This is a genomic window from Jeotgalicoccus sp. S0W5 (assembly GCF_011634875.1).
Classification (GTDB): Bacteria; Bacillota; Bacilli; order Staphylococcales; family Salinicoccaceae; genus Jeotgalicoccus; species Jeotgalicoccus marinus.
Genome location: NZ_SIRQ01000003.1, coordinates 601,424 through 659,094, shown reverse-complemented (window position 1 = coordinate 659,094; position 57,671 = coordinate 601,424). Strand labels below are relative to the sequence as shown.

General features: G+C 36.5%; 52 protein-coding genes (1 of these 52 cut by a window edge). 36 read left to right on the top strand and 16 right to left on the bottom strand.

The window, feature by feature from the left end; translation table 11 throughout:
- The first annotated feature begins 27 nt into the window (after positions 1-27).
- Entirely contained in the window at positions 28-1,221 is a 1,194-nt protein-coding gene (locus EYB29_RS05630) for a MalY/PatB family protein (RefSeq protein WP_026866690.1), read from the top strand.
- A 14-nt stretch (positions 1,222-1,235) separates the two neighbouring features.
- Here the strand turns inward: EYB29_RS05630 and EYB29_RS05625 are convergent, their stop codons facing one another.
- Entirely contained in the window at positions 1,236-1,532 is a 297-nt protein-coding gene (locus EYB29_RS05625; RefSeq protein ID WP_026866691.1) for a hypothetical protein, read from the bottom strand.
- A 70-nt stretch (positions 1,533-1,602) separates the two neighbouring features.
- Between EYB29_RS05625 and EYB29_RS05620 the strand changes: the two genes are divergently transcribed.
- The 9 genes from EYB29_RS05620 (at position 1,603) to ccpA (ending at position 10,291) form a co-directional block, all read left to right on the top strand.
- Complete coding sequence (locus EYB29_RS05620; protein ID WP_166626805.1) at positions 1,603-2,676, top strand: M42 family metallopeptidase; 1,074 nt, start codon at positions 1,603-1,605, stop codon at positions 2,674-2,676.
- A gap of 3 nt (positions 2,677-2,679) precedes the next feature.
- Positions 2,680-3,669, top strand: a complete 990-nt coding sequence (locus EYB29_RS05615) for a PTS sugar transporter subunit IIC (protein WP_026866693.1) — start codon at positions 2,680-2,682, stop codon at positions 3,667-3,669.
- Positions 3,670-3,684: 15 nt separating this feature from the next.
- On the top strand, positions 3,685-4,503 hold the full coding sequence (locus tag EYB29_RS05610; protein ID WP_035856157.1) for a DUF1444 family protein: 819 nt from the start codon (positions 3,685-3,687) through the stop codon (positions 4,501-4,503).
- 11 nt (positions 4,504-4,514) lie between these two features.
- A complete protein-coding gene (gene ytpR / locus EYB29_RS05605) occupies positions 4,515-5,099 on the top strand; it encodes a YtpR family tRNA-binding protein (protein ID WP_026866694.1) in 585 nt (194 codons plus the stop codon).
- A 15-nt stretch (positions 5,100-5,114) separates the two neighbouring features.
- Entirely contained in the window at positions 5,115-6,800 is a 1,686-nt protein-coding gene (locus EYB29_RS05600) for a DNA translocase FtsK (protein ID WP_026866695.1), read from the top strand.
- A gap of 15 nt (positions 6,801-6,815) precedes the next feature.
- On the top strand, positions 6,816-8,117 hold the full coding sequence (gene murC, locus EYB29_RS05595; RefSeq protein ID WP_026866696.1) for a UDP-N-acetylmuramate--L-alanine ligase: 1,302 nt from the start codon (positions 6,816-6,818) through the stop codon (positions 8,115-8,117).
- A gap of 90 nt (positions 8,118-8,207) precedes the next feature.
- On the top strand, positions 8,208-8,678 hold the full coding sequence (locus EYB29_RS05590; protein WP_026866697.1) for a DUF948 domain-containing protein: 471 nt from the start codon (positions 8,208-8,210) through the stop codon (positions 8,676-8,678).
- A gap of 33 nt (positions 8,679-8,711) precedes the next feature.
- The gene (locus EYB29_RS05585) at positions 8,712-9,140 is read left to right on the top strand and encodes a YtxH domain-containing protein (RefSeq protein WP_026866698.1); all 429 of its coding nucleotides are present in this window, start codon (positions 8,712-8,714) and stop codon (positions 9,138-9,140) included.
- A 161-nt stretch (positions 9,141-9,301) separates the two neighbouring features.
- Positions 9,302-10,291, top strand: coding sequence for a catabolite control protein A (gene ccpA / locus EYB29_RS05580; protein ID WP_026866699.1), 990 nt, complete (start codon positions 9,302-9,304; stop codon positions 10,289-10,291).
- Between the two features lie 113 nt (positions 10,292-10,404).
- On the opposite strand, the gene EYB29_RS05575 is transcribed toward ccpA, so the two are convergent.
- The 3 genes from EYB29_RS05575 to EYB29_RS05565 are packed head-to-tail and all read right to left on the bottom strand — an operon-like array spanning position 10,405 to position 12,835.
- Entirely contained in the window at positions 10,405-11,550 is a 1,146-nt protein-coding gene (locus EYB29_RS05575; protein ID WP_035856160.1) for an acetoin utilization protein AcuC, read from the bottom strand.
- Complete coding sequence (locus EYB29_RS05570) at positions 11,550-12,185, bottom strand: CBS and ACT domain-containing protein (protein WP_026866701.1); 636 nt, start codon at positions 12,183-12,185, stop codon at positions 11,550-11,552. Before EYB29_RS05570 ends, EYB29_RS05575 begins: the two co-directional genes overlap by 1 nt.
- 17 nt (positions 12,186-12,202) lie before the next feature.
- Entirely contained in the window at positions 12,203-12,835 is a 633-nt protein-coding gene (locus EYB29_RS05565) for a hypothetical protein (RefSeq protein ID WP_026866702.1), read from the bottom strand.
- A gap of 244 nt (positions 12,836-13,079) precedes the next feature.
- Here EYB29_RS05565 and acsA point away from each other — a divergent pair, with 244 nt between their 5' ends.
- Together acsA and EYB29_RS05555 are read left to right on the top strand one after the other, a co-directional pair.
- Positions 13,080-14,747 carry an acetate--CoA ligase gene (acsA, locus tag EYB29_RS05560; RefSeq protein ID WP_370545411.1) on the top strand — a complete coding sequence of 556 codons (1,668 nt, stop codon included), beginning with the start codon at positions 13,080-13,082 and terminating at the stop codon, positions 14,745-14,747.
- Positions 14,748-14,887: 140 nt separating this feature from the next.
- A complete protein-coding gene (locus EYB29_RS05555) occupies positions 14,888-16,555 on the top strand; it encodes a formate--tetrahydrofolate ligase (protein WP_026866704.1) in 1,668 nt (555 codons plus the stop codon).
- A gap of 353 nt (positions 16,556-16,908) precedes the next feature.
- Here the strand turns inward: EYB29_RS05555 and EYB29_RS05550 are convergent, their stop codons facing one another.
- On the bottom strand, positions 16,909-19,443 hold the full coding sequence (locus tag EYB29_RS05550; protein ID WP_035856274.1) for a transglycosylase domain-containing protein: 2,535 nt from the start codon (positions 19,441-19,443) through the stop codon (positions 16,909-16,911).
- A 405-nt stretch (positions 19,444-19,848) separates the two neighbouring features.
- Here EYB29_RS05550 and tyrS point away from each other — a divergent pair, with 405 nt between their 5' ends.
- On the top strand, positions 19,849-21,111 hold the full coding sequence (gene tyrS / locus EYB29_RS05545) for a tyrosine--tRNA ligase (protein ID WP_235678933.1): 1,263 nt from the start codon (positions 19,849-19,851) through the stop codon (positions 21,109-21,111).
- A 221-nt stretch (positions 21,112-21,332) separates the two neighbouring features.
- Here the strand turns inward: tyrS and EYB29_RS05540 are convergent, their stop codons facing one another.
- A complete protein-coding gene (locus tag EYB29_RS05540) occupies positions 21,333-22,661 on the bottom strand; it encodes a YjiH family protein (RefSeq protein WP_026866816.1) in 1,329 nt (442 codons plus the stop codon).
- Between the two features lie 147 nt (positions 22,662-22,808).
- On the opposite strand from EYB29_RS05540, the gene EYB29_RS05535 reads away from it, so the two are divergent.
- On the top strand, positions 22,809-23,759 hold the full coding sequence (locus tag EYB29_RS05535; RefSeq protein ID WP_166626804.1) for a dipeptidase: 951 nt from the start codon (positions 22,809-22,811) through the stop codon (positions 23,757-23,759).
- A 36-nt stretch (positions 23,760-23,795) separates the two neighbouring features.
- Here the strand turns inward: EYB29_RS05535 and EYB29_RS05530 are convergent, their stop codons facing one another.
- The gene (locus EYB29_RS05530; protein ID WP_166626803.1) at positions 23,796-24,284 is read right to left on the bottom strand and encodes a COG3014 family protein; all 489 of its coding nucleotides are present in this window, start codon (positions 24,282-24,284) and stop codon (positions 23,796-23,798) included.
- A 106-nt stretch (positions 24,285-24,390) separates the two neighbouring features.
- On the opposite strand from EYB29_RS05530, the gene EYB29_RS05525 reads away from it, so the two are divergent.
- The 6 genes from EYB29_RS05525 to EYB29_RS05500 all read left to right on the top strand — a co-directional run bounded on the left by EYB29_RS05525 (position 24,391) and on the right by EYB29_RS05500 (position 31,608).
- Positions 24,391-25,524, top strand: a complete 1,134-nt coding sequence (locus EYB29_RS05525) for an MFS transporter (RefSeq protein WP_166626802.1) — start codon at positions 24,391-24,393, stop codon at positions 25,522-25,524.
- Positions 25,525-25,951: 427 nt separating this feature from the next.
- Positions 25,952-27,145 carry a DUF418 domain-containing protein gene (locus EYB29_RS05520; RefSeq protein ID WP_166626801.1) on the top strand — a complete coding sequence of 398 codons (1,194 nt, stop codon included), beginning with the start codon at positions 25,952-25,954 and terminating at the stop codon, positions 27,143-27,145.
- Between the two features lie 3 nt (positions 27,146-27,148).
- On the top strand, positions 27,149-27,823 hold the full coding sequence (locus EYB29_RS05515; protein WP_026866822.1) for a response regulator transcription factor: 675 nt from the start codon (positions 27,149-27,151) through the stop codon (positions 27,821-27,823).
- A 4-nt stretch (positions 27,824-27,827) separates the two neighbouring features.
- Positions 27,828-28,820, top strand: a complete 993-nt coding sequence (locus tag EYB29_RS05510; RefSeq protein WP_166626800.1) for a sensor histidine kinase — start codon at positions 27,828-27,830, stop codon at positions 28,818-28,820.
- 102 nt (positions 28,821-28,922) lie between these two features.
- Complete coding sequence (locus tag EYB29_RS05505) at positions 28,923-29,684, top strand: ABC transporter ATP-binding protein (protein WP_166626799.1); 762 nt, start codon at positions 28,923-28,925, stop codon at positions 29,682-29,684.
- The gene (locus EYB29_RS05500; RefSeq protein ID WP_166626798.1) at positions 29,671-31,608 is read left to right on the top strand and encodes an FtsX-like permease family protein; all 1,938 of its coding nucleotides are present in this window, start codon (positions 29,671-29,673) and stop codon (positions 31,606-31,608) included. The genes EYB29_RS05505 and EYB29_RS05500 overlap by 14 nt, the downstream gene beginning before the upstream one ends.
- A gap of 104 nt (positions 31,609-31,712) precedes the next feature.
- Here the strand turns inward: EYB29_RS05500 and queF are convergent, their stop codons facing one another.
- On the bottom strand, positions 31,713-32,201 hold the full coding sequence (gene queF, locus EYB29_RS05495) for a preQ(1) synthase (RefSeq protein WP_166626797.1): 489 nt from the start codon (positions 32,199-32,201) through the stop codon (positions 31,713-31,715).
- Between the two features lie 134 nt (positions 32,202-32,335).
- Between queF and EYB29_RS05490 the strand changes: the two genes are divergently transcribed.
- The gene (locus EYB29_RS05490; protein WP_166626796.1) at positions 32,336-33,241 is read left to right on the top strand and encodes an alpha/beta hydrolase; all 906 of its coding nucleotides are present in this window, start codon (positions 32,336-32,338) and stop codon (positions 33,239-33,241) included.
- Between the two features lie 13 nt (positions 33,242-33,254).
- On the opposite strand, the gene EYB29_RS05485 is transcribed toward EYB29_RS05490, so the two are convergent.
- Positions 33,255-33,473 carry a hypothetical protein gene (locus EYB29_RS05485; RefSeq protein WP_026866828.1) on the bottom strand — a complete coding sequence of 73 codons (219 nt, stop codon included), beginning with the start codon at positions 33,471-33,473 and terminating at the stop codon, positions 33,255-33,257.
- A 77-nt stretch (positions 33,474-33,550) separates the two neighbouring features.
- Here EYB29_RS05485 and EYB29_RS05480 point away from each other — a divergent pair, with 77 nt between their 5' ends.
- The 7 genes from EYB29_RS05480 (at position 33,551) to EYB29_RS05450 (ending at position 43,236) form a co-directional block, all read left to right on the top strand.
- The gene (locus tag EYB29_RS05480; protein WP_026866829.1) at positions 33,551-34,174 is read left to right on the top strand and encodes a GNAT family N-acetyltransferase; all 624 of its coding nucleotides are present in this window, start codon (positions 33,551-33,553) and stop codon (positions 34,172-34,174) included.
- Between the two features lie 18 nt (positions 34,175-34,192).
- Positions 34,193-35,374, top strand: coding sequence for a M20 metallopeptidase family protein (locus EYB29_RS05475; RefSeq protein ID WP_371807495.1), 1,182 nt, complete (start codon positions 34,193-34,195; stop codon positions 35,372-35,374).
- 1 nt (position 35,375) lies between these two features.
- Positions 35,376-36,650, top strand: coding sequence for an amidohydrolase (locus tag EYB29_RS05470; RefSeq protein WP_166626794.1), 1,275 nt, complete (start codon positions 35,376-35,378; stop codon positions 36,648-36,650).
- A 119-nt stretch (positions 36,651-36,769) separates the two neighbouring features.
- Positions 36,770-38,311, top strand: a complete 1,542-nt coding sequence (pruA, locus tag EYB29_RS05465; protein ID WP_026866832.1) for an L-glutamate gamma-semialdehyde dehydrogenase — start codon at positions 36,770-36,772, stop codon at positions 38,309-38,311.
- Between the two features lie 318 nt (positions 38,312-38,629).
- Positions 38,630-39,934 carry a CitMHS family transporter gene (locus EYB29_RS05460; protein ID WP_166626793.1) on the top strand — a complete coding sequence of 435 codons (1,305 nt, stop codon included), beginning with the start codon at positions 38,630-38,632 and terminating at the stop codon, positions 39,932-39,934.
- Positions 39,935-40,089: 155 nt separating this feature from the next.
- On the top strand, positions 40,090-40,290 hold the full coding sequence (locus EYB29_RS05455) for a cold-shock protein (protein WP_035856279.1): 201 nt from the start codon (positions 40,090-40,092) through the stop codon (positions 40,288-40,290).
- A gap of 129 nt (positions 40,291-40,419) precedes the next feature.
- Positions 40,420-43,236, top strand: a complete 2,817-nt coding sequence (locus EYB29_RS05450; RefSeq protein ID WP_166626792.1) for an AAA family ATPase — start codon at positions 40,420-40,422, stop codon at positions 43,234-43,236.
- 14 nt (positions 43,237-43,250) lie between these two features.
- Here EYB29_RS05450 and EYB29_RS05445 read toward each other — a convergent pair whose 3' ends face one another.
- The 4 genes from EYB29_RS05445 to EYB29_RS05430 form a co-directional block, all read right to left on the bottom strand.
- Positions 43,251-44,012, bottom strand: coding sequence for an ABC transporter permease (locus EYB29_RS05445; RefSeq protein WP_166626791.1), 762 nt, complete (start codon positions 44,010-44,012; stop codon positions 43,251-43,253).
- Positions 44,009-44,713, bottom strand: a complete 705-nt coding sequence (locus tag EYB29_RS05440) for an ABC transporter ATP-binding protein (protein ID WP_166626790.1) — start codon at positions 44,711-44,713, stop codon at positions 44,009-44,011. Before EYB29_RS05440 ends, EYB29_RS05445 begins: the two co-directional genes overlap by 4 nt.
- A gap of 142 nt (positions 44,714-44,855) precedes the next feature.
- Complete coding sequence (gene rpsD / locus EYB29_RS05435) at positions 44,856-45,458, bottom strand: 30S ribosomal protein S4 (RefSeq protein WP_026866837.1); 603 nt, start codon at positions 45,456-45,458, stop codon at positions 44,856-44,858.
- A 221-nt stretch (positions 45,459-45,679) separates the two neighbouring features.
- The gene (locus EYB29_RS05430; protein WP_026866838.1) at positions 45,680-46,150 is read right to left on the bottom strand and encodes a GAF domain-containing protein; all 471 of its coding nucleotides are present in this window, start codon (positions 46,148-46,150) and stop codon (positions 45,680-45,682) included.
- A 113-nt stretch (positions 46,151-46,263) separates the two neighbouring features.
- Between EYB29_RS05430 and EYB29_RS05425 the strand changes: the two genes are divergently transcribed.
- The 3 genes from EYB29_RS05425 to thiI are packed head-to-tail and all read left to right on the top strand — an operon-like array spanning position 46,264 to position 50,339.
- On the top strand, positions 46,264-47,955 hold the full coding sequence (locus tag EYB29_RS05425; RefSeq protein WP_026866839.1) for a septation ring formation regulator EzrA: 1,692 nt from the start codon (positions 46,264-46,266) through the stop codon (positions 47,953-47,955).
- Positions 47,956-48,012: 57 nt separating this feature from the next.
- Positions 48,013-49,140: a cysteine desulfurase family protein gene (locus EYB29_RS05420; RefSeq protein WP_166626789.1), complete on the top strand. Its 1,128-nt coding sequence runs from the start codon at positions 48,013-48,015 to the stop codon at positions 49,138-49,140.
- Positions 49,137-50,339: a tRNA uracil 4-sulfurtransferase ThiI gene (thiI, locus tag EYB29_RS05415; RefSeq protein WP_166626788.1), complete on the top strand. Its 1,203-nt coding sequence runs from the start codon at positions 49,137-49,139 to the stop codon at positions 50,337-50,339. Before EYB29_RS05420 ends, thiI begins: the two co-directional genes overlap by 4 nt.
- A 53-nt stretch (positions 50,340-50,392) precedes the next feature.
- Here thiI and EYB29_RS05410 read toward each other — a convergent pair whose 3' ends face one another.
- Positions 50,393-51,190 carry an NAD kinase gene (locus EYB29_RS05410; protein WP_166626787.1) on the bottom strand — a complete coding sequence of 266 codons (798 nt, stop codon included), beginning with the start codon at positions 51,188-51,190 and terminating at the stop codon, positions 50,393-50,395.
- A gap of 194 nt (positions 51,191-51,384) precedes the next feature.
- On the opposite strand from EYB29_RS05410, the gene sppA reads away from it, so the two are divergent.
- The 4 genes from sppA to EYB29_RS05390 all read left to right on the top strand — a co-directional run bounded on the left by sppA (position 51,385) and on the right by EYB29_RS05390 (position 55,170).
- A complete protein-coding gene (sppA, locus tag EYB29_RS05405) occupies positions 51,385-52,383 on the top strand; it encodes a signal peptide peptidase SppA (RefSeq protein WP_166626786.1) in 999 nt (332 codons plus the stop codon).
- A gap of 11 nt (positions 52,384-52,394) precedes the next feature.
- Positions 52,395-52,976: an RDD family protein gene (locus EYB29_RS05400; protein WP_051220507.1), complete on the top strand. Its 582-nt coding sequence runs from the start codon at positions 52,395-52,397 to the stop codon at positions 52,974-52,976.
- A 100-nt stretch (positions 52,977-53,076) separates the two neighbouring features.
- Positions 53,077-53,973, top strand: coding sequence for a class I SAM-dependent methyltransferase (locus EYB29_RS05395; protein WP_166626785.1), 897 nt, complete (start codon positions 53,077-53,079; stop codon positions 53,971-53,973).
- A gap of 9 nt (positions 53,974-53,982) precedes the next feature.
- The gene (locus EYB29_RS05390) at positions 53,983-55,170 is read left to right on the top strand and encodes an acetate kinase (RefSeq protein ID WP_166626784.1); all 1,188 of its coding nucleotides are present in this window, start codon (positions 53,983-53,985) and stop codon (positions 55,168-55,170) included.
- A 43-nt stretch (positions 55,171-55,213) separates the two neighbouring features.
- Here the strand turns inward: EYB29_RS05390 and EYB29_RS05385 are convergent, their stop codons facing one another.
- Both EYB29_RS05385 and EYB29_RS05380 read right to left on the bottom strand, forming a co-directional pair.
- Positions 55,214-56,269 (bottom strand): LLM class flavin-dependent oxidoreductase, encoded by a 1,056-nt coding sequence (locus EYB29_RS05385; RefSeq protein WP_166626783.1) that lies wholly within the window; start codon positions 56,267-56,269, stop codon positions 55,214-55,216.
- A 109-nt stretch (positions 56,270-56,378) separates the two neighbouring features.
- Positions 56,379-56,876, bottom strand: a complete 498-nt coding sequence (locus EYB29_RS05380) for a universal stress protein (RefSeq protein WP_166626782.1) — start codon at positions 56,874-56,876, stop codon at positions 56,379-56,381.
- Between the two features lie 143 nt (positions 56,877-57,019).
- On the opposite strand from EYB29_RS05380, the gene ald reads away from it, so the two are divergent.
- Positions 57,020-57,671 carry the 5' portion of an alanine dehydrogenase gene (gene ald, locus EYB29_RS05375; protein ID WP_235678880.1) on the top strand. The gene runs 464 nt beyond the window's last position, so only the first 652 of its 1,116 coding nucleotides appear in the window; it begins with the start codon at positions 57,020-57,022; its stop codon lies beyond the right edge, outside the window.

The window sequence follows — 57,671 nt, the reverse complement described above, 5'->3', positions numbered from 1 at the left end:
ATAAGAAGAATAGAGTGGAGGAATATGATGACACAGTTCAATTTTGATAAACACACCACGCGTGAAGGTACATATAGTGTGCAATACGACGGCACAGAAGCTTTATTTGGACAGACAGGCCTAGCACCATTTTGGATTGCCGATATGGATATCCAAACACCAGAAGTAATTCGCGACGCGATTAAAGCGCGTCTAGATAATGGGATATTTGGCTACACAATGTGGCAGAATGAGCGTTTTTATGGGCCGATTAAACATTGGTGGAAGACTCGTTTTAATGTCGAGCTTGATAATGATAATATCCACTATGCAGCTTCAGTTTTATACACTGTAGGTGAAGTAATCAGACAAGTGACGGAGGAAGGTGATGGCGTCATTCTAACGACACCTTCATACAATTCATTCCCTAATTTAATTAAAGGAAATGATAGAAAGATTGTGGAATCCCCTTTAATTTACGATGCTGAAGTTAAAGAATACTTCTTAGACGTAGAAGGCTTCACTAAACTTTGTGAAGACGATTCAGTCACGCTTTATATTCACTGTAATCCTCATAATCCAACAGGCAAAGTTTGGTCTAAAACAGAATTAGAAACCATTAAAGGTATTTGCCAGGACAATAATGTGTATTTGATTAGCGATGAAATCCATATGGACTTTGTAAGACCTAAGGAAGATTTTGTATCAATGGTTTCCTTAATCAATGAAAATGATCCTGTATTAATTACAACTGGCCTTGGTAAATCGTTTAACCTGGCAAGCTTACCTCATTCGTATTTCCTAACTAAAGATAGAAACATTACACAGGATATTAATAAAGCTATGGGGGGACGCTATAACGTAAATACAGCTTCCAGTCTCGCCTTAGCAGCAATCGAAGCCGCTTATAATGAATGCGGTGAATGGATGGACGAATTGAACGTTTATATTGAGGGCAATTTTAAATATATTAGCGACTATATCGATGAACATCTCGCTGATGATTTATCATTTGATATTCCAAAAGCGACATACTTAGGGTGGATTAGTTTTGAAAAATCAGGATTGGATGCTGACCTTGTTCACAAAGCACTTGTTGAAATTGGGGGTATTGCTGTCTCACCAGGTAAGTTGTATTTAGATCATGAAAATAAGCACTTCAGATTTAATGCAGCATCACCTAGATACAGAATTGAAGATGGTTTAGAGAGAATTAGAAAAACTTTCGAACAGATAAAATAAAAAAATCATGGAGATTACTGAATAGTAATCTCCATGATTTCAGCTGTATAAGGGTCAGCTAGGAAGTTATACTTCACAGCATTGTCATCGTTACCGACATGTAAAACCCCACTGATTGTATTTGTGTTGAGTCCGAAACGGTTTCTTCCGTCTGCTTGATAGTCTAATGAGATAAATGAAATATCCTCAAATTGTAGATGAAGATTATCAACAATTTTCTTAGTGTCGACTCTACGATGTAGACTCAACCACACAATTAATGGCACTACAGTCACAGCTAATAATGTAAATATAATTAAATTACGCTTCATATGTACATCCTCCTTAAAGCTCAGTTTACCATAGAATATAAGGGAAATAACAAGAAAAAGGGGTAATTTTATGGAACTATCACAAAAGACTTTAGAAAGAATGAAAACTTTAACGGAACTTCACGGTGCACCAGGGTTTGAAGATCAAGTTAGAGATTATATGAGAAGAGAGTTAAAAGACAATGCAGATGAACTAATCCAAGATGGTCTTGGAGGTATCTTTGCAGTTAAAAGAAGTAAGAAAGAGAATGCACCAAAAGTCATGGTAGCTGCACACATGGACGAGGTTGGCTTCATGGTCACTGAGTTAACAGATAATGGATTCATCAAATTTACACCACTAGGTGGATGGTCAACAGATGTTTTGTTAAGTCAACGTTTTAGTGTTCGAACTTCAGACAATGAGGAAATTACTGGTGTAATTGGTAGTGTCCCAGTTCATTTTAGAAGAGGAAACAATAAGGAAACTAAAATTGAGGACATGCTGCTTGATGTCGGTGCAGATTCTAAAGAAGAACTTCTAGAGATGGGAATTAATTTAGGCGACTCAATCGTACCTAAAGTTGATTTCCAAGTACTTAAAAATGAGAAGAAAATACTCGCTAAGGCCTGGGACAATCGTTATGGCTGCTTAATTGCCATTGAAGTCTTAGAGGCACTTAAAGATGTAGAATTAGACTGTGACTTATACATTGGAGCAAATGTTCAAGAAGAAGTCGGTCTTCGTGGTGCGAAAGCAAGTGCGAATTTAGTACAGCCAGATATTGCTTATGTTGTTGATTGTTCACCAGCAAACGACATGTTAGGTAAGAAAGATGACATGGGTAAAATTGGACAAGGCACATTATTGAGACTGATGGACAGAACAATGATTTTAGCGCCTAAGATGAGACAGTTCTTAATAGACACAGCTGAAGAAAATGATATTAAGTACCAATACTATACTTCACCAGGTGGAACAGATGCAGGGAGTATCCATGTATCTAATGATGGTGTCGTGAGTGCTGTAGTCGGAATTTGTTCCCGCTATATTCATACTGCAAACTCGATAATTAATTACGAAGATTATCTTCATGCAAATAAATTGTTAACTGAACTAATTAAAAAATCAAATAGAGAAACAATTGAAGAACTAAGAGGATAAACGATGAAGAAAATATTACATCGATGGTTTATCGAAGCGATGAGCTTTATGGCGTTAGGCTTGTTTGGATCCTTAATCATCGGTTTGATTATAAATACTATCGCTAAATACATCCCTATCTTAAGTGGGTTTTCAGCCATCGGAGACGCGGCTCAGAGTGTTACAGGTGCCGCCATTGGTGCAGCAATCGCTTATGGTTTAAAATCCCCACCACTCGTTATATTTTCAACACTTGCAGTCAGTCAATATTCTTATGACCTAGGTGGTGCAGCAGCATCTTATATTGTGGCACTGATTGTGATAGAGCTCGCAAGATTATATCAGAGTAAAACAAAGCTTGATATCATCATCACCCCTTTATTAACCTTAACAATTGGGCTCTTTAGTGCCTCCTTTATTGGTGAGGCTGTAGGTGGCGTGATGACAGGTCTTGGTGACATTATCATGTTTTCAACAGACCAACAACCTTTTGTTATGGGTGTCTTGGTCAGTGTCGTGTTCGGAGTGACGCTCACTGCACCATTATCTAGTGCTGCCTTGGCTTTAATGTTAGATTTAAATGGATTAGCAGCTGCTTCAGCAGTCATTGGATGTTGTTGTCACATGGTCGGTTTAGCTGCGATGAGCTATAAAGATAATGGTATTTCTGGTGTGATCTCTATAGGGGTAGGTACATCGATGTTACAAGTACCAAATATTCTAAGAAATCCATTTATCATCATACCACCAGTATTATCGAGTGCGATCATTGCACCGATTATGACTGTGTTTTTCCCCATGGCTAACAATGCTGCTGGTGCAGGAATGGGAACGAGCGGTTTTGTTGGTCAAATAATGGCGATTGAAACGATGGGCTTATCAGTATCAACAATCGTTTTGATATCAGTATTTCATATTATTTTACCTCTGATTATTACTTTGATATTCTATAAGCTGTTTAGTCACTTCGGCTTTATAAAAGCGGGAGATCAAGTGATACGTTTAGGGAAATAAATGTAGGAGGTCACCATGAATATATATAAATTTAAAAACTTAATTATTGAAAAATTGAATGAAAAAAATCTTGAGTTTAAAGAAAAGTTTGATAGGGAAGAAGAAACACTCAGAGTTGAGAGAACAGATAATGGAAAGGGCATTACAGTAGCCTTGTCTAAAGCTTTAACAAAGGCGAAGAATGACGGTTCTCTCATTGATGAAATTGTCTATTATATTGATGAGTCACTCAGAAGAATGGGTGAAGAATCGATTGATCCAAAAGACGCGATGGTTTACCCAGTCATCCGTGCGACTAGTTTCCCAACTGAAACTAAGGATGGTAAACACTTTATTGTTGAAGCACATACGAATGAAACTAATATCTATTATGCGATTGATTTCGAAAAGAGCTATCGACTCATTGATGAAAGTCTACTAGAAGAAATGAGCATGTCAAAAGAAGACATGAAGGTGCTTGCAAATAACAACTTAAAGAATTTAAAAATCGACTTGAAGAAGGAAACGATTCAAGAAAATGACTTTTATTTCGTCAATCACAACGACGGTTATGATGCTTCTAGAATATTAAATGTTGATTTTTTAAATGATATGTTGAGTCAAACAGAAGGTGAAATGTTAGTTGGACTGCCTCACCAAGATGTGTTGATTATTGCAGATTGTAAAAATAATGTTGGTTATGACATCATGGCTCAAATGATGATGCAGTATTTTGCAGAAGGTCTAACACCAATTACGTCGCTGTCGTTCTCTTATGACGGAGATAAGCTTCAACCAGTGTTTATTCTAGGGAAACAAAGGAACTATAATAAAAAGAAAAATGATGAAGAATAGAGGGAATACTTTTGAGAATCACATACAATAAAGATCATATCGGTGATGTTTTACTTGTCACGATGAAAAAAGCAGATACAGTTTCATATGATACCAGAGGCGATATTACGTTAATCAAAGATGGCAATGAAGTTATTGGTTTAAATATCTTCAACGCTTCAAGTCATTTTGACAATTTAGATACATCTTACAAAGACTATGAAAAAATGGTGCCTTTGATCAACGAACTTTTATCAAAAAATGATATTGAGTCTCTCGAATTTGATCTAAAGCCTAAATTTATAGTAGGTAAAGTAATAGAGAAGACACCACACCCAGATGCTGATAAACTAAATGTAACAAAAGTTGATGTAGGGACTGAACTATTACAGATCGTCTGTGGGGCCCCGAATGTTGATGTAGAACAAAAAGTTGTCGTGGCATGTAATGGTGCGATTATGCCAAATGGTCTTTATATTAAGCCGTCTGTCTTACGTGGTGTAAATTCAAACGGTATGATTTGTTCTAAAAAGGAATTGAACTTAGAAGATGACGGGGTAAAAGGTATCTACGTCCTCGATGATAGTTATAATGTCGGAGAAATTTTTTCAGTCTAGTAAAGGTGTGATGAAATGACTAGAAGAAGGCGTGAGTTTAACAGAGAACGCTCAAATAAAGAAGACAAGAAAGAATCTTTTAAATTTCCTATGGATTTAGATGGTTCAAATCTAGTAAATGATGATCGTAGTGTCGAAGCGCCGTCTAATTCGACACCTGACTATGTTAAGCGACCTAAAAGAGAGTCAAGACATCTAGACACAAAACCATCTGTTAAAAGACCAACACGTTATACAATCTTAAAAGCAAGAGAAGTGCCATCTGCAATCCACGGCCTAAACAAAAAATCAAATCCTGTAGATGAGCGCGAAAGATATTTAGAGAAATTTAAGAACTATAATTCTGTCATTGTTGACAACATTGTTAAAGAAAGACAGAAAAAAGAAAAACGTAAGAATGTGCTTAAGCGTAAAGAGCAGCAACGTCGTTTAGATTTAGCGCTTGAAGAGAAGAAGCGTAAGGTACAAAAAGCGAATGGTGAAGTGAAAGGAACTGGGGCAACTGTAACGAAAAAGGACAATGAGGCTCTAAGTGTATTAGGCTCTAAACAAGATAGCTTAAAACAAAAGCAACAAGCGGTGACAGCTAAACGGGTTGGACCAAACGTGAGCCAACCTGGAGTGAGTATATTAGGTCAGGCACAAAATAGTCGCTATAAAGAAATGGATAAGTCATTAAGTGAACGCATCAATCAAGCTTTTGATACACTAGATGTTGAGGGAAGAGTGATTGATTACACTTCTAATGGTATTATAGGACGCTATGAAGTAAAACTTAATCGTTCATTCAGAGTGTCTAATATTCCGCGTTTAAATAAGGCACTAAAAGAAGCACTCGGTTTAGAACATTTACGCATAATGTCTTCCTTAATCGGTGCATCAAACATCGGCCTAGAAGTACCTTTACAAAATGTAAGCCCAATTCATTTTAGAACACTATTTGAATCCAGTAGCTTAAAACTCAGAAAGAATGATTTAAAGTTTGCTGTCGGAAAAACAGTGGATGATAAAATCTTCTCATACGAGCTATCAAAGGCAGGTCATATTTTAATATATGGTAATCAAGTGAATTACGATGTGCATCCAATAGATAATATTTTGTTGTCATTGTTAATGAATCATAACCCTCATGACTTAAATACATCTGTTGTCGCAGAATCAGATGACTATGATGATTACCTAGATGTACCTCATGCTTTTGGTTCTAAAATTAGTCCATCACATCCCGATGCATTGCTAGAAATTTTAACTGAACTAAATGAACGTAATGTTCAGTTTAGACGAGCACATGTCAGAAATATTCAAAGCTATAACAATCGTGTTAAATATGAAAGCCAAAAATCAACGATGGTAGTTATTATTGATGACTTAGAAACATTAATTAATAACGAAAACGCTGATGTCCCAAGGGCGCTTGTGCAAATTTTACGTCAAGGTAAGCCCTTAGGTATACATGTTTTGGCAAACTTTAAAAATAAAGATAATGGCATTAGATATGAACTTTTACAATTAATGCAGACAAAAATTTCCTTCTTCGACAAAGATAATGGTGCTGTAAATACCGCACATGAGTTGACAGAAGGTAACGATACGTTAGTTGTCATTCCGACTTCTAATAAGCCTAACCGTGTGTCGATTGGAACAATTGATAACAGTGTAAGGCAAAGTGTGTTTGATCACATAAAACATAATAATCGATGAAAGATTGGTGTAATCGTGAAGAAATATCATTTTATCGGAATAAAAGGTGCGGGTATGAGTGCCTTAGCTCAGGTACTACATGACATTGGGCATACCATTCAAGGCTCTGATATTACAAATGAAGTGTTTACTGAAGGACCACTCCGTAAAAAGGGTATAAAAGTACTTCCATTCTCTGAAGATAATATTGTTGAAGGGATGACATATATAGCAGGTAATGCTTTTAAAGATGATCATCCTGAAATTAAAAAAGCGAGAGACTTAGGCTATGAAGTGGTACGTTATCATGTATTCCTTGCTGAGTTTATGAGCAATTATATATCAGTTGCAGTCACTGGGGCGCATGGTAAGACTTCTACAACAGGCCTCTTGAGTCATGTGATGAATGGTTCGGTAGATACAACTTATCTAATCGGTGACGGTACTGGTTTTGGACTACCAAAAAGTGAATACTTTACATTTGAGTCATGTGAATATAAACGCCATTTTCTGAGCTATTATCCGGACTATGCCATCATTACTAATATAGACTTTGACCATCCTGATTACTTCAAAGATATTTCAGATGTCGTTGATGCTTTTAAAGAGATGGCATCACAGGTGAAAAAAGCAATTGTTGCTTACGGTGGTGACGCTCACATACAAGAGATAAAAGATTTAGGGAAAAAAGTCGTGACTTACGGTATTGATAGCGATGATGATATTGTTGCAGAGAATGTTGTCGTTAGTGAGAAAGGTACAACCTTTGATGTAAAAATTGATGGCGCCTACTTTGAAACTTTTAAAACACCAATGTTTGGTGACCATTTAATTTTAAACTCACTTGCTGTCATCGGAATTGCTTACTTAGAAAAATTAGATATTGAAGCGATTAAAGCTTCATTCTTAAGCTATGGTGGCGTCAAACGTCGATTTTCAGAAACTAAACTTCACAACATGGTGATCGTCGATGATTATGCACATCACCCAAAAGAAATTGAAGCAACTTTAGAAACCGCACGTAAAAAGTACCCAAATAGAGAGATTATTTCAGTCTTTCAACCGCACACTTTCTCACGAACAGAGAAATTCTTAAAGGAATTTGCAACAGCCTTATCTGCTTCAGATAAAGCCTATATTGTTGATATATTTGGGTCGGCTCGGGAAGCAAGCGGTAATTTAACGTCAAGAGATTTAGTTTATTTAATAGACGGTGCAGAATCTCTGTCGGAAGCAAACTTAGAAAGTTTAGATCAACACTCAGATGGAGTGATTATCTTTATGGGTGCTGGAGACATTCAAAAATATGAAAAACGCTTCACAGAATTATTATCTTAATTAATAAAATAATTGAAATTTATGTTTATTGATATGAAATTTAGGCTATGATAATTAAGAAAACAGTTAAGAAATATTGGAGGCGTTAAAATGGATTGGCAAATAGTTTTATACATTGCCGCAGGCATAGCTGCGATTGCATTTTTAGTATTATGTATCGCGATTGCAGTTGTATTATTCTCAGTTAAGAAAAACTTAGACCACGTAGCTGATACACTCGATGGTTTAGATGGTCAAATTCAAGGTATTACACGTGAATCTACTGACTTACTTCACAAATCAAACAGACTTGTTGAAGATATTCAAGGTAAATCAGAAAAACTTAATGCCGTTGTAGATGCTGTTCAAGGTGTTGGTTACTCTGTGACTAACTTGAATGATTCAGTTGATCGTGTGACAAATTCAATTACTCACAACATTTCACAAAATGAAGAGAAAATCTCACAAGTTGTTCAATGGTCAAATGTTGCAATGGAAATTGCAGACAAGTGGCAGCTAAGAAAACAACAAAGAAATAATGCTTACGGTAAGGTTAACGTACAAAATGACGAAAACTTGTAAGTGTAATGATTAATCCTATTTGGAGGTAAAATCATGGAAACGTACAATAGAGACAGACACATTCAAGGCATCGACACATATGATGCCACTGTCGAACGATCTACTGGCAGAGACTTCACTTTCGGACTTGCACTTGGTCTTTTAGCAGGTGTAGTCGGGGGATTGTTTATCGCACCGAAATCGGGAGATGCATTACGCGATGACATTAAACGACTACAGGATTCAGTTAAGAATGAGGACGGACACGATGGTCCCTCATTTACTGAAGTGTTAGATGAGAAGTTTGGAGATGTTAAAGAGAAAGTGCTTCACAAGAAAGCAGAAATAGATGAGAAATCTAGAGTGAAGAAACTTGATTCTGAGGATGTCCAAGCTCAAAAGAGAGCAATAAGAGATGAAGTCGCAGATGATAATTTAGACAAAGCGAATGTTGTTGATATGTCAAAATACGTCGATAAGTAAGCTTTTCAAATAAAAGAATATGAGTATTTTATTCAGTCACTACATGTGACTGAATTTTTTGTTATAATGTTTGTATATTTGTGCTATGAGAGTGCTAACATTTTTGATATATTAATATATATAAAACGCTTACATTTCACTATTAGACTCGGAGGGATATTATGACAGTAACGATATACGATGTGGCTAGAGAAGCAAAAGTCTCCATGGCAACAGTTTCTAGAGTCTTAAATGGTAATCCAAATGTCAAACCAGAAACAAGGAAAAAAGTAAAAGATGTTATAGACAGGTTAAACTATAGACCAAATGCTGTAGCGAGAGGTCTGGCAAGTAAAAAAACAACGACGGTCGGCGTTATTATTCCTGATATATCAGACCTTTATTATTCTGCACTGGCAAGAGGCTTAGAAGATATTGCAGAAATGTATAATTATCAAATTATTATTACAAATACAGATCAGGATCCAAGAAAAGAGGAAGATGCCTTCTTAAACTTAGTGAGTAAACAAGTTGATGGTATTGTATTTCTCGGAGGTAAGTTAAACGATAAGGTAAGAGAAGATATTTCTTCATCAAATGTGCCTGTTGTAATCTGTGGTAGTGGGGAAGTTGAAAGTGATATACCGAGTGTCAACATTAACTATTTTGAGGCTGCTAAAGAAGCCGCAACAAAATTTATTAAAGATGACACGAAAAACATCGGTTTCATTACTGCTGGCTATTCACGTTTCCAAGAAAACCGTATGGTTGAAGGTATGAAAGCCGCTTATAAAGAAGCTGGATTAAATGGTGATGACTATTTAATGGTTGAAGATGCTGCTGATTATGATAGTGGTAAAGAAATTTTCGGTGATCTGATGAACAAAGAAAGAGATGCAGTAATTGTCATTAGTGATGAAGCTGCAATCGGTATTTTACACGGTGGTCATGACCACGGCGTTGCGATGCCACAAAGGTTACAGATCATCAGCTGTTCAAATACAAGGCTTGTTACAATGGTTAGACCGAAAATTTCAAGCATAGCAGTGCCACTTTATGATTTAGGTGCTGTGGGCATGCGTTTATTAACAAAATTAATGAACGAAGAGACTGTGGATACGACAATGGTTGAATTACCACACCGTATCGATTATAGAACGACAACTAGATAATATACACAATAACGCTTACTTAAGATGGACATTATAGTCTGTCTTAAGTAGGTGTTTTATTTTATGATAAAGTAAAAAAGCGTATGCTTCGATTTTGGGCATACGCTTTACACTTATTGTTCAAAATACATTAAAATTCGATTTAAAGTATTATGATTTTTCTCTGTTATTTCCTTTCGTCGAGGAATTTCCATATAATCTTCTAGTGTATCCTCCCAATTGAGCGGAAAAACGACCTTGCATTCATCTTTATATCTTTCTATAAAGCAAGTAGGCAAGGGACCTCTCGGTGCTTCTTCTTCATTCATAGCCAACCAAATTTGACTCCACATTCTTGGAACGACCTGCCATATGTTATAGCCACCACCACCGATAGCAATCCATTTACCGTTCGTATATTGATCGGCCATTTTTTTAACAAACCTAGGTATTTCTTCAAATGATTTTGACGTCAATGATAAGTGAGTCATTGGATCTCTAAAATGTGCATCGACACCATTTTGACTGAGTATGATATCAGGTTTGAATTTTTGAATCGCCCCTTCTAAAGATTTTTTGAACACTTCTAGAAAGGAATCATCTTCAGTGAATGCATCGATTGGTAAGTTGACCGCATATCCAAATCCTTCTTCAGTCCCTCTCTCTGTAACACTACCTGTCCCTGGAAAGAGGTAACGGCCTGTTTCATGTATAGATAAGGTCGCAACATCATTACGTCCGTAAAAAGTCCATTGAACACCGTCGCCGTGATGAGCATCTGTATCTACATAGAGTACAGTCTTATTATAATTTTGGACGATGTATTCACAGGCAACTGCAGCATCGTTATAGATACAAAAGCCACTCGCCTTACCACTAAATCCGTGATGAAGTCCTCCAGATAAATTAACGGCTTGATTCGTTTTCCCGGTCATAACAAGGTCCACTGCCGTTAAGGTAGCTCCGACAAGTAGGGCAGACTTTTCATGCATATCTTTGAAACTCGGGGTATCCTCTGTTTCTAAACCATATTTAATCAACTCTTCAGTAGATAACAAATTATGACCTGCATCTTGAACAGCTTGAATATATGCCTTTGAGTGAACCAGGGAAAGTTCCTTAATGGTGGCAGTTCTTGGTTTAACAATATGTTCTGTAGTTAAATAACCACTGTCTTTTAACAAGTCAGTGGTCAACTTTAGCCGCATCTGATTAAAAGGATGACTGTCACTAAAGCGATATTTTAATAATTCATCATCATAAATATATAGTGGTTTCATCAGTGCATCCCACCCGGACTAATCACATTAAAGCCTGAGGCTTCTAATTTTTCTATTGCGATGAGTGGATTCATAGCCTCAATTCTTAAGACAATGATTTTGTTGCCTTTGACTTCAGTATTTGGGTAAATTGAAATACTGGCGATTTTAATGTTTAAATCTTTAAATATTTTACCTAAATCATATATAATTCCCATCCGGTCCTTGATATCAATTTCGATAATTGAACCTGGTTCTCTAATACCTGTTAATTCTAAAAATGTATTTAACATATCCTTTTGAGTGACAATGCCCACTAACGCCTTACCGCTCATCACAGGGATTGCACCAATACTATAATGGTAAAAGTCCTTGGCGATTTCTTCGACGAAATCTAATGGATGACAAGTCGTTACTTGTTGTCTCATAATTTTTTTAAGTTCCAGGTCCAAAGAAATTTCAGTATCACCACCTGCAATGGAGGGAAGGGCAAGGTTGAGGTCTTTATCGGAAATAATACCTACAAGCTCGCCGGCATCGTTAACAATCGGTACGTGTCGAATTGATAAGCTGCTCATCATGTTCATTGCATCGTGGATTGTATCATTCTCATGTAGAGTTTTAACTGGGCGGGTCATAATCTTTTCTACTAACATTCAATACGCACCTTTCGTCAGATTAAAAATCTGTTTTTAAAACGAATTTCATCAAATTGTTGCATTTGCTCATCATTTATATTGCGGCCGATTCTCGCCATTAAAGTATTGGCTGGATGGCCAGTGATTTCTGGGTCATTCGTTTGAAACACTTCATAGCCTGCACGTTTCATCAATTTAATCATTAAATTTTTATATTCATAGACATCGAGACCACTGTTTTTCAAGTCCCAGTGCCAGTAATATTCTGTCGTAATTATGATGTAATTTTCGACAAAATGATCCTTGATTGATAACTCTAACATGTGGCTAGCTAGGTTATAACCTCTAAATGGTAAAGTGACTTCTACTGCACCGAGTTCCATTATGAAGGGGAGGTTTCCATCTGACCATCTCTCAAGTGGGTCGGGATGTAAAAAAGTGACGTAACCAATAATATGGTTATCAATTCTGCATATAATAATGCGACCTTCATTTAAATCTGCAATTTCTAAAAGTGCTTGGAATTGATCTTTTGGCTGCCGAAAGGCATCTAAACCATCATCAAAAGTAAATTGATTAAGCTCATTTGAAGTGAGTGGACCTTCTATAATAACAGTGTAATCGTCAGCGCTAGTTTCAGTTTTATAGTACGTTTTTTGATGCTTCAACGAAACACCCCTTAGTGAAATTTATATACGTTACTACTCATTTATATTATATATTAGAGTGAATATATACTAAAGTGAAAACGGTTTATTTTTTTGTGGGAAAATTCAAGGAATTTAGTCTTTTTCATAGAATTTTAAATCAACTTTCAATATAATGGCTATATAAACGGAATAAATATTACAAACAAGGGGCGTCGTTAAGATGAAAGTAGAAACATATAAAGCAACAGATCAACAAGCAAACATGCCGAATTACGAAGCGGCGAAAGAAAACTTATCTTGGGAAGAAGTTAGCAAACAATTTTCATGGTATGAAACCGGTAAAGTAAACATGGCATATGAACTGATTGATCGTCATGTCGATGACGGATATGGGGATAAGATTGCGCTTCATTACAAATTAGATGATGAGGTTCAATCATTTACCTTTAAAGAAATTCAAGAAAAATCAAACCAAGCTGCTAATGTATTAAAAGATATAGGGGTAAAAAAAGGAGATCGTGTCTTTATCTTCATGGCACGCTCACCTGAATTATATTTCTCACTTTTAGGTGCTTTAAAGATCGGTGCAATTGTAGGTCCATTATTTGAAGCTTTCATGGAAAAAGCAGTCAAGGATAGACTAGAAAACAGTGATGCGTCAACAGTGATTACGAGTACTGAACTCGTCGGGAGAATTCCAGTTGATGAATTACCTGAATTAAAAAACGTTGTTGTTGTAGGTGATGATGTCGATGATCAATTTATTGACTATCGAAGCCTAGTAAAAGACGCATCAGTTGATTTTGAAATAGAATGGTTAGACCGAGAAGATGGCTTGATTCTGCATTACACTAGTGGTTCGACTGGTCAACCAAAAGGTGTATTGCACGTTCAAGAAGCTATGATTCAGCAATATATTTCAGGTAAATATGTTTTAGATTTAAAAGAAGATGATGTGTATTGGTGTACAGCTGACCCAGGCTGGGTAACAGGTACATCTTACGGCATTTTTGCACCTTGGTTGAACCGTTCAACAAATGTCATCGTAGGTGGAAGATTTTCACCTGAATCATGGTATGATGCTTTAGAAAAGCTAAAAGTAACGGTTTGGTATAGTGCACCTACGGCCTTTAGAATGCTGATGGGTGCAAGTGATGATATTGTTGAAAAATATGACTTATCATCACTAAGACATATCTTATCAGTTGGTGAACCTCTAAATCCAGAAGTTGTAAAATGGGGAATGGACGTGTACGGTCTAAGAATCCATGATACATGGTGGATGACAGAAACGGGTGCACATATGATTGTCAACTTCCCATCTATTGACATTAAGGCAGGTTCAATGGGTAAACCACTACCAGGTATAGAAGCAACAATAGTTGATGACCAAGGACAAGAGTTACCGCCTAACCGTATGGGGAACCTTGCACTTAAAGCAGGTTGGCCAGCGATGATGAGAGAGATTTGGAAAAATAAACCTAAATATGATTCTTATTTCATCGGTGACTGGTATATTTCCGGCGACTCAGCTTATATGGATGAAGAAGGTTATTTCTGGTTCCAAGGGCGAGTGGACGATGTCATCATGACAGCTGGTGAAAGAGTTGGACCATTTGAAATCGAATCGAAACTTGTTGAACATGAGGCAGTTCAAGAAGCGGGTGTGATTGGTAAGCCTGATCCAATTCGAGGTGAAATTGTTAAGGCATTCATTGCTTTAAGAGATGGTTATGAACCTACCGATGAATTGAAAGAAGAAATTAGAGTGTTCGTGAAAAATGGTTTAGCTGCACACGCTGCACCAAGAGAAATTGAATTTAAAGATAGTCTTCCTAAAACACGCAGTGGTAAGATTATGAGACGTGTACTAAAAGCTTGGGAATTAGACTTGCCGGCGGGCGATTTATCATCCATGGACGATAACTAAATCATAAATTTATTGAAAAAATTCACAAATAACGGAAAGTCGACCGCTTTTTATGGTCGATTTTCTTTTTTTATGTAATAATGATAGTGGAGTTGTGAAATCGATTTACAACGTACAACATTTATTTAGGAGCTGAGAAGATGGCACATTTGACTGACCAGGAAATTGCTTCCAAAGCAACATTACAACCGATCCAGGATATTGCTAAAAAAGCAGGTATTCCTGAAGATGCGTTAGAAATGTATGGTAAATATAAGGCTAAGGTTGACATCAACAATTTAGAAGGTAACAAAGAAGATTCTAAGATTGTATTAGTATCTGCGATGAACCCTACACCAGCTGGTGAAGGTAAATCAACGGTAACTGTTGGCCTAAGTGATGCATTCAACAAAATTGGTAAGAATGTAATGGTTGCTTTACGCGAACCTTCATTAGGACCTGTAATGGGTGTTAAAGGTGGCGCAACTGGTGGTGGACAAGCACAAGTTCTACCTATGGAAGAAATTAACCTTCACTTTAACGGTGACTTACACGCGATTACTACAGCGAATAACGCGTTAAGTGCTTTTATTGACAACCACATTCACCACGGTAACAAGTTAAACATTGATCCACGCCGTGTGAGCTGGAAACGTGTTATCGACATGAATGACCGTGCTCTACGTGAAGTTGTTGTTGGTCTAGGTGGACCGACTAAAGGTGTTCCTCGTCAAGATGGTTTTGATATTACAGTAGCTAGTGAAATTATGGCTATTCTTTGTTTATCAAATGACATCATGGATCTTAAAGAAAAATTATCTAAAATTGTATTTGGTTACACATATGACAAAAAACCTGTAACAGTTGGGGAGCTTGAAGTAGAAGGTGCATTAGCATTACTTCTTAAAGAAGCAATCAAACCTAACTTAGTACAGACTATGGAAGGTACACCTGCTCTAATTCACGGTGGGCCATTCGCTAACATTGCACATGGTTGTAACTCAATCATTGCAACAAACACTGCTAGACAACTTGCAGACATCGTTGTTACTGAATGTGGATTTGGTTCTGACTTAGGCGGAGAGAAATTCATGGATATTAAAGCACGTATGGGTGGATTCAAACCTGATGCAATCGTTTTAGTTGCTACAATCCGTGCGCTTAAGATGAACGGCGGGGTTGCAAAAGCTGACTTAGGTGAAGCAAACGTTGATGCACTTAAAGAAGGTGTTGCTAACCTAGGTAAGCACATCGAGAACGCTCGTAAATTTGGTGTAGAACCAGTTATTGCTTTAAATGACTTCGTAACAGATACTGACGAAGAAAGAAACTTCGTTCTTGACTGGTGTAAAGAGCAAGGCGTACGCGTTGCACTTACACAAGTTTGGGAAAAAGGTGGAGAAGGCGGCGTTGCACTTGCAGAGCAAGTACTTGAAGCTGTTGAAGCAGGAAATGACTTCCACCACTTATATGAAGATGAATTACCAATCGCTGACAAGATTGAAAAAATTGTTACTGAAGTATACGGCGGTGACGGCGTAGTACTTACAGACAAAGCTAAAAAACAAATTGCTGATATCGAAGCGAACGGCTGGGGCAACTTCCCGGTATGTATGGCTAAGACTCAGTACTCATTATCAGATGATCCTAAGAAACTTGGACGTCCATCAGGCTTCACTGTAACTGTTCGTGAAGTTATCGCTAAAGCAGGTGCAGGATTCGTTGTTGCACTGACTGGTGATATCATGACAATGCCTGGACTTCCTAAAGTTCCTTCTGCAAATAACATGGATGTTAATGCAGACGGATCTTCAACAGGATTATTCTAAAGATAAGTTAAAACACTCGATGCTATGACCTGATGTCACTTAAGTTTACAGTTGAATAAAATAAATTTTTCTCTGGGATATGAACATGTTCATATCTCAGTTTTTTTTTATGCAGCCACACGACGAAGTTCGATTGGTGTCAAACCAAACAGCACATCTTGTCAATAATACTAATTTTTTCTTCAAAACTACGATGTCGAGCCATAATAAAACCTCCTAAGTCTACAGATTTTTTAATTCATCTGTAAACTTAGGAGGTAGCAGGTCACTAAAGCATCGAGTGTTTTTTTAATGAAATTAATAGATTATCAAATAAAAAGGGTGGGAATATATTCCCACCCTTTTGCAAGTATTTAGTTCTCGTCCTCGTCCTCATCTTCGTCTTCATCATCGTCATCACTTGAGCTACTACTTGAAGAACCTCTTGGGACTCTGTAAGTGTCATCGTAAGTTCTCGTTACAGTTCCTCTTAAATCTCCGTTTGATAGACTTGAGTCAATACCTGCACCCATTCTTGCTTGAATTGCGGGATCATTTAGAGAACTCTTATCACTGAATTGTGTATCTTCAGCAATTAAACCTTCAATTGGACGATCCATACTTCTTGAACAATCATCTTCTAATTCCATCGTTAATGCACAGAAATCTTCTGTTCTAACTGATGATGGTTGTTGGAATTCTTCGTATGCACCCATCGTTTCTGGAGCTACTGCAGTTAAAGCTTGTGCCATGTTTCTCCAGTTGTAGATATGCGGATGTGTTTCCGCATCAGTATCATAAACTTGAGGAATATTTCTGTCATAACCCATCCATATTCCTAAGGTAACTTTAGGGTTAAAACCAATCATCCAAGAATCAACAAACTGTTCTGATGTACCCGTTTTTGCTGACCAATCGTAAACGTCACTGACTGCTTCATAGTAATCTTTAATATGGTAAACCGAACCAGAAACAAAGGATTCTTTCAACATATCTGCCATTAAGAATGAAGTAGATTCCTTAAATACTCGAGTTGGATCGCCTTGGTGTTCATAGACAACTTCACCTGTTGGAGAAGTAATCTTTTCAATCATATAACTTTCATTCATTTCACCTTGATTACCGAAAGTAGAAAAGGCATCGACATTGCTTTCAACTGACGTATCGAGTGGACCAAGTGGTAATGAAGTAATACCAACGAGTTGTTCAGGTACACTCATATTCATTGCATCTAAGTACTGATATGGATCATGATTTCTAACTTCTGACCATAATCTCAAGGTACTTAAGTTGTAAGAGTTACTGAGTGCGTGTTTAGCAGAAACTAAGCCATATTCGTCACCAGAGTAGTTTGCTGGTTGATAGCCATTGTTGTTGAACTCTTCATCGAGTAATACAGTGTCAGGTACGATGAGTCCTTCTTCAATAGCTGGTGCATAAGTACTGAGTGGTTTCATAGTCGAACCTGCCTGACGTGTTGTTTGAGTTGCGTGGTTAACTTCTGAGTTTTCATAGTTACGGCCGCCGACAAAACCTAATATCTTACCAGACTGATTATCTTTTAAGACCATACCAACTTCATGATCAAGAATTTCCTCTTCCTCACCTTGAACGGCATTCAAGGCATCTAAACTTGAGCGTTGTCCATAATAGTTGAAGTTATTATTCTTGGTGTCTTGCATTGTGTCGTAAATTTCCTTATCGATTGTTGTTTCGATTTGGTAACCTTCATTACGCAATGCATCATTTGCTTTTTGAGTATATTCTTGGTCTAAGAGTGGAGTAGAGTCAACATCCTCACGACTTACGCCTTCTTCTTCTGCCAAGATGTATTTGATGACTTCGACACCACGGCGTTCAACTTCATCGGTTAAGAACGGGTAGTTTTGGTTTGGAACAACCACACTAGAAGCCATATTTTCATAGATGTTGTAGCCGAGAGCTTGATCATGTTCTTCTTGGGTAATGACACCTTCTGTCAACATTCTTGAAAGTACGAACTCCTGACGATTCTTTCCTGCTTCTAACAGTTCGGGTTCTTTCATTGACCCATCTTGATTAAACGGTGTGTATGCATATGGGTTTTGTGGTAAACCTGCTAAAAAGGCACTCTCTGCAATATTTAACTCAGCTGCAGGTTTTCCAAAGACACCTTGAGCTGCAGATTCGATACCTGCAATGTTTTGACCATTCGCATTTCTACCAAATGATACTGCGTTTAAGTATGCTTGTAATATTTCCTCTTTCGTTAATATATTCTCGACTCTAAATGCGAGTAGTAACTCAGTCGCCTTCCTATCGAAAGTAGGGTCGTTAGTTAGCATTTGGTTTTTGACCAACTGCTGGGTAATGGTGCTACCTCCTGAACTTGCTTCACTACCAGATAATTCCTGAAGGGAAGCTCTCATAAATGCCTTAGGTACAACACCGTTGTGCTCATAAAAATGTTCATCTTCTGTAGCGATAAGGGCATTCATTACGTTTTCAGAGATTTCGTCATATGAGACGGTTTCGCGTATAAGATCTGAACGAAGTGTTCCGAGTTCTTCACCGGTACCAAAAGTCACAGACGTACTTTCAGTCATTTCCGTCAAGGCAGTTTGGATTTCATCTTCAGCGAGCACTTCCTCATCAGAAACAAGTGCTGCAAAATAGCCAAGACCGATGCTGAAAAGAAATAGTCCAAGTAGAGTAACTGCTAATAGTAAGAATAAAACAACATTCCAAATCGTATCATACGCTGTGAAGAATGTTACTCTAAGTGGAGACCCAGCTTTTTTAAAGCGGGCGACTGTATTTTGATATTTGTCCTTCGCAGTCTCGCCGTGAATCTTGTCAGTTTTCTTATCAGAGTCACTGCGCGAAAACATCTTCTTTATATTATCAATAAAGTCATTTTTCTTTTTCATGCCAACCTCCTATTAAAAAGATTATATCACATGTTTTCAGTGCTCCCTAGCGATAAAAGACCGAAAATACTATGATAATCAACCATTCCATATTAGCTTAAAATCTATAATTTTCAAGCTATAAGACCTCGCCAACTTGACTTTAATCTCCAGATTATAATATACTGATGTAAATTTAATGAATAAATTCAAGCGGTGAGACAAGTAATCTTTTTATTTGATTCAGAGAGCAGACGGATGGTGAGAGTCTGTGAGGATATCTAGATGAATACACTCATAAGTTAGTTTGAACGTCTAGAATTACGTATATTCTATTTAGAGATAAATTGTTTGGTGGTACCGTGTCAGCACCCATACTATATAGTATGGGTGCTTTTTTATTTATTAAAAAAATTATAGGAGGCTATTATGACAACTTTATTAGAAGATTTAAAATACCGTGGTATTATTTATCAGATGACTGATGAAGATGAAATCAACAAGATGTTAGAAAGTGAGAAAATTTCTTTATATTGTGGGGCCGATCCAACAGCAGATAGTTTACACATTGGCCACTTAGTCCCATTCTTAACGTTGAGACGCTTCCAGCTATATGGACATCGCCCAGTTGTCTTAATTGGCGGCGGTACTGGGATGATCGGAGACCCATCTTTTAAAGCAGATGAGCGTCAGCTTTTATCCGAAGCACAAATAGATGAAAATGTTAAGGGTATTAAAAAGCAAATGGAAACTATCTTTGACTTTAGTGATGAAAATGCTGCAGTACTCGTAAATAATAAAGACTGGTTACAAAACATCAGTTTAATATCTTTCCTAAGAGATTACGGTAAACATGTTGGGTTGAACTACATGTTATCGAAAGATGCAATCCAAACGAGATTGGAAACTGGTATTTCATATACAGAATTTACTTACACGATTTTACAAGCAATTGACTTTGGTCACTTAAATAAAGAATTCAATGTGCGCATGCAGATTGGTGGATCAGATCAGTGGGGTAATATCACTAGTGGTCTTGAATTAATGAGACGTATGTATGGTACGACGAATTCAGAAGGCTTAACTATTCCACTGATTACGAAAGCTGATGGTAAGAAATTTGGTAAAACCGAGTCAGGAAATATTTGGCTCGATAAAAACCGTACATCGCCTTATGAATTCTACCAGTTCTGGTTAAACCAATCAGATGAAGATGTTATTAAATTCTTGAAACTATTTACCTTTGTAGAACGAAAAGAAATTGAGTCACTAGAAGAATCAGTTGCAACTGAGCCACACTTAAGAAAAGCTCAAAAACGTTTAGCCGAAGAAATTACTGAATTTATACATGGTAATGACGGACTTGAAGAGGCGAAAAAAGTAACAGAAGCATTATTTAGTGGAGATATTAAATCGTTAGATGCGAGTCAAATTAAAGATGCGCTTAAAGATGCACCATCTGCTACAGTTGAAGCTGAAGACAACAATTTAGTAAAAGTCCTTGTAAATGCTGGTATTTCATCATCAAGAAGACAAGCACGTGAGGATATTCAAAACGGTGCAATCTACATCAATGGTGAAAGACAGCAAAACTTAGAACATGAAATCTCAGAAGCGGATAAGGTAGACAATGATTTCACGGTGTTCAGACGTGGTAAGAAGAAATACACGATTGTATATTACAAATAAAAATAGTCTTGGACATGAGTCCAAAGTGCGCACTTGATCCCTTGGGAAGACAAGTGCGTTTTTTCTATACATGAGGTAATTATTGATGACGAATAGAATTTTAAAGCCATTATTCTACAAATCGTTATTGCCTAAGGGACTTATAGAATTAAAATCACAATTTAAATACAAGCACAAAAAAACGACATGAGAATCCGTAGATCCTCATGTCGTTTACTGTATTAAAAGATTAAGAACGCAGCAATAATAATAATTGGTAAGGTAATCACTGTTCTTATCAAGAAGATTGTGAAGAGTTTTCCGAGTCCTAGTGGAATCTTAGAGCCTAAGATTACACCACCGACTTCTGATAAGTAGATTAACTGGGTAATACTCATGGCACCAACAATGAAGCGGGTCATGTCTGATTGTACGCCTTCAATTAAAATCGCTGGTAGGAACATATCAGTAAAACCGATGAATAATGTTTCTGACATTGCCTGAGCTTCTGGTATACCAATCAATTCTAGAAGCGGTACAAAAGGTAGGCCGAGCCAAGTAAATATTGGTGTGTATTCTGCTAATATTGTACCAAGTGTACCAATTGCCATAACGACTGGTAGTACGCCAAACCAAGTATCAAACACAGTCTTAATACCTTCTTTAACTAGTGAAACAAAACCTGGTGACTTTTCTGCCTTTGTTAAAGCTTGTTTATATCCCCAAGAGAATGGATTATGACCTTGTGGAATTATTTCTTCCAGTTCAGATCCATCATTATAATAGCTATCTTCAATCTTAGATAATGGTGGAATTCTCGGCATAATCAAGGCTGCAATTACACCAGCAATAAATATTGTTAAATAGAATGGACCAAACAAATGCATCAGTCCAATTAAGTCTAAAATAACAATTGTAAATGTAATCGATACGACTGAAAACGTCGATGCAATAACACTAGCTTCGCGTTTTGAGTAATATCCATCCTCATATTGTTTACTCGTTAGGATGACACCGACAGTACCATCTCCAACCCATGAAGCTAAGTTATCAACTGTTGAACGTCCAGGTAGGGTGAATACAGGACGCATGAATTTCGCAAACAGCGTGCCAACAAACTCTAACAATCCATAGTTTAATAATAACGGTAAGAAGAAACCAGCAATAATGAATACCGTGAATAAGGTTGGCTGTAAATCATTTAAAATCATGCCACCTGTACTAGAAGAAGTAATCATCTCGGGACCGACACCATAATAAGCAAGAACTGCAAATATTGCACCGATTGCTCTTAAAGTGACCCAAAAATGACTGGTATTAAAAATACTAGACCAGAATCCAGTATCAATTTTTAATATCCAGGTAAACAATATGCTCATTATGGCCGCAAAGACAATCGTAATGACAACAAGTAATGTAATCGTTTCAACTGAAATTAGTTCAATTATCCAGTTAGCTAAAAATGCAACAGGAACTGTTGTTTCACCATCAATATTAAGGGGAACAAGAAACATAAAGATCCCAAATAAGGATGGTAATAAAAATTTAAGGAATGTAGTAGATCTTGTCATATGATAACCTCTTTATTTATAGATTTATAAAGCTCATTGAATGTATTAAATAATTATACATCATAATGTATAAAAGTAAATAAGTAAACGTTTTCATTTGAATGTATTATATTATAATAGATATAAGATTAAAAGGGGAGAGTTAAAATGAATATTATTGATACACATTGCGATGCTTTATTGAAATTACAGAGTGACCAGCGTAGTACTCATGGCTACTATGGTAGGAAAAGAAATTTAAATTATTTAGATTCTAAAGAAATTGATACTAATATGAAACGTAGGATTGAAGGGAATGTAAAAGTTCAGTTCTATGCAATCTTTATATCACCAACAATCCCTGATAATGAAAAATGGCAGCATGCACTAGAACAAGTTGATGCTTTTTATAATGAAGTACTCACAATGGATAAGATGGTGCACATAAAGAAATTATCCGATATCAATAATTTAAAAGAAGATGAATACGGAGCGGTACTAACTCTAGAAGGTGCCGATGCGATTGGCAATGACTTAATGAAATTAAGAACCTTATTTCGCTTAGGTGTCCTATCAGTTGGTTTAGTATGGAATAATGCTAACTTAGTTGCTGATGGTGTGGGGGAAACTCGCGGCACTGGCTTAAGTAAACTTGGTAACCAAGTAGTAGAAGAATGCAATAAACATGACGTTTTAATTGATGTGAGTCACTTAAACGTTCACGGCTTTGAAGATGTGATTGAAAAAGGTAAGCATGTATTCGCCAGTCATTCTAATTCACGCACAATAATGGATCATCCTAGAAATCTCTACGATGAGCAAATCATTAAACTCGTTCAAAAGGGTGGTATGGTCAATATCGTCTTTTGCCCAGCATTTGTCGGAGAAGGGAACCTTGTTATTGATGACCTCTTAACACATATCGATAAAATCCGTGAACTCGGCGCAGAAAAACACATTGGTCTCGGTTCAGACTTCGATGGTATTCCGAATTTCGTCGCTGATCTCGAAGACTCAGGTGACTACCCGAACCTTATGTCGGCTATTGAGGTACGATACGGTAAAGATTTTGCTGAAGATATTGCATCAAGGAACTTCATTAATAACTTTTGTTCATAAAAAACTAGGTCGCTATATAGCGACCTAGGTCATTACTTATTCATTATTTTCACTGATGAGCTGATCGATATCAGCTCTATTTTTTTGGACTTCTTCTTCTAGGTTTTGAATCTCCTCAAGCTGTTGATTGATGTCTTCACTTAGCGATTCATCCTCAAAAGGATTGACAATAAAGAACTCAGAATTAATTTCTGAATACAATTCCATCAATGTTCGTAAATTATCTAGATAGGTTTGAATCGCCTCCTGAACTTCTAAGTGATTATCCTCAGACAAGGTATAATTATCTATTGTTTGTTTAAAATCATCGATTCTAGGAATAATACCTTCATTGATATCTGCTAAGGCCTTGTCCCTGCTGGACTCTTCCTGTATATTCGTAACAGTTTCACTAATTTTTTTATTTAATTCAGAATCGTTTCTTTCAAAAGCTGAGGTCATCTGGCTATAGTTTTCTGTCGATTCACTAGAACATGCACTTAAAACTAAAAGAATAAAAGAAAAAAGTAATATATATCTTTTCATGGTCCACTCCTATGAATATAATATTTCTATCATTTAAAACGGTCATACTTTATTGTATAATAGCAGAGTTGCCCTTTAAAATAATTTACATATGGAGCGTTTATAAATGAACAAAAAATTAATCGTTACTTTTACCGTCGGTATCTTTTTGCTCGGTATGATGGAATTGATTGTATCCGGTATTTTGGAGCTGATGAGTAGTGATCTAGGTATCAGTCATGCTCTGACTGGACAGTTAATTACGGTCTATGCGATCAGCTTCGCAGTTTTTGGACCGATATTAATTCGTTTAACTGAAAATTTAAACTCTAAACCTGTAGTTCTTCTATCCTTAGTTGTATTTATAATAGGTAATGTCGTTTTCGGTTTAGCTGACACATTCTTTATGCTTTCTGTCGGTCGTGTCATTACTGCCATGGCTGCTGCAGTGTTTATTGTAAAAATATTAGATATGACTGTGGTCTTATCTGAACCGAGAGTTCGTGGTAAGATGCTTGCTACAGTCTATATGGGTTTTAGTGCCGCAAACGTATTTGGGATTCCAATCGGTACGATTATCGGTGCTCAGTTTGGTTGGAGAATTATTTTCTTATTAGTCATTATCTTAGCAATTCTTGTAGGAATTGGTGTGATTTTGTTTGTTAACAGTAAGGCGCTTGATAGTGATATTCAACCAGGCGAACAAAAAAGTCGAATCACATCTAAAAGAAATGTCTCATTATATATTGCTGTGACATTGGCTGTGTTGATTGGTAACTATATTATCTTAGGTTATATCTCGCCACTTATGACGTCACATGGTTATACTTTAGAGAATGTTTCAATGGCCTTGTTAATTACAGGAGCTGGAGGGATGACTGGGACATATATTGGCGGTAATTTAGTCGATAAAATTGGCGCTAAACGTACAGTTATTACCATGCTTTCATTTTTCTTACTTAGTCTATTCATGATGCCATTCTTATATGATACACCGATTCTCTTCTATATTAATGTATTCTTATGGGCGCTCTTCCAATGGGCAACTTCACCTGCAGTACAAGGTGGCCTAGTCGATAATATTGAGGGGTCGAGTTCAAATGTCTTCAGTTGGAACATGTCAGCTCTAAATCTTGGCATCGGAATTGGGGCAGTTATCGGCGGCATCTTCATCAACAACTTCGATATATCTTATGGTCCTTGGTTAGGCTTTGTTATCGTCTTTATTGGTATGATTGCAGCCTTTAATATAAGAAACTAACGTGCTTAAATTTCAAATGTTGATGTTTATCCTGTATAATTAAAAGACCAAAAGGAGAGAGAATCATGTTAATGCGTTTGGTGATGATTGTCATACTCAGTGTGGTTGCAATATTTCTTGTGAATTATACTGGATATACGTCCATTGAATATACTTGGAGTAACATATTATATGGTACGTTAATTATTATATTATGCATTGTTATATATAAAATCTTGGTGAGATTTTTGAGATTATTCTTGTTTATTGTCATTGTAGTTCCAGTGGCTTTGATATGTTTTTACTATATATACACATATTTAACTGGTGCACCACCAGAATTTATGCAGTTTTAAAATCGCCTTTCTTTCATAAAGAAATGCGATTTTTTATTTTTACTAGTAAGATTAGGGTAAGTTAGAAATAAATAATCTTTAGAGGTGGACCAATGAATCAAAATCAACCTGTTTCATTTAAGGAAAGAATACATGAAATTGATGGCATTCGAGGATTTGCCTTGTTAGGTATCTTGATGATGAATATTATGGCATTTGCTGGTCCTGATATTGAGGACAGCTTGAATCCAGAACGCAGTGAAATATACACAGGTTTTTGGAATGAACTGAGTTTATTTTTCATCAACACTTTTTTTACAACGAATTTTTTTACAATGTTTTCGTTCTTGTTTGGATTAGGATTTTTCATCTTTTTATCTAGAGCGGAACAAAAGGGTAAAAATCTTGCACCCTTGTTTTATAGAAGAATGTTTGCCTTATTAATCTTTGGTCTCCTACATGGAATATTTTTATGGTATGGCGATATTTTGTGGACCTATGCAATTGCTGGTTCACTTCTTTTCTTCTTCTATAGATTGAGTCCTAAGGTGAACGTGATTATTGCAGTACTGATATTAACAATGATCTCAGGCTTAATTTTACTAGGGGCTCTAGCCTTATTCTTAATGGGCGATCAATCGATGGCTGGCTTTGCCTTTGAAATTGGAATGACCGATGCGATTCGTAGTGGTTCTTATAGTGAAGTTGTCAGTATGAATATGACCTTACTAGGAATCTCGGTTTCAGGAATGATTTTTGTTGTGCCAATTGTACTTGCAATGTTCTTAATCGGTTTATCTTTCGGTCAAATGAGAGTGTTTGAAAACTTATCTGCACATATGAACATGATAAAAAAACTAGCTTGGTATGGTTTAGGTATTGGTCTGCCAATTAAAATTGTGACAGGATATTTTACAACCTATGCAGGTGATAATGATATTTATTCAACACTTGGGCAACTCTCAAGTTCTTTAGGTGGTCCATTGATGTCACTCGGCTATGTTGCATTGATGCTAATTTTAATGAAGCACTTTAAAGGGCTTGTGAAAGTTCTACAACCAGTCGGTCAAATGGCTTTGACAAATTATATTGGTCAAACAATAATCATGTTACTTATCTTTTATGTTGGTGGTTTATTTAATCGTGTGGATGCAATTTATTTTGTGCCGATTGTACTCGTTGTTTTCACTGTGCAAATTATTTTATCTAAGATGTGGATGTCTAATTTTTCATATGGTCCACTAGAGTGGATATGGAGAACACTGACATACTTAAATGTAATGCCGATCAAGAAAAAAGGGGTCTAATCAATGAAGTTACTCATTATAGAAGATGATATGGTACTTTTAGATGAGCTTTTTAAAAGGTTCAATGAATGGGATATAGACGCATTTGGAATAAAGGATTTTAGCGATGTAATGAACGATTTTATAGAGGTCAAACCTAACTTAGTCATCATCGACATTACACTTCCAAAATATGACGGATTCTATTGGTGCAGAATGATTAGAAATATTTCTAGTGTCCCCATTATTTTTCTATCCTCGAGGGATCATCCTGCTGATATGGTCATGAGCATGCAAATGGGTGCGGATGACTATGTCCAAAAGCCTTTTAACTTTGAAGTGTTAAATGCAAAGGTTCAAGCGTTATTAAGACGAACTTATGAGTATAAGGCAACTGACGTCAGTGTTTATAAATATAGGAACGCTGTTTTTGATTTTAAAAAGTTGAAAATTATCATGGAAGAAAATGAAGTTGAACTAACAAAAAATGAATCTTATATCTTATCAATTTTGGCTCAAAACATAGATGAGGTCATCTCAAGGAATGATATTATTGAATCCCTATGGGATGACTCTAGATTTATTAGCGATAATACATTGACTGTGAACGTAAATCGCCTGAGAAAAAAACTTGAGGAAATAGGGTTAGACGATGCGATTGAAACAAAGACAGGTAGTGGTTACGTCTTAAAGGGGTAAAATAATGTACTTTAAAGAAAATATTAATATCGCTGTTTTGTTTATAATAATGAATAGTTTTATAGTACTTATAGGAATACTTGATAACGGTATTCCAAACGTTTCTGTTATCTACTTGATTTTATTTAATCTTTTAATCTTTATAATATATTTAGCTTGGGATTTTGTGAGAAAGTGGAAGTTTCAAAATGAGTTTGATGCCTTAGGTAACCTAAATGATGTGGAAACTGTAGACCAACCCTTAGTAAATACTCAAAAGAAGATTTACGACAAGTTATATGAGTTAAGGCTTCATCATCAAGCAGAACTTGAGGAAGAAGCGGGGAGAACAAAGGAAAACTTAGATGAGCTGACACGGTTCATCCATGATATGAAGATGCCAGTCACAACCATGAAATTAATGATTGATGACTTAGAAGGCGATTATCATGACAAACTCCAAAGTGAATGGACCAGACTGAATAATATGCTGAACGAAATTTTATATCTTCAGCGACTGCCCAATATTAAAAATGATTTATATATTGAATCATTTAATATTAATGATTTGATTAAACACTCAATACTTAAGTTGAGAAGTGTGTGTATGGAAAAAAATATAGGTTTTGATGTTGAACTTAAAGATGAGCATGTATATTCTGATAAAAAGTGGTTACAGTTCGTATTAGATCAAATTTTGACAAATAGCGTGAAGTATTCGAATGATAACGACATAGTCATTTCAGGGGAAATGGTGGCGGATCATTTTCGACTTACAATCACTGATTTCGGACGAGGAATCGAAAGAAAAGATATAGATAGAATTTTTGACTCAGGATTTACATCAACGTCAGATCACGACGATAATCAATCTACAGGTATGGGGCTCTATTTAAGTCAGGAAGTGTGTAAGGTGTTAAATATAGACTTAAGCGCTCAGTCCACATATGGAGAATATACAACAATGACCTTAATATTTAATAAGGCAAATAAATTCTCTGATATCACTATGAAGTGACATTTTTGTCACTTCATAGTGCTTTTTGTTAGCAGATTCAAACGATAAAAGGATTTCTAGAGATTAAACTGGTATTAACAATTAAAACAGGAGGCAATTAATATGTTATTAAAAGCAACGAACATTAAAAAAAGTTACGGCAATAAGTTTAATCGCACAGAAGTTTTAAAAGGTATTGATTTGAATCTAGAAAAGGGCGAGTTTGTTACCATCATGGGTGCCTCAGGCTCAGGTAAGACGACCTTACTTAATGTGCTCAGTTCAATTGACAAAGTGACAAGCGGTCATATTTACATCGATAATTTTGACTTTACGACTTTAAAAGATAAGGAATTAGCAGACTTTAGAAAGACGGATTTAGGATTTATCTTTCAAGAATATAATCTCTTAGATACTCTAACGGTAAAAGAAAATATTATGTTACCTCTATCTATACGTTCGATGTCTAAATCAGAAGCGGAAAATCAATTCGAGACAATTGCTAGCCAACTCGGAATTAGTGATCTAAAGAACAAGTACCCTAGCCAAATCTCTGGAGGACAGGCTCAAAGAACGAGTGCTGCACGTGCATTTATCCACCAACCGAAAATTATTTTTGCTGATGAGCCAACCGGTGCGCTAGACTCAAAATCAGCAAGTGATCTGTTGAAAAAGCTACAGCAACTAAATGAAAATCTTAACACAAGTGTACTAATGGTCACACATGACGCAACTGCTGCGAGTTTCTCACATCGAGTGGTATTTCTAAAAGATGGTCTGGTGTATACATCACTTTCACGTGGCGACATGAGTCAGGATGATTACTACAGTGAAATTTTAGATACCCAACGCGTCTTAGGTGGTGTGCTTGATGAATCTAAATAGTTTAATCATCAAAAACTTTTCTAGAAACCTTAAAAACTACGCGCTGTATATCTTCGCACTTGTCTTTAGTGTTGCCTTGTTCTTTTCATTGCTAACACTGACATTTGACGAAAAGGCTGGCGAAGAAATTTCACAAAGTACTGCAATGAACGCCTTGTTCTCTGCCGGATCCGTTGTCATTGTGATTATCATAATATTCTTTGTCATGTTTGCGAATCTGATATTCATTAAGCGAAGACATAGGGAACTGGCACTTTACCAGTTAATCGGGATGAATAAGTCCAAGGTATTTAGAATTTTACTGGTTGAAAACTTTATCATATATTTTGGAAGTTTAGTTCTCGGTATCATTTTAGGATTCTTTATCTCTCGACTATTGTTGATGATTCTAATGAAAATCATTGGTGTTGACTTAATGGTTGAGATGAGTTTCTCTATGGTAGCAGCCCTCACCACAGCTGGCGTTTTTGTATTTATCTTCATTTGCTTATTAATACAAAATAGAATCTTCTTAGGTCGACATCAACTTATTGATCTATTGAAATTAAATAAGGTATCAGAGTCGAGTCAACGACCAATTGGTGTAACGACTGCCTTGTTCGGCATTCTCGGAATCGTTATGGTAGCAGTGGGATATTTCCTATCATCCCAGATGTTTGATATGGCCATGGAGATGCCAGTACTACTCCCCATTTTAATGTTAGGTATTTTGTTCTTAACGATTGTAGGGACTTATCTTATATTTAAATGTGGTGTCGCTCTAATTTTAAACTTCTTTAGAAAAAGAAAAGCTGGCCATGTTAATGTAAAAGATGTACTGTCTACGACATCTATTATGTTTAAGATGCGTTCAAATGCTTTCTTACTCACAATAATCACAGTCATTACAGCAATAAGCATTACAGCAATGTCACTATCGTATATTAACTTTTACTCGACCGAGAAAATGCTAGAAAGTACTGAACCATACGACTATACGGTTGAAACAAGTGAAGATATTGATTTCTATGAAGATATGTTAAATGATGAGGGATATAGCATTAGTCGTTACGAAAAAGAATTCCTATTATTTAATGTACAAATGGATAATCAAATGGAAACAAATTTAGCCAGTCAAGATATAGACGGTATACAATATCCTATCGTAAGTGATGCAGACTTTGAAGGTTATGATGTAAGTGAAAATGAAGTCTATGCAACAGGGACAATGGCAATCTTAGACTTTTTTACAGATCTAGAAGCCGGCACTCCTATGACCTTTACTACAACTGAAGGATTTGAAAAAACAGTACAAGTTTCAAAAGTATATTCTGAAGCAGTACTCCCAACGCGCTTAACCTTTGGTATGCCGACACTAGTAGTGGACGATAAAGTATATAAAGAATTGATGGAAAACGAAGTAGTGTCTGAAATTGATGCTGAAAGGCCGACAGAACTTGCAGCCTTTAACATTGTTGAAGGAGACAATGAGGATGTATTAGAAATGATGGATAAGGAAGAAAATCCAGCATTCTCATCACAGCAAATGTCTTATAATGAGATGATTCAAACATCAGGTATTCTCATGTTTGTCTTAGGCTATTTAGGCTTTGCTTTCCTACTCACATCAGGTTGTATTTTATACTTTAAGCAAATTGATGAATGTGAAAGTGAAAAAGGATCTTACCAAGTCCTGAGAAAACTTGGATTCACAAATAATGAGATACTAAGAGGACTAGTCAATAAGATGGTTATATCTTTTGGTATTCCACTCATCATTGGATTACTTCATTCAATTTTTGCAGTCAGATCTGGTTGGTTTATATTCGGTGTAGAGATGTGGAGACCCACACTCATCGTTATGCTTATCTACACAATTCTATACTCAATCTTTGCACTGATGTCACTCTTATATTATAAGAAGACAGTAAGTAAAAGCTTATAAAGAAAAAGCCGGGTGTTAGCTTTTTAGGGGCATCACGTAAGCCTGTAGTCTTACGCTGATGCTTTTCCCTAGAAGTCTAACATCCGCTTTTTATAGGTTTAATCTTATCTATTATCGACTTTCTCTGGATACATGTCATGATTTAACATTCTGTGCGTACTCATTTCCTCATATTTAGTACCTGGTCGACCATAGTTAACATAAGGGTCGATGGAAATCCCACCACGCGGTGTGAATTTACCCCAAACTTCAATGTATTTTGGATTCATTAATTTCACGAGATCATCTAAGATCATATTCATGCTCGTTTCATGGAAACCACCGTGGTTTCTAAAGGAGAAAAGGTAAAGTTTTAAAGCCTTACTTTCTACCATTTTGACATCTGGTATGTAAGAGATATAGACAGTGGCAAAGTCTGGTTGACCTGTCATTGGACAGAGTGTTGTAAATTCTGGACAGTTAAATTTAACAAAGTAGTCTCTACCTGGGTAGTCGTTATCGAATGTTTCTAATATATCAGGATTATATTCATAGTTATATGATACTTCTTGGTTACCTAATAAGCTTAAATCTTTTGAGTAATCTTTTGTCATTACATTATCCTCCTAGATACAATAAATAATTTTGTCTACTTCATTATACATTTGTCCGAAATAGTTGTCTTTTATATATATATTGAACTGAATTTTTTGATAATATTAAGGTAAGGAAGTGAGGTTTGAAATATATGAATATAAAGAAGTTTAAAATCGGTGATTACTATGCTGAAGTTACCGCACTGCTCGGTGAAACCGGAGTGAGTTTTGAGAAGAAGCCTGCTGTGGTTATCTGTCCAGGTGGTAGTTACATGTATTTATCTAAAAGAGAGGCTGAACCTATTGCCTATGATTTTCTTAAGCGGGGTTATCAGGTATTTATACTAAGATACTCAACGATCGGTACGATGATAGAAAGTGAAGGACGTCAAGCATCAAGAGATGAACTCTATAAAATTGCTTCAATGGTAGAACCAGACAAAGTACTTGGTTCTGAATTTCCAAACCCGTTAATTGAGCTTGCATTAACACTTTCTCATATCAGAGAAAACATTCATGAATATAATGTAGATCCAGATAATATTGGATTAATCGGTTTTTCTGCAGGTGGACACCTAGCTGCAAGTCTCAGTGTCCATTGGAATAAAGAATGGCTAAGAGATTTAGTTGGTAAGGAATCACGTTGGTATAAACCAAATTTCCAAGTTTTATCTTATCCAATTTTAGACTATGACTTAAACAGACAAATTGCAGAAACACGCGGTGTAGGGGATCCAATTTATATGTCTATGGCAAGTCGTATGGTATTTGGTGCTGAAATTGATCCAGAAATTTTAGACAAAGCGACTTTGAAAAATCATGTGAATCAAGATACACCTAGAACTTTTATTTGGCATACTGTAGGGGATCGATTGGTCTATGTGAAAAATGCACTTGATTTTGCAGATGCTTTAGAGAAAGCGGGTATTCCATGGGAACTACACACTTTTACAGAAGGTGATCACGGGTTAAGTGTTGCGAGTGAAATTACCGGTAAAGTAAATAAGCGTGTTCAAAATTGGGTTCCACTTATGTTTGAATGGTTAGAAAACCAATAAAAAAGCCGCTAATTTAGCGGCTCACATAATCCAAATGATATTCAGTATACAATTCTGAGTGATGTGGGTAGATCAGCTGTACGACGACATCCTTGTCATTAAAGTCAGGATGTTTTCTCACGCATTCAAAAATAAAGTCGTCAACAGCGGATTGTTCTTCATTTATATTATGGATTATTTTAAAGAAACTGTGGTCTTCGTTGGAGTTCATGCATTTTACTAATATATTCATGTTAACCAACTCCTCAATATAAATATAACCGAAAGAAATATACTATAAACATATAAACTAAGAAAGAAGGGATTTCCATGAATTTCGTTAAACTAAACAAGCATGATATTGATGAAATGCTAGTCTTACAAGATTCTATCTATGAGTTTTTAGAGCAAAAAGAAGTGCTACAAAAGCTCTCTAGAAGTGAGTTTGAACAAGGTGTTGAACAAGGCTATACAGCTGGTGTCTTTGTTCATGATCAACTTGTTGCTTTAAGAACGATGTATATTCCGGACCTAGACGAAGATGAGCATTTAGCTGACGATGTTCAAGTGCCACGTGAGCGCTCAATTTATTCGGAAATTTCTCTTGTGCATCCAGATCATAGAGGGCAAGGATTACAAACTAAAATGGGTGAATTTTTAATCGATCAGGTCAAGGCGTCTGGTGATTTTGACTATATCTTTTCAACAGTCATGCCGTCAAACCTCGCGAGCCTAAAAGATAAATTTAGACTTGGTTTCAAAATTATGCGTACGAGACTGAAATATAATGGGAAGAGAAGACACATTTTATATTTACCGCTTAATACAGAATTGACCAATCATGGGGAAGTCATCAAAGTTAAGTATGACAATTATGATTGGATGATGAATGACGGACAAAATTATATCGGGTGGCAACTCGAAGGCGACTTTATTGATTATTATAATAAGTAAAGCAAAGGTGGAAATATGATGTTTACTATTGATGAACATACAATTCAAGATGCAATTGATTTTAGAAGAATCTTGCATCGCTATCCTGAACTGAGTACAGAAGAATTTGAGACTTCAAAAAGAATTCAAGAAAAATTAACTGAATATGGTATTCCCTTTAAAACAGGCTTTGCAGGGACAGGGATACTCGGCATCATAGAAGGTGAACAAAGCGGTAAAATAATTGGTATAAGAGCAGATATAGACGCTTTACCGATGAAAGAAATTTCAGGAGTGGAATACGTTTCAGAAAATGAAGGCGTCATGCACTCATGTGGTCATGATGCGCACACGTCGATGTTGCTCCATGCGGGTAAAGTACTAAACGATAATAAAAAAGATTTAAAAGGAACGATTTTATTAATCTTCCAACCTGCTGAGGAACTATCACCGACAGGTGGATCGAAGGCTATGATGGAAGATGGCGTCTTTGATGAATATGAACCAGAAATGCTCTTAGCTCAGCATGTGTGGCCAGATCTTGAAGTAGGCAAATTTGGAGTGATGGCAGGGCCAATCATGGGCAATTCCGATAAATTTAAAATTATTATTAAAGGTTCTGGTGGCCATGCTTCAATGCCACATAGTACGGTAGACGCTTTGATTACCGGAAACCAAGTTGTCAATGCACTACAAACACTCGTAAGTAGAAATGCGAACCCGATGGAACCTGCCGTTTTAACAGTCGGACGTTTTGAGGCAGGCACTAAACATAATGTCATCGCAGAAACTGCAGAACTTGAGGGTACGATTCGTACACAGTCAGATGGTACGAAAACATTGATGAAGAAACGCTTCTTTGAAGTGGTTGAAAATGTTGTAACCTCAATGGGTGCTGAATGTGAAATTATTTTTGACGATGGCTACCCTGCAACAGTAAATGACGATCACTGGGCGAGCGAACTTAGAAAATCTATCGTGAACCTTTACGGTGAAACGGCTGTCCCATCCTTGCAACCAAGTTTAGCGGGTGAAGACTTCGCAAGATTCCTGCAAAAATATCCAGGTGTGTATTACTGGTTAGGAACGTCAGTCGGTGAGGGTCAAAAACCACTCCATAACCCTGCATTTAGATTAAATGAAGATGCTTTTAAATACGGTATCACTGCGATGGTAAATATGGCTGTAGATACATTGAATAGCTTAGCAAAGGAAGAATAATATGTCGGATATCTTAGTTGAAACAAGAAGAAAATTTCATCAGTTTCCTGAAGTGGGATTTACTGAATATATTACAACCTATGAAATTTACGAGCATTTAAAAGATACTGATTTTACCTTACATCTCGGTGACGATGTTTTACTAAAGAGCGCGCGAGTTGGTATGCCTTCAGAAGAAACGATGGCAGCATCTTATCAAAGAGCACTTGATTACGGTGTGCCAGAGTCATTTTTAAGTAAAATAAAGGATGGTATGACTGGTGTTATCACGACTATAGATACAAATAAACCAGGTCCTCATTTTGCGGCACGTTTTGATATTGACGGTCTGCCGATTACAGAGGCAACAGATCAAGCACATATCCCTAATAGTGAAGGCTTTGGTTCACAGCATTTTGGTGAGATGCATGCTTGTGGTCATGACGGTCACATCACGGTTGGACTTAATCTCGTGAAATATATTAATGCTAACATTGATAATTTAAAAGGACGTTTTACAATTATCTTCCAACCAGCCGAAGAAAGTGTTAAAGGTGCAAAGTCTGTTGTAGAAAAAGGGTGGTTGGATGATGTTGATTACTTCTTTTCCTTACATCTTGGTATTAGAAAAATGCCGGTGGGCACTGTTTCCTTATCCACGACAGACTTCTTAGCGACGACTAAATTAGATGTACATTTCACAGGGAAATCAGCACATGCTGGTGTAGAACCAAATGAAGGAAATAATTCACTTTTAGCTGCATCAAGTGCAGCCTTGAACTTAAATGCGATTGCTAGACATAGAGACGGTGCGACTAGAATAAATACAGGATCACTTACTGCGGGAAGTGGAAGAAATGTAATAGCAGACCAAGCAAAAATGGAAATTGAGACACGCGGTGAAACGACTGAGTTAAACGAATACATGTATGAAAAAACTGTAAAGATTTTAGAATCATCAGCTAATATGTATGGCAATGAAGTAGAAATAGAGATCGTTGGGCAAGCTGTAAGTTCAGTTTGTAGTAGTGAATTGGTTAAAATGATTAGAGATACAGTTGAAAAAGTGGAAATAGTAAAAGACTTAAGAGATGACTTACCACTTGGTGCCTCAGAAGATGTTACTTTGATGTTAAATCGCGTCCATGATAAAGGTGGGCAAGCAACATACATGCTGTTCCCGTTTGATCTTAAATATGGACATCATCACCCGAGTTTCGATCTGGATGAGAGCGTCTTACCTATCGCAGTAGAAGTATTCCAAAACATTACTCTGTCAATAATGAAAGCGGATTAAAAATTTTATAGAATATGCAAAGGAATAGTTGGAGATTTTCCTAAACAATGTTATCTTAAAAATGCGGAAAGAATTTAATAAGTTTTAAAGGATATTAAAAACAAAGGAGAATTTATTTTATGATACCGTACAAACATGAACCATTTACTGATTTCTCTAAAGAAGAGAACAGAAATTTATTAAATAAGGGGTTTGAAACAGTTAAGAAAGATTTTGGTTCTGACTATCCATTGATCATTAATGGTGAAAGAGTCTTAACTGAAAAAAAATTAGCATCTTATAATCCTGCACAAAAAGACGAGATCATTGGACAGATGTCTCAAGCAGGTGAAAAAGAAGCATTAGATGCGATGGAAGTTGCTAAAGAAACATTTAAAGAGTGGAGAAAATCAACATTTGAATTCCGTTCAGATGTACTTTTTAAAGCAGCTAACATTATTCGTAACAGAAAATTTGAATTCACAGCTTTACTTGTAAAAGAAGCAGGTAAACCGTGGAAAGAAGCTGATGCAGATACTGCAGAAGCGATCGATTTCTTAGAATATTATGCAAGACAAAATATAGAACTTAAAAACGGTAAAGCAGTCGTTTCACGTCCTGGTGAGAAAAACCGTTTTGACTACATTCCATTAGGTGTAGGGCTAGTGATTTCTCCATGGAACTTCGCTCTAGCAATTATGGCAGGGACAACTTCTGCAGCCTTAGTAACTGGTAATACGGTCCTATTAAAACCATCTTCTAAAGCTTCAGTAATTTCTCATAAATTTGTTGAAGTACTAGAAGAAGCAGGTTTACCAAAAGGTGTAGTTAACTTTATTCCAGGTTCAAGTCGTGAAATTGGTGACTTACTTGTTGAACACAAAGATACAGCATTTGTATCCTTCACAGGTTCACGTGATGTCGGTGTAGATATCTATGAAAAAGCAGCAGTCGTTCAAGAAGGTCAAGTTAACCTTAAACGCGTGATTGCTGAAATGGGTGGTAAAGATACAATCGTAGTTGACAGCAGTGCAGACTTAGATTTAGCTGCAGAGTCAATTGTCACTTCAGCATTTGCATTCTCTGGTCAAAAATGTTCAGCATGTTCACGTGTTATTGCTTTAGAAGATATTCATGATGAGCTATTAGAAAAAGTTGTTGCTTTAACTAAAGACTTAACAATTGGTAACCCAGAAGAAGATAACTTTATGGGGCCAGTGATCGATGAATCATCAGTTGAAAAAATTCAAAAATACTTGGAAATTGGTAAAGAAGAAGGAAAACTTGAAGTCGGTGGAACAATCGATAACGAGACAGGTCACTTTGTACACCCGACAGTATTTTCAGGACTTAAACATGATGATCGTATCATGCAAGAAGAAATCTTCGGTCCAGTTGTTGGCTTTGCAAAAGCTTCAAACTTCACTGAAGCGATTGAGTTTGCAAATGATACTGACTATGGACTAACAGGTGCAGTATTAACGAAAAACAGAGCACACCAAGAAGAAGCAAGACGTGACTTCATGGTAGGTAACCTATACTTCAACCGTGGCTGTACAGCAGCTATCGTTGGTTATCATCCATTCGGTGGCTTCAAGATGTCAGGTACTGACTCTAAAGCAGGTGGACCAGATTACCTTACACTTCACATGCAAGGTAAAACAACTTCAGAAATGTTCTAAGTTAGAATCAATTTACACACACGACAATGTCGTGTGTGTTTTTTTGTAGAAAAATTTAATTTATACTTAATGTTTTTATTATTTTTAATAAGTATTACTAAAGCTAATATGACAAGTTTTCATAGTGTTTACAATAATTATTTCGAATTTTCTACCAAAAATTCGGAAAAATTCAAGGCTTTAATTTCATTAATAAATATTTTAAGGTGGAAAAAGCGGATTTAGATATAGATTATTTATTATTTTTGTAAGCGATTTATATGATTTTGTAAGCGTTTTTTATATTGAGCCTTACATAGATAAAAGAGGGGGATCTTTATGCTTACGATAGTTGGGTTAATTGTAATACTATCGATAGTTGTTTTATTAATTACACAAAAGCTGAATCCAATTGTTGCGTTGGTGACAGTACCGTTTATAGGGGCACTTGTAGCAGGGTTTAGTATAGAAGAAATTACAACGTTTTTTAACGACGGAATTGCTTCAGTTATTTCAGTTGTTATAATGTTTATTTTTGCTATATTGTTCTTTGGAATTATGCAAGATACTGGGATGTTTAATCCTTTAATCCAACGGATGGTTAAACTTTCTAGAGGAAATGTCATACTAATTGCAATGGCAACTGCTATCATAGGTGCCATTGCTCACTTGGATGGGTCTGGTGCGTCGACATTTCTAATTACTATACCAGCTTTACTTCCGCTATATAAGCGACTTAATATGAGTCCGTATTTGTTGGTCATGTTAATTGGTATCAGTGCCAGTATCATGAATATGGTGCCTTGGGCAGGGCCTTTAGGTCGTACTGCGGCAATAACAGGTTCTGATCCATCAGAGTTGTGGCAACCTTTAATTCCCTTACAAATTTCACTGATTGTTCTCTTAGTTTTAATGGCAGCATTTATCGGAAACTTAGAGAAGAAACGACTTGAGAAAAATGGACTATTGATTCAGGGAATCAACATGGATGAATTTAATGTAGAGAAATCAGACGAGAAGACAGCATTAGAACGACCTGAGCTTTTATGGTTCAATATATTATTAACGCTTTTAGTCGTTGGATTTTTAATGTCAGGATTACTGCCTGCAGGTTTAATTTTTATGATTGCTGTAAGTATCGCATTAGTAGTGAACTATACTAATGTTGACATACAGATGGAGCGTATTAGAGCACATGCACCGAGTGCCCTGCTAATGGCTGCGATTATTCTAGCAGCAGGGTCATTTTTAGGTATATTAGAGAACTCGGGAATGTTGAACTCACTTGCTGAAGGTATTATCGTTATTTTACCTGATGCGCTCATTCCATATTTACATTATGTTGTTGGTTTCTTCGGTGCACCGTTGGAACTAGTCCTGAATACCGATGCCTACTACTTTGCACTCTTACCAGTAGTCGAGGAGATAGTCGTTGCAGAAGGTGTAGATAATATTGTCGCAGCCTATTCAATGATGATAGGTAATATCATCGGTACTTTCATCAGTCCATTCTCTCCAGCTCTATGGCTAGCGGTTGGTCTTGCAGGTATAGAAATGGGTCGATATATCCGTTATGCTTTTTGGTGGGTATGGGCATTCAGTATACTTGCAATGGCTGTGGCCTTTATACTCGGTATTATTTAGTAATAAACACTTGGCATAATTGCTAGTGTGTGGTATATTAAGAATGTAGTTTTTAAGATAAGTTTAAATAGTTTCTATTTCATAGTTGAAAAAACTCTTTTAAATGTTCAAAACTGCAAAAATAACACGTGCATAAGCACAAGGAGGTTTTTTCAATGAATGAAGGAACTGTAAAATGGTTTAACGCTGAAAAAGGTTTTGGTTTCATCGAACAAGAAGCTGGAGACGACGTATTCGTACACTTCTCTGCTATCCAAGCTGATGGTTACAAAACTTTAGAAGAAGGTCAAAAAGTTACTTTTGAAATCGAAGAAGGTCAACGTGGACCACAAGCTGTCAACGTTACTGGAGCTTAATTATAAATAGTACATTTTGAGAGACACCGAAAGGTGTCTCTTTTTTTTATGTTTTAGTCATTACTTTAGATTATTCTGAACTTTAGTATAATTAATGATACCTATTTTGTTTTAATGGAGGTACTAGGGATGGGAAAAGATATATTAGTCGGCAATGGTAGAAGAGAAATTCTTTTTCAAGATGTATTTAAAACAATAAAAAACAATGACAGAATCATCATGTCTCAGGTTGAGCCATGTCATACATTGATTGACGGTATGAATGTACCGAAAGATTGTTATACAGCAATAGAAGGACGTGAAAATGAAAGTGTCGTGATCAGTGCAGGTTTTACTGTGCAAGGGGAATTACATTTAAAAAATTTAACGATTGATTTTGGTCTTACTGATGAACGATCTGGAGAGAGAATCTATGTTGATAGTGGTAAGCTTACCTTAGAAAATGTCAAGATTATTGGAAGTAAAAGAATGGCGAGTCCAGTTTTTATCAATGGTGGTGGCGAGCTAAAAATGAAGCGTTCTGTAGTGGTTAACATCGTTGAAAGAAGTTACGCTTTAGAACTCCGTGAGGATTGTAATGGTGATATTTATAAGTCAGAACTAAATGGGATTGTGGTTAATAGCTCATCACTCTTAATTGATGATTGTAAAATTACTGGCGGCGTATATGTTAAGGAAAGTTCGAGATTTATAGCAAATAAATCAACTTTAAATTTCTATGATTCGGTCGATCCTAGAAATATATATATCACTGACAGTCAAACTGATTTAAATTTATGTACGGTAATCGGTGATATCAATGATAATCCGATTAGGGGATTTAATGCCAACCTTACTTTAACAAAGTCAGATGTTACAGATGTTAGGGCTAAGGGTTTTGGTGTTGAACTAAATGATAGTAAAGCAACCTTCGATGGCAATAAGGTTCGAGGCGTGTTTCTTAAAAATTCACAGCTCACTGAGAAGAGTTGGATGACTGTCTATGGATTTTTTGAACTCTATGCTAAGAGTCACTTTAAGGTGGAGAATTTAGCTGTGATGATTGTACCCCCTGTATATTCCATGCAGATTCATGAAAACTCAACGGTTGAAATTAAGAATTTGTCATCTCCCTATAACCCGATAATGAGAGTCGTTGACTCAGAGTTGACCATCGATAATATTCAGAGTGATTATTATCCAATCGCTGTCGATGTGTCTGGTAGTTATAAAGTAAACACTGAGGATAAAAAGACGAAGATTCAAGAATTAATGACAGATGTCGACAATAACAAAGTTGAAAATCAACAAAGTAACGAGCAACCGACTGTCAAGAAGGGGAAAGCATTAGAACAGCTTAATAATTTAATCGGTCTTGGCGAAGTAAAAGATGCTGTTAAGAAATTTATAAACTTGGCTAAAATTAACAAGGCAAAAGAGGAGAAAGGATTACCCGTTCGTCAGTCGTCTCTTCATTCTGTCTACCTTGGAAACCCAGGAACAGGTAAAACAACAGTCGCAAGATTAGTCGGTCAAGTGTTATATGAAGAAGGTGCTTTATCGAACAATAAATTCGTTGAAGTATCTAGACAAGATCTAGTATCCGGTTATCTTGGAAAAACTACAGAAATTACTTTAGAAAAATTAAAAAGTGCCCACGGTGGAGTATTTTTCCTAGATGAAGCATACACCTTAAACAGTGAAGGCGGAACGACGAATTATGGTCAGGAAGCACTCGATACTATACTTAAATATATGGAAGATAATCGGGATGACATTATGATCATTTTTGCAGGCTATACAAAAGAGATGTATGACTTCTTTAATATGAACCCAGGTTTGAAATCTAGAATTCCACATTATTTTAAATTTGAAGATTATAGCACTGAAGAACTCGGGAAAATTGGAATTAAAGAGTTAGAAAATGAACATTATGAATTTGATCATCAAAAATATGCAAAAGAATTAAAGAAAGCTTACAGTCGCTCGACTGATGGTAGTAATGCTAGATTTGTTCGGAATTTTAATGAAAAACTTATACTAGAACAATCGAATCGGGTGGCTGAATCCGGAACCATTGAGTCAGATGACTTCTTAAAAATTACAGATGAAGATTGGACAAATCTTTTAGGTAATGAAAGTGAAGCGGTCAATAGTTTAAAAGCCTTACATGATGAGCTCAATAGCATGACCGGATTAGATAATGTGAAAACTTTTATTAACCAATTGATTAAAGAAGCTCAGGCAAATAAAATGTTTGAAGAAAGAGGGATAGATGTCGGTAAGTCTTCCTATCACATGAGCTTTACCGGTCCCCCTGGAACTGGAAAAACGACCATTGCAAGATTGATTGCAAAATTCTTTAAAGCCCTAGACATTTTACCTGACGATAAAGTAATTGAAGTCGATCGTAGTGATCTTGTTGGATCATATATTGGTCATACAGAGAAAAACACAAGTAATGCAATTGATAGAGCAATGGGTGGGGTACTGTTTATTGATGAAGCCTACCAACTGTCCATAGAAAATAGCGATAATGACTTTGGTAAACAAGCAATTGAAACACTCATCACAGCTATGGAAAATAATCGAGAGAAATTTATTGTCATCTTTGCAGGTTACACCGCTGATATGGAACGGTTTATGTCATCAAATGAAGGTTTAAGATCAAGAGTCCCGTATACTTTAGAGTTCCCACAATTTAGTGCTGAGGAAGTTGCAGAAATTGTCGTTAATAATTTAAAGAATCAGTGGCGATTCAATGAAGATTTCTTAAGAATGGCAGTCATCAATAAATATGAGAGTTTAGAAGATCAAGAAAAGACGAGTGGACGTTACGCCCGTAACTTTACTCAAAAGCTTCTAATGATGCACAAAAATTATATAGTTAACGAGAATGTAGAACCAGATAATTTTGACTTTATTATAGATTCAACAATTTTATCAATTGTCAAAGAAGAAAGCTAATCTAATTATTTGGATTAGCTTTCTTCCTTTATACCGATAAATTGCAGCTTATTGTTAAATAACCTAGGATAAGATAGATATCCGACGATAATTGAGGCAATCGTTGCTGTCATCAGTATTAAAAAGAGTATTAAAAGTTGGTATAAGACTGCTTCTAAGGGGTCTGCACCACCTATAATGAGCCCACTCATCATTCCAGGGAGTTGTACTAGACCCATGGTTTTTTGCGATTCTATGGTCGGAATCATGCTTGTTCTGATTGCAGATTTTAAACTACCTGATACGGCACTTTTTTTGTCACCACCTAAGGATAATATTAGTTCTATAATTTCATCACTTCTTTTAACTTCTTCTTTGAATTCGCTGACAAATAGTAGAGAGAGCACCATACTGTTTCCAATAACCATCCCTGATATTGGGATGACTTCTTGAGCAGTGAAATCTATAATACCCAAGCTAAGCATAAGACTCATTGAAAGTAATTCTACCGTAATCATAGCAAGAAGAATCGTCCATGCAATACCAGGAATGCCACTGCCTTTTTTAATAACATTTTGTGTTGCGGCTAGAATCATGACAATAATCATCAATATGATGAAAATTGGGTTTTCTGCATCAAAAACAAAGGTTAGTATATAACCAATTATTAAAAGTTGGATAGTTGAACGTATAGTCGCAATGATGATGTCATTTTCTAAACCAAGTTTTAAATATAAAGTAAGTACTAGAGGGATAAGTACAAATACTAACGATAATAGTAGTTGTGTAAAAGTCATTCATACTCACCCCTCACAAAGGATTGAATATAAGTGTTATCTGATTGGTTGATAAGGCTAGCTTCACCAAATTCAAGTAAATGACCGTCTTTGAGAAACCACATATCATCACTTACACGCCGAGCTTGTTCTAAATCATGGGTAATCCAAATGGCAGTGAGTCCCACATTTTTTTGAAGTTGACAAATTAAGCGTTCAATCTCTCTCACCATACGATATTCCACGCTACTGGTTATCTCGTCAAGTAGTAAAACTTTAGGTTCATTAACTAAAGTTCTAGCGATAGAAAGCCTGCTTCTCTCACCACCAGAAAGTACTTTCACTTTTTGATTTAAATCGATATGACTAAGATCCATGCATGCTAATAGGTCTTTAGCAATGGCCGTGTCGAGCTTCTCATTAAAAATAGATTTAGGAAGATTTAAATTATCATAAACTGTTCCTTCGATCATTGGGGAGCTTTGAAAAGCCATGCCAATTTCCTTTCTTAGTTCTTTTTTATTTATCTCTTCAATATCTTGTCCTTTAAAATATATATTTCCTTGACTGGGGGACAAGAGGCTGTTGATATGCTTTAAGCATGTTGTTTTACCAGCACCACTTGGACCTACAAGGGTAGTAATCTTATTTTCTTTAAAAGATCCGGTAATATTATGCAGAATATCTTTGTGACTAACATTTTTAAATTCAATTAAAGACATGTTCCACCTCAAATTCGTTATTTACCTATATATCATATCAGTTATCTTTCATAAATAATTAAAAAATAATATTGAAAAAGAAAAAAGCCTGAGAACGGTAATAATACCAGTGTTCTCAGGCTTTCTAGTGTTTCGAAAGTGCTTATCTTGAGTAGTACTCAACGATAAGTTGTTCGTTGATTTCAGCGTTAAGTTCGCTGCGCTCTGGAAGTCTGTCAAAAGTAACTTCAAGGCTATCTTCATTGAAAGTAAGGTAGTCAGGCGTGAAGTTGCTTAATTCAACAGCTTCAGCAATGATATCTAGTTTACGTGATTTTTCACGAACACCGATAACTTGACCTGGCTTAACGATGAATGAAGGGATGTCAACGCGTTGTCCATCAACAGTGATGTGACCGTGGTTAACTAACTGACGTGCTTGACGTTGTGTACGAGCAAGACCTGCTGCACGAACGATTGCGTCTAAACGAGTCGCAAGTAAGATCATGAAGTTCTCACCGTGTACACCTTGCATTTTACCAGCACGGTTAAATAACGTACGGAATTGACGTTCGTTGATTCCGTAAAGGTAACGAAGTTTTTGTTTCTCTTGTAATTGCATACCGTACTCAGAAAGTTTAACTCTTTGAGTCGGACCATGTTGTCCTGGTGCGTAAGGACGACGTTCTAATTCTTTACCAGTGCCTGTCAAAGAAATTCCAAGACGGCGTGATTTTTTCCAGATTGAACCTGTAAAACGAGCCATATTTAGCTCCTCCTTATGTTTTTTAATTTATGCAAAAAACATAATAAGGGAATAATCTCCTAATAGGGTATACATTCTAAAGTGCCTTCGCCTCATAGCATTGGTTACACAGCACATACCTGCCGCGGGGGAATGCATACTATCTAATAGTGATCATCCGCTACTTATCTGTTCATTTACACAATAAATAATAATACATGACTTAAGGTATAAAGTCAATATTAAATATATTTAATCAGCGTATCTACAAAAGCTTTTAAGCCGAGTCGATCTTCTTCTGTAAAGCGTTCTAAGATTGGTGCGTCTATGTCTAAGACACCAATACCGACACCGTCTTTATACATTGGAACAACAATTTCAGATTTACTGTTGGCATCACATGCAATATGACCAGGGAATTCACTGACATCATCGACGATGAAAATATCATTTCCTCTAAAAGCAGTACCGCATACACCTTTTCCATTTTCTATACGTACACATGCTGGTAAGCCTTGGAACGGTCCTAAGATTAATTCATTAGATTTTTCTTCATATAAATAGAAACCAACCCAGTTGATATCTTTTAGGAATGTGTTAAGTAGTGCTGAAGCATTTGATAAGTTAGCAATACGATCTGTTTCATCTGAAACTAAACCTTCTAGCATTTTGTTAAGTGTCTCATAGTCTTTTATTTCAACTTCAGTAAACATGACAACCTCCGCACTGTATTTATATAATGTGATTTTAAAGAATTATACATTTATCTGTTTTAGAACGCAATGATTTGGGCTATAATTAAGTTTATGTATAGGAGGTAAAGTGTATGTGGGTGTATATATTAATTGCGATTATTATATTAGTAATCGTTACAGCAGCTGTGCTTTTATATCTGAGGTCTGTTAAAACACAGATGGTAAATGAGCAGTACAGCAAATTAGAGGAAACAAAAAATCTTCCATTTAAATTGGATATAGACAAATTAAAAAGCTACAATCTGCACGGGGAAGCCAAGGAATTATATGATGGCTGGCAGAATGAGTGGAATGAGACTGTTAATACTCACAGTACACATGCAAGCGAGTCTTTAGAGCAGTCTAAGTTAAACATAGAGAAGTTTAAGTTTAATAAGAGTACTGAGAATAATGAAGCAGCCGGAGAAGATATTGAGCTGATTCAGGCCAAGTATGATGAACTGACTAGTGATATCGCAAGTTTCATGGAGTCTGTAGATAAGGGTAAAGAACAGTACATCGATAGTGAACGTCTATATCGTGAAGCAAAACGTGATGTGCTTGCCAATGGGCACAAGTTTGGTGAAGCCAAACAACCACTTGAAGAAGTGATTAAATCTTATGAGAATGAGACAGCTAAGTACGAAAAAATGGTCAATGATGGGAACTATATTCGTGCGAATGAGTTTATCTTTAACACCCATACAGAACTCTCGAACTTAAAAGAAAACATGGATGAGATTCCACTGTTAATTAAGGAAGTTAAAAAGGAACTGCCACAACAGTTCCAAGAACTTAGATATGGTTGTCGCGATTTAAGAGGCCAAGGTTATGACCTAGACCATATCAAAGTTGAAAATCGTCTGTCTACAATGAAGAGTAACTTAAATCGGGTAGAACCACTCGTTGCTAAGCTTGAACTTGAAGAAGCAGATACGATACTTGAAGGAATTCATGATGAATTAGACGATATGTATGCACTTGTTGAGCATGAAGTAACTGCAAAAAACAAGTTTGATCAAGAGCAAGATGTCATCAAAGATGAACTGCTTAAATCTAAGTCCTTAAACTATACGCTACGAACTGAAATTGAGTATATTAAAGAGCAGTATCATATTGATGAGTCGGATGTTCAAAAAGTCTATAATTATGAAAATGAAATTGAAAATCTTACAGGTATCTTCAGTGAGATGATTAGCGAAACTGAAAAGAATACGACACGTTACAGTGCTGTTATTGAAAATATTGACTACCTTAAAAATAATGCACACACGATTTTTGAAGAGCAAAACGCCATTCAAGAACACTTAGTTAACTTACGTGAAGACGAAGCAGAAGCAGAAGAAAATCTTCAGTATGTGAATGATCGTAAAGAAAAAGTGTACCGTGATTTGATGTCTTCAAACTTAGTCAATTTACCTGAACAATTTGTTGTTATGAAGCATGAAATTGAAATGAACATTAATGACATTGAAAAAGTGTTCGAACGTCGACCTTTAAACGTCGAGTATGTCAAAGAGAAAGTCAATGACACAGTGAAGATGACAAACAAGTTTGAAGTTGAGGCAAATGCAGTTATGAGGGATTCTCAATTAACAGAATTAATGGTACAATACGGAAATAGATTCCGTAGCCAAGATCAGGCCTTAAGTCAACAACTAGATGAAGCGGAAAGATTATTTAAAGAGAATCGTTACAAGCGTGCTTTTGATGTTGCTAAAGATGCAATAGAAAGTAAAGAGCCTGGTAGCGCTGCTAAAATTGAAAAACAATTTGATAAGTAAACATCATGACTTAGGATATGTCATTATCCTAAGTCATTTTAATGTGAGAGGTGACACATGATATATTTTGACAATGCAGCAACAACACAACCGTTCAAAGAAGCATTAGAAACATTTAACACGACGAGTGAAAAATATTTCTATAATACAGCAAGTATTCATCAGGCAGGTAAAAATGCAGCTAAACTATTAGAAACCGCACGTAAGCAAATACTTGATTTAATGTATTTACCAGACTATGATTTAGTATTTACAAGTTCGGCAACTGAATCGAATAATATTGCCATACTTAGTACCTTGAGACACAAAAAGCAATTTGGTAAAACGATTTTAACGAGTGAATTAGAACACCCAAGTATTGTTAACGTTTTGGCTGAGATGAAAGATGAAGGCTTTATCGTAAAATATATAAAGACGACATCTGTTGGTAAGATAGATTTAGAAGACTTTAAAGAAAAGTTAGATTCCGACGTCATTTTCGTAACAACGATGTCTCTAAACAATATCATTGGTAGTGTTCAGCCGATTGAACAAATGGTTAAAATATTAGAAGATTATCCAAAAGCACATTTTCATGTCGATGCGACCCAAGGAATTGGTAAGACAGATATTGATTATAAGGGCGTTGATACAATTAGTATCTCTGCTCATAAGTTCAATGGTGTTAAAGGGACAGGTGGACTTTTTGTTAAGACCTTGGATAATCTTCACCCCGTATTTTACGGTGGGGGACACGAATATAATGTAAGAAGCGGTACGGTAAATTTACCGGGTATAACCGCGATGGCTAAAGCGCTACGTTTAACACTAAATAATGCAAGAAGTGTACACAAGCGACTCAATGACTTTAATGAACAGATTAGAGATGCCGTAAAAGATTTAAAATCTATAAAAGTCCAACCGAAAGATGCACCATATATCGTGAATATGTCCTTTGTCGGTGCTAAAGGAGAAGTAGTGGTTAATGCCTTGTCTAAAAGGGGCATATTAGTCTCAACAACAAGTGCATGCGCCTCAAGATTAGCCGAGTTAAATGAAACTTTACTTGCTTTAAAGAATCCAGGTGACGTCATAGAAGGAAGTATAAGAATCTCCATGGGACACTATACGACACAAGACGATGTAGACGCATTGGTTACAGCGTTAAAATCAGTCTATGAAGAATTAGGAGATGTACTAAAATGAAATTTGATCATATATTAATTCGCTATGGTGAGTTAACCCTTAAGACAAAAAATAGAATGATGTTTGTCTATGCACTAAGAGATAGAATGAGAAAAGCCTTAAAAGGTTTTGATGTTGACGTAAAGGCAAATAGAGACCGTGCCTATATTGAAATTAACGAGGAAGACCCACATCAAGTCATTGATAAGCTAATGAATATCAGTGGAATTCTTAGCATGTCACCTGTAGTTAAGATTGAAAAATCAGACGAAGCGATGAAAGAAACAGTCATGAAATTTGCTGAGAATATTAAAGCGGGTGAGACTTTTAAAATCGAAGTCAAACGTGCGGACAAAAATTATCATCTCGATACTTTTGGTGTACAACAATTACTCGGCGGTCATGTCATGTCGCATACAGAGCATATGACTGTTGATGTGAAGAATCCAGATTATAAGATCATGGTAGAAGTCAGACAAGATGCGATTTATATGTATTATGAGTCTATCAAAGGTCTCGGTGGTTTACCACTTGGTACAGGAGGTAAAGCATTACTCATGCTCTCCGGTGGAATTGATTCACCCGTTGCAGGTATTGATGTTATGAAGCGTGGTGTAGAAATTGAGGCTATTCACTTCCATTCTCCACCGTACACGAGTCCTCAGGCGACTGATAAGGTAAAAAAACTTGTGGACATTATGAGTGACCGTACAGGTTTTGATATAAAGTTGCATATCGTACCATTCACGGAACTTCAAACAACAATATACGATAAGGTTCCGGATAACCTATCCATGACATCTACTCGACGTATCATGCTGAGAATCGCAGAACAACTAGCTAAAAATGTTGGGGGAGAAGCGATTGTTAACGGAGAAAACTTAGGTCAAGTTGCATCACAGACCTTAACAAGTATGTATACTATAAATGAAGTGACAAGTATGCCAGTCTTAAGACCCTTACTCACTTTAGAGAAAAATGACATCGTGAAGATGGCGAAAAAAATGAGGACATATGAAACATCCATTCTACCATTTGAAGATTGCTGTACAATCTTTAAGCCGAAGGCACCAAAAACGAAACCGAATCTCGAATCAGTTAAGAAATTTGAGAATGGGGTCGACTTTGATTCAATGATCGAAAAAGCTATAGAAAATATTGAAATTTATACACCGAACCACAAAGTAGAAGCTGAAGAAGACTTTAGTGATTTACTGTAAGAGGTAAGATGATAATAAGAAAACCAGGTCAAATTGACCTGGTTTTCTTAATTCTATAAAAAGTTTCTCTGAGTTTTGTGCCAAAATGTATTGTTCGTAAGTTTAATTGTGTTGATAGAGTGGTCACTCAATTTTACACTAATTTTTTCAGTGTTTTGTACTGACAGTGCTTCATTATCCATACTCATTATTGGATAATACTCGATTGAATTGTCTATGACCAAAGTAATTGGTCGTTCTTTCGATAAAAGGAAGCTCGTTCCGAGTGTTCTGTGGTTATTGTTGTTCACACTACCAAGTTCAGTCACCTGCATCGCTTTAACTAGTGGATCAATAACTGCACCGCCAAGGGATTTGTTGTAGCCTGTCGATCCTGTAGGTGTGGAGATAACTAGGCCATCCCCGTTGAAATGTTCAAACAAGAAGTCATCAATATAAATATCCATCATGATGGTTCTTACTAGGTTTGATCGAATAGTAAACTCATTTAAACAATAGTTCGGCTGATTGTCATTAACCTTCACTTCAATAATAGGGTATTGACGTGTTTCAAAATTCATTGTCTCAAAGACTTCACGTATTTCAGCTAAGTTGTGGTAGTTAAAATCGACGTACATATGGTTTCGGTCTTCGACTCCAATGCCGATATATAAGCAATCATCTCTAAAATCGCTCTTATGAATTGCTTGTAAAAAAGCACCGTCTGCACCAATTGATGCAATAATGTCAGCAGTGTCAGATGAATCGGCAATCTTATAACCAATATCTTCAAATAGTTGTTGTAAGTCAGTTAGTATCTTCTTTGAATTTTTATAGGTCGGTTCAAATAAATAGATGCTTTTTTTTGTCATAGGATTACTCCATTTCACTCTTTGTCTGATTATTATTAAATCTAGACTACCATAGAAAAATTAAAAGTTCTATTAGTCATCAATCTATAAACTTCATAACCTTAAATGTACCTTAAAAGATATTAGGTTTCATTGTGACGCTATTAGGGGTAATGTTATGATATCTTTGACTTAAATATAGAAAGGGTGTTTTCATGAAAAGAATTATTGCATTGGTTTCAGCAATTGCAATTGTCATTTTAGGACTTGGTGTGTCCTTTATGTCTTCTTTATGGGCAAGTGATTGGGAAGATATGTTTAATGACCTTGCATCAAATGAAGCAAGCAAATCTTCTATTCTTGAAGAAGGGGATGCAGGAAATAAAATCGCTGTATTGAACTTTGAAGGAACCATTCAGGATACTGGAGCAACTGTTGGCATGTTTGGATCGGAAGGTTATAACCATGAGTTGACGATTCAGGCGTTGAAAGATATTGCTGAAGATGACACATATAGCGGGGTACTTCTTAATGTAAACTCACCTGGTGGTGGTGTCTATGAAAGTGCTGAAATACATAAGTACTTAATGGCAGTTAAAGAAAGCGGTAAAACAATATACAGTTCGATGGGTAACATGGCCGCTTCTGGTGGCTATTATGTTTCTGCACCAGCAGATCAGATCTTTGCAACAGATCAAACGATTACTGGTTCAATTGGTGTAATCATGCAGAGCATCAACTACGGTCAGTTAGCTGAAGAACACGGGATTTCATTTGACACTTATAAGAGTGGAGAAATGAAAGATATGATGTCACCGTCTAGAGAAGCGACCGAAGAAGAACAAGAATATATTCAAAGTATTGTAGATACAATGTTCCAAGACTTCGTTGACGTCGTAGCTGAAGGTAGAGGTATGACTGAAGAGGAAGTACGTGCAATCGCTGATGGTCGTATTTACCTTGGTGAGGAAGCAATTGAAAATGGACTTGTTGACCAAAATGGTCACTTCGATGATGCACTAGCTGCCTTAAAAGAAGAGCTCGGTGGGAATCCACAAGTGGTTGAGTTTGATGGAGGTTACAATTCTTCATTCCCATTTGGTGTACAGATTAAGAGTGCCATAAGTGACTTGTTCGGTGGTGGCGAGGTTAGAATGGTTCAAGAACTAATCGACAACCGACAAGGTGTTCAACCGATGTACTTATATGAATAGGAGGGAAACGTATGACTGAACAAGTAAGTATCGAACATGATGATACAAATTACATTACAGCGTTAAATAACATGACTCATGCAGGTTTCTTCCCGAGATTCATATCATACATCATTGATATTGTTGTACTTTGGGGAGTCGCTCAGTTAACCATTGTACCACTTCTATCAATATTTGATTTAAGAAATGTTTTCTTTGGTATAGAAGCATTATCCTTAGAGAACATAGGTACAACGTTGTTATATTTTATCTATTTCACATTGATGACATTTTTCTTTAAACAAACAGTTGGTAAGATGATTCTAGGTATAAGCGTCAATTCATCTACAGGTGAAAAGTTAACATTCGCACAAACGTTTTACAGAGAAACAGTGGGACGAATTATTTCAAACTTCTTATTATACTTGCCATATCTTGCAGTCTTTTTTACCAATGCAAAGATTGGTTTACACGACTTTATAGCTGACACTTACGTTGTGAATGATAAGTACAGTAAATATTCACGTCGAATTAAAGACGAAATGTCAGCAGATACTAAATCGAATTTAAGTGAAACTTCATCGATTGATCACACAGTTGAACGAAACTTTTAAAGTGAACTGATTGATGCGAAGTCAGTCATGTAATATAATCAAGACACTAGGACTATCCGGTATATGGATAGTCCATATTTTGTGTAAAGAGGGATTTAAAATGGCTAAAACAGCAATGGAAGAAATGTATGAGAATTTAATCAATAGAGTAGAAGAAATCGTAAAAGAAAAAGAAAGTCCTAGATTAGAAGCGCTAGCAGAGGCCTTATTGCAAGTTGAAAGTAAGGGAACTTTTTCGGATAAAAGAAAAGCCTTCCAGTTTGCATATCTTTACCAAGTAAAAGAAGAGCCAGTACAGAGTAACCACCAATTAACACCTGATGCGATTGGGTACTTAGTTGCTCATATTGTAGACTTGTTCACAGATGATAATAAGAAAAATTTAGTCGATATCGGCAGTGGTACAGGCCATCTTGCAATGACGATTAAGGAAATGGTAACTGATTTAAACTTATCAGGGATTGAAGTTGATCCTGCCTTAGCAGAAATTAATGCAAATCTATGTGAGTTTTTAGAAACACCGATGTACATTCATCCACAAAATGTGATTGAGCCGAGTCGTATTCCGATGAGTAATATTGCGGTAGGGGATTTACCAGTCGGTTATTATCCACTACCAGCAGAAAAATATAAAACTGCATTTGATGCAGGTCAAAGTTACGCACATCTTTTAATGTTAGAAGCAGGTATGAATCTTATTGAAACAGATGATATTGGAATTTTTGTTGTCCCTTCGAATATACTAGAAGAAAACAATGAAACGATTAAGCAATATATTTCAGAAGATGCGACCTTACTCATGTTCTTAAACTTACCGTCAACTATATTTAAGACAGAGAAGCAACGTAAGTCACTAATCGTACTTAAAAAAGGATTCTCACCACTTGTAAATAATGAAGTTTTAATTGGAGATGTGCCTGACTTTAAAGATGCGAGTAAGATGCAGGAGTTTGTTAGACAGTTAAATGAATGGCATGAACAATACAGCAGAAAGTAGTTGAAGCTTATGACTAAAATTATTGCAATCAATGCCGGCAGTTCTTCTTTTAAATTTGAACTGTTTGAAATGTCTGAGGAACAAGAAATTGCCAGAGGACTTGTCGAACGAATCGGATTAGATCATGGTGTTTTTACGCTGTCTTATAAAGGTGGACGTGAAGTATTTGAACAAAACTTTAAAAACCATACTGAAGCGGTTAATATCATGTTAGATATTTTAGTTTCTAAAAATATTATCTCATCAATCGACGAACTCGAGGGTACTGGTCATCGTGTGGTACACGGCGGTGAAAAGTTCTCAGAGGCAACTATGATTGACGATAGTGTAGTTAGAGATATTGAAGAATTGTCAGAGTTTGCACCTCTCCATAATCCCGCGAACTTAATGGGGATTAGGGCGATGAGGGAACTTCTACCGGATGTGCCACATATCGCTGTATTCGATACATCCTTTCATCAATCTATGCCTGAGAGTTCATATTTATATAGTTTGCCTTATAAGTACTATAAGGACTATCGAATTAGAAAGTTTGGCTTCCACGGCACGAGCCATCAGTACGTGACAGAAAGAGCAGGAGAAATTTTAAAACGTCCTCTAGAAGAATTAAGGTTAATTAGTTGTCACTTGGGGAATGGTGCGAGTATTGCTGCGGTTAAGGCAGGTAAATCTATCGATACGTCAATGGGGTTCACGCCACTCGCTGGTGTAACTATGGGGACTCGCTCAGGTAACATTGATCCCTCTTTAATTCCTTATATTATGGAAAAAACAGAAAAGAGCGCAGTAGAAGTGTTGAACGTTCTAAATAGAGAATCCGGTCTACTTGGTGTCAGTGGTTTCTCAAGTGACTTAAGAGATATAACTGAAGAGGCTAAAAAAGGTAATGATAGAGCGGAACTTGCCTTAGAAGTATTTAGTTCGAGCATCCACAAATATATGGGATCATATGCTGCACGTATGGGTGGGGTAGATGCCATTATCTTTACTGCAGGTGTCGGTGAAAACTCGAGTTTAATAAGAGAAAAAGTGTTAGATAGCCTTGAGTTTATGGGGGTTTACCTAGACAAAAAAACCAATGACGAAACAAGAGGTGTCGAAGCGACGATCAGTCACTCCTATTCACCTGTAAAAGTTCTTGTTATTCCTACGGCAGAGGAAGTCATGATTGCAAGAGAAGTCATGAGACTGAAGTAAAAAATACACTCATCTAAATAGTTAGATGAGTGTATTTTTATAATTATTTCTGGCGTTCGGCTTTGATCTTCTCTACACCTTCATGTACAAGTGGTGCGACTTTTTCACCAAAGAGTTCGATAGTTTTTAGGACTTTGTCATGTGACATGACACCGACGGGAGTTTGTAATGTAAAGCGTTCAACTCCCATGTGTTCATATAAATCGACAATCTTGCGCGCGACAGTTTCTGGACTACCAACATATAGCGCACCGCTTGGATCAGCCATCGCATCGAAAGCCTCTCTTGTATATGTTCCCCATCCACGTTCACGACCAATCTTAGTCATTGACCCAGATATTGCAGGGAAGAAAAGGTCTCTTGCTTCACCATCAGAGTCCCAAATAAAGCCATGTGAGTTTGTAGCAACCTTTAATTTACTTTCATCATGGCCAGCATCTTTACCCACTTGACGATAAAAATCGGCTGTTCTTTTAAATTGATAAGGACTACCACCAATAATGGCTAAGACAAGTGGCAAACCAAGTACGGCCGCACGCTGGGCAGATTGCGGTGTACCACCACTAGCAATCCATATCGGAATTTCATCTTGTACAGTTTTAGGGAATATTTCAGCATCCTTTAAAGGTGGACGATGTGTACCTTCCCAATTTATCTTACCGCCTTTTTGCAGTTGTAAAAGTAGGTCGAGCTTTTCATCGAAAAGGGTATTATAATCATTTAAATCGTAACCAAATAAAGGGAATGATTCTATAAATGAGCCGCGTCCTGCCATTATTTCTGCACGACCATTAGAGATGCCGTCTAGAGTAGCAAAGCGCTCGTAGACGCGTACTGGATCATCCGAAGATAAGACAGTGACACCACTAGATAGACGGATGTTTTTACTCATCGCTGCTCCAGCTGCTAATACAACGTCAGGAGAGCTGACTGCATAGTCATTTCTGTGGTGTTCACCAATAGAAAAGATATCTAAACCAACTCTGTCTGCTGTCGCAATTTCTTCTACTAATTGTTGTAATCTTTCTGGATGAGTTGTTGTTTTCCCAGTGACAGGATCTAAGCCTGCATCACCAAATGTGTTGATTCCAAGTTCCATAAGAACCTCCTGAAAATATTATTTTGAATTTGAATTAATTTTACTCGATATCCTATAAATAAAAAAGCAATGCAACTCAGAACTGAGTGCATTGCTTCAAATAATTTGATTAGCGGTGTTGTTCTATAAACTCTTCTGTAGCTACTTTTGGTTCAAAGTCTGAAGGAAGTGTTTCTGTACGAACGACTAATACGTCACATTTGGCATTACGTACAATGGCCTCAGAAACTGAACCGATTATGAAACGTTCAACAGCGTTTAGACCTGTAGAACCACAGGCAATTAAATCTGCGCCGATTTTTTCAACTGCTTTTTTAGGGATAACAGATTTTGGTGAACCATAGTCGATGATTTTATCTACAGATTCAACGCCACCTTCTAAAGCAACTTTTTCATAACCGTCGAGTAACTTTTGCGCAAACTCTTGTGCACGAGTTGAAATCGAGCGATCGTATGCTTCGACAGATGCGAAAGATCGTGTATCAATAACATTAATAATAGAAAGCTTTGCGTTGTTACGTTTAGCAGCTTCGACCGCTTTTTGGAATGCCCATTCTGCTTCGTGTGAACCGTCCACTGCAACTAAGATGTTTTTGTACTGTAACATAGTTACCAACTCCATTTCCTATTCTTATTAATCTATACCACATGTATGCGGTACCAAAACTTTATTTTTTAAAGATTATTTTGGGTGCAAATATTAACTTATATGATACAATAAATTTGCTTAAGAAAAAGGGGGAAATTGTAATGATTATTGGATTACCGAAGGAAGTAAAAAACAACGAGAATAGGGTGGGACTAACACCCGGTGGCGTTTACGCTTTTGTACAGGCTGGACACACTGTTCGCGTTGAAACAAATGCGGGAGAAGGTTCATTCTTCCACGATTCAGCATATGTAGAAATGGGTGCTGAAATCGTTGATACACCTGAAGAGGCTTGGGATGTCGATATGGTGGTCAAGGTAAAAGAACCATTAGCAGAAGAATTTGATAGAATCAAAGAAGAGTCTATCCTTTTCACATACTTACACTTAGCGCCTGAAGAAGCGTTAACACAAGTATTAGTCGATAAGAAAGTAACGGCGATTGCTTATGAAACGATTCAATTGCCAGATGGTTCATTACCATTACTCGCGCCGATGAGTGAAGTTGCAGGTCGTATGGCAACTCAAATTGGTGCAGAGCAATTAAGAGCAATCAATGGGGGTAAAGGTATTCTCTTAAGTGGTGTACCTGGTGTAGAAAAAGCGAGAGTTACAATCGTTGGTGGGGGAGCAGCGGGTACAAACGCTGCAAAAATGGCGATTGGTTTAGGCGCTGATGTGACAGTGCTTGATTTAAATCCGAAACGCTTACGTGAACTCGACGATTTATTTGGTTCAAACGTACAGACATTGA

What these genes read in the sequence shown, in the direction of transcription:
- EYB29_RS05475 (WP_371807495.1), top strand. Translation starts at nt 34,193, where the DNA reads ATGTTTACTATTGATGAACATACAATTCAAGATGCAATTGATTTTAGA.
- EYB29_RS05550 (WP_035856274.1), bottom strand. Translation starts at nt 19,443, where the DNA reads ATGAAAAAGAAAAATGACTTTATTGATAATATAAAGAAGATGTTTTCG.
- EYB29_RS05585 (WP_026866698.1), top strand. Translation starts at nt 8,712, where the DNA reads ATGGAAACGTACAATAGAGACAGACACATTCAAGGCATCGACACATAT.
- EYB29_RS05540 (WP_026866816.1), bottom strand. Translation starts at nt 22,661, where the DNA reads ATGACAAGATCTACTACATTCCTTAAATTTTTATTACCATCCTTATTT.
- EYB29_RS05385 (WP_166626783.1), bottom strand. Translation starts at nt 56,269, where the DNA reads ATGGAACTTGGAATCAACACATTTGGTGATGCAGGCTTAGATCCTGTC.
- EYB29_RS05455 (WP_035856279.1), top strand. Translation starts at nt 40,090, where the DNA reads ATGAATGAAGGAACTGTAAAATGGTTTAACGCTGAAAAAGGTTTTGGT.
- EYB29_RS05390 (WP_166626784.1), top strand. Translation starts at nt 53,983, where the DNA reads ATGACTAAAATTATTGCAATCAATGCCGGCAGTTCTTCTTTTAAATTT.
- EYB29_RS05440 (WP_166626790.1), bottom strand. Translation starts at nt 44,713, where the DNA reads ATGTCTTTAATTGAATTTAAAAATGTTAGTCACAAAGATATTCTGCAT.
- EYB29_RS05600 (WP_026866695.1), top strand. Translation starts at nt 5,115, where the DNA reads ATGACTAGAAGAAGGCGTGAGTTTAACAGAGAACGCTCAAATAAAGAA.
- EYB29_RS05530 (WP_166626803.1), bottom strand. Translation starts at nt 24,284, where the DNA reads ATGAAAAGATATATATTACTTTTTTCTTTTATTCTTTTAGTTTTAAGT.
- EYB29_RS05535 (WP_166626804.1), top strand. Translation starts at nt 22,809, where the DNA reads ATGAATATTATTGATACACATTGCGATGCTTTATTGAAATTACAGAGT.
- EYB29_RS05460 (WP_166626793.1), top strand. Translation starts at nt 38,630, where the DNA reads ATGCTTACGATAGTTGGGTTAATTGTAATACTATCGATAGTTGTTTTA.
- EYB29_RS05630 (WP_026866690.1), top strand. Translation starts at nt 28, where the DNA reads ATGACACAGTTCAATTTTGATAAACACACCACGCGTGAAGGTACATAT.
- EYB29_RS05575 (WP_035856160.1), bottom strand. Translation starts at nt 11,550, where the DNA reads ATGAAACCACTATATATTTATGATGATGAATTATTAAAATATCGCTTT.
- EYB29_RS05380 (WP_166626782.1), bottom strand. Translation starts at nt 56,876, where the DNA reads ATGTTACAGTACAAAAACATCTTAGTTGCAGTGGACGGTTCACACGAA.
- EYB29_RS05590 (WP_026866697.1), top strand. Translation starts at nt 8,208, where the DNA reads ATGGATTGGCAAATAGTTTTATACATTGCCGCAGGCATAGCTGCGATT.
- thiI (WP_166626788.1), top strand. Translation starts at nt 49,137, where the DNA reads ATGAAATTTGATCATATATTAATTCGCTATGGTGAGTTAACCCTTAAG.
- EYB29_RS05395 (WP_166626785.1), top strand. Translation starts at nt 53,077, where the DNA reads ATGGCTAAAACAGCAATGGAAGAAATGTATGAGAATTTAATCAATAGA.
- EYB29_RS05505 (WP_166626799.1), top strand. Translation starts at nt 28,923, where the DNA reads ATGTTATTAAAAGCAACGAACATTAAAAAAAGTTACGGCAATAAGTTT.
- EYB29_RS05500 (WP_166626798.1), top strand. Translation starts at nt 29,671, where the DNA reads ATGAATCTAAATAGTTTAATCATCAAAAACTTTTCTAGAAACCTTAAA.
- EYB29_RS05570 (WP_026866701.1), bottom strand. Translation starts at nt 12,185, where the DNA reads ATGTTAGTAGAAAAGATTATGACCCGCCCAGTTAAAACTCTACATGAG.
- EYB29_RS05400 (WP_051220507.1), top strand. Translation starts at nt 52,395, where the DNA reads ATGACTGAACAAGTAAGTATCGAACATGATGATACAAATTACATTACA.
- ccpA (WP_026866699.1), top strand. Translation starts at nt 9,302, where the DNA reads ATGACAGTAACGATATACGATGTGGCTAGAGAAGCAAAAGTCTCCATG.
- EYB29_RS05420 (WP_166626789.1), top strand. Translation starts at nt 48,013, where the DNA reads ATGATATATTTTGACAATGCAGCAACAACACAACCGTTCAAAGAAGCA.
- EYB29_RS05610 (WP_035856157.1), top strand. Translation starts at nt 3,685, where the DNA reads ATGAATATATATAAATTTAAAAACTTAATTATTGAAAAATTGAATGAA.
- EYB29_RS05625 (WP_026866691.1), bottom strand. Translation starts at nt 1,532, where the DNA reads ATGAAGCGTAATTTAATTATATTTACATTATTAGCTGTGACTGTAGTG.
- rpsD (WP_026866837.1), bottom strand. Translation starts at nt 45,458, where the DNA reads ATGGCTCGTTTTACAGGTTCAATCTGGAAAAAATCACGCCGTCTTGGA.
- EYB29_RS05430 (WP_026866838.1), bottom strand. Translation starts at nt 46,150, where the DNA reads ATGTTTACTGAAGTTGAAATAAAAGACTATGAGACACTTAACAAAATG.
- EYB29_RS05555 (WP_026866704.1), top strand. Translation starts at nt 14,888, where the DNA reads ATGGCACATTTGACTGACCAGGAAATTGCTTCCAAAGCAACATTACAA.
- EYB29_RS05520 (WP_166626801.1), top strand. Translation starts at nt 25,952, where the DNA reads ATGAATCAAAATCAACCTGTTTCATTTAAGGAAAGAATACATGAAATT.
- EYB29_RS05490 (WP_166626796.1), top strand. Translation starts at nt 32,336, where the DNA reads ATGAATATAAAGAAGTTTAAAATCGGTGATTACTATGCTGAAGTTACC.
- EYB29_RS05425 (WP_026866839.1), top strand. Translation starts at nt 46,264, where the DNA reads ATGTGGGTGTATATATTAATTGCGATTATTATATTAGTAATCGTTACA.
- EYB29_RS05525 (WP_166626802.1), top strand. Translation starts at nt 24,391, where the DNA reads ATGAACAAAAAATTAATCGTTACTTTTACCGTCGGTATCTTTTTGCTC.
- EYB29_RS05480 (WP_026866829.1), top strand. Translation starts at nt 33,551, where the DNA reads ATGAATTTCGTTAAACTAAACAAGCATGATATTGATGAAATGCTAGTC.
- EYB29_RS05445 (WP_166626791.1), bottom strand. Translation starts at nt 44,012, where the DNA reads ATGACTTTTACACAACTACTATTATCGTTAGTATTTGTACTTATCCCT.
- EYB29_RS05470 (WP_166626794.1), top strand. Translation starts at nt 35,376, where the DNA reads ATGTCGGATATCTTAGTTGAAACAAGAAGAAAATTTCATCAGTTTCCT.
- EYB29_RS05615 (WP_026866693.1), top strand. Translation starts at nt 2,680, where the DNA reads ATGAAGAAAATATTACATCGATGGTTTATCGAAGCGATGAGCTTTATG.
- EYB29_RS05515 (WP_026866822.1), top strand. Translation starts at nt 27,149, where the DNA reads ATGAAGTTACTCATTATAGAAGATGATATGGTACTTTTAGATGAGCTT.
- EYB29_RS05510 (WP_166626800.1), top strand. Translation starts at nt 27,828, where the DNA reads ATGTACTTTAAAGAAAATATTAATATCGCTGTTTTGTTTATAATAATG.
- EYB29_RS05450 (WP_166626792.1), top strand. Translation starts at nt 40,420, where the DNA reads ATGGGAAAAGATATATTAGTCGGCAATGGTAGAAGAGAAATTCTTTTT.
- sppA (WP_166626786.1), top strand. Translation starts at nt 51,385, where the DNA reads ATGAAAAGAATTATTGCATTGGTTTCAGCAATTGCAATTGTCATTTTA.
- EYB29_RS05410 (WP_166626787.1), bottom strand. Translation starts at nt 51,190, where the DNA reads ATGACAAAAAAAAGCATCTATTTATTTGAACCGACCTATAAAAATTCA.
- queF (WP_166626797.1), bottom strand. Translation starts at nt 32,201, where the DNA reads ATGACAAAAGATTACTCAAAAGATTTAAGCTTATTAGGTAACCAAGAA.
- acsA (WP_370545411.1), top strand. Translation starts at nt 13,080, where the DNA reads ATGCCGAATTACGAAGCGGCGAAAGAAAACTTATCTTGGGAAGAAGTT.
- EYB29_RS05620 (WP_166626805.1), top strand. Translation starts at nt 1,603, where the DNA reads ATGGAACTATCACAAAAGACTTTAGAAAGAATGAAAACTTTAACGGAA.
- pruA (WP_026866832.1), top strand. Translation starts at nt 36,770, where the DNA reads ATGATACCGTACAAACATGAACCATTTACTGATTTCTCTAAAGAAGAG.
- EYB29_RS05485 (WP_026866828.1), bottom strand. Translation starts at nt 33,473, where the DNA reads ATGAATATATTAGTAAAATGCATGAACTCCAACGAAGACCACAGTTTC.